A 57,671-nucleotide genomic window follows, 5' to 3' on the forward strand; every position below is an offset into this window, starting at 1 on the left:
ATGCTCCAGCGACCACAGGATTTAACGCAGGCGAAGAAGATGGTGAGTGAGTCGGTATCGATCTACAACGGTGAGCGTCCGCACCTGTCTTTGAAATACAAAACGCCCGATGCGGTGCATCGGGCGTTAGGGTGAAACAGGTGTAAACCTATTTCAGGACTAGACACGGGAATCTTACGCGGGCATGTTGCGCGCGTAGAAGATTTCCAGCATTTCGTGTTTCACACGCTCGGTCACCTGAGCACGCTGCTCGGAAGACAGGTTGCTGGTGGCGTCGCCGAACAGGTAGTTATCCAGTTCGAAGTTCTTCAGCAGCATTTTGGTGTGGAACAGGTTTTCCTGGTACACGTTCACGTCGGTCATCTGATACGCGTCGCGAGTGTCTTCGGAAAGGTAGTTCTGGATCGAGTTGATCTCGTGGTCGATGAAGTGCTTGTTGCCTTCAACGTCACGGGTGAAGCCGCGCACACGGTAGTCCACAGTCACGATGTCCGAATCGAACTGGTGAATGAGGAAGTTGAGCGCTTTAAGCGGTGAAATGACACCACAGGTCGACACGTCGATGTCCACACGGAACGTCGCAATACCGGCGTCCGGATGGATTTCCGGATAGGTATGCACCGTGATGTGACTCTTGTCGAGGTGGGCAAGGATGATTTCGGGCAATGGACCCGGGGACTCTTCGATCTGGCTGTCTGTCGGGGTCACCGGCTCTTCCGAGATCAGAATCGTGACGCTGGCACCCTGAGGCTCATAGTTCTGACTCGCGATGTTCAGAATGTTGGCACCAATGATTTCGACAACTTCCGTGAGGATCTGCGTCAGACGTTCGGCGTTGTACTCTTGATTGATGTACTCGACGTAAGCCTGCTGGTCTTGCGGGGTTTCCGCGTAGCAGATGTCATAGATGTTGAAGCTCAAGGTCTTTGTCAGGTTATTGAACCCGTGGAGCTTGAGTTTGCTTTTCACCGTTAAAAACTCTCTATGTATGCGGCGCAGCCGCGTGATCAAGCATGCCCGTCAAGTGCGAACAACGCACCTGCGTAGGACGGTTAACACCTCTTCGCGATGGCGATTTTGGTTATCTGTTCAGGCGGACGATCTGTCGGTTGACCGATCACTGCCCTGAAAAAAGTGGCGCATTATGCAGACGTCAGCGAGGGATCGCCAGAGTCTGCACTGCTTTTATGATAGTTGAATGTCGATTCAACCGAGCTCGACGATTTCATAATCGTGAGTGATCACCACGCCGGCCGCGCCGAGCATGATCGAGGCCGAGCAATACTTCTCGGCAGACAGTTCGATGGCGCGTTTGACCTGGGCTTCTTTCAGGGCCCGGCCCTTGACCACGAAGTGCATGTGGATCTTGGTGAACACCTTCGGATCTTCGGTCGCGCGCTCGGCTTCGAGGAACGCTTCGCAGCTTTCAACCGCCTGACGCGACTTCTTCAGGATGCTGACCACGTCGAAGTTGCTGCAACCGCCAACGCCCAGCAGGAGCATTTCCATCGGGCGGACACCCAGATTACGACCACCAGCGTCCGGCGGACCGTCCATGACCACAACATGACCGCTACCGGATTCGCCGAGGAACATGGCTTCGCCAGCCCATTGGATGCGTGCCTTCATCGCCAAGACTCCACTGTAGAAAAAAGGGTCGCCAGCTTAGCACAGGCGTTTGTTCTGACAGCGCCCGGCGTTCCTAGGACCGATGCCTTTGCTGCGTAGGTAATTTCTCGAATTTTCGACGAAGTGTCTGGTAAGCTGGCGCCAATTCGCTGGCGCCAATTGTCAGCCTGTGTAGCGACCGCCTTCAGCGCCTCATAAAAAAATCAAACATCACCGTGCAGTCTTTTCGGGATACAACCATGGTTGCTATTACCCCCACACCCAAAATCAAGAACCTCGACAAGCTGTTGATGCACTGCCAGCGTCGTCGCCATGCGGCCAAGAGCAACATCATCTGCGCCGGCGATCGCTCGGACACGCTGTACTTCATCATCAAAGGGTCGGTCACCATCCTGATCGAAGATGACGACGGCCGCGAAATGATCATCGCCTACCTCAACGCCGGGGATTTCTTCGGCGAGCTGGGTTTGTTCGAACAAGCGGGCCAGGAACAGCAGCGCAGCGCCTGGGTGCGGGCCAAGGTTGAATGTGAAATCGCCGAAATCAGCTACGTGAAGTTCCGCGAACTGTCGCAGCAGGATCCAGACATTCTTTACGTCCTCAGCGGACAAATCGCCCAACGTCTGCGCAATACCACGCGCAAGGTCGGCGATCTGGCGTTCTTCGACGTCACCGGTCGCGTAGCCCGCTGCCTGCTGGAGTTGTGCAAACAGCCTGACGCAATGACTCACCCGGACGGCATGCAGATCAAGGTAACCCGTCAGGAAATCGGCCGAATTGTCGGTTGTTCGCGGGAGATGGTCGGTCGCGTGCTCAAGGATCTTGAAGAACGCAACCTGGTCGATGTGAAAGGCAAGACCATGGTGGTCTTCGGCACGCGCTAAGCGCGCAAAATCAGGCGCTGTAGACCTGCGCCAGCATCAGACGAAACAGCTCATCCAGACGCGCCAATGCCGTTGGCGCGGCGAACTTCTCATGCAGGGCGATGTGGCTTTCGGCCCGCACCCGCTGCTCCAGACCGCAAGCCTCGTTGAAGCGATTGACCGCTGCAACCATCGACTCGCGCTCGTTATCCATCAGCATCGCCCCGTGCACCAGACCCACCGGACGCTGACCGCCCTGACTCTGGCGCCAGCGCTGAGCGGTGCCGACCATCTTGCGGCCGTCGAGATTGACGTTGAAACGACCGTCGCAGAACGCGCCGTCGATTTCGCCCAACGACGACACACCGCCCAGTTCATCCAGCAACTCACAGATCGGATCGCACAGACGCCGGTAGCCGGTTTCGATGCGATTCAGATCACCTTCACTGCGGGGCGGGGCGTAGACCAACGCGATGTTGATGGTTGAAGCGGATTGCGGGACCGGTTCACCGCCGGTTTCCCGCAGCAAGACTGGCCAACCGGCGGCGGCGGAGACTTCGCAGGCGTGATCAAAACCGGGCAGACGATTGAGCCGGCGCGGCATGACCAGAGCGCGATCGCTGGGTTGCCAGAACAGCAGACCGAATTCGGCGTCGCCGGCGCAGATCGAGGCCAGCAAGTCTTGCTCGGCCTTGAGGCCGGCTTCGATGGTCAGGGGGGTTGGCAGCGACATGGAGAACTCCGGCAGATCGTAAATCTTCGGGAAATTTGAAGGCCCTTTCGCGAGCAAGCCCGCTCCCACAGGGGGAAATGCATTCCAAATGTGGGAGCGGGCTTGCTCGCGAAGGGGTCGACTCGGTCTAACGGCAATCAGTCGAGGGTCGAACCGCTGACCGGAACGCCACGCTCCGGGAAGAACAGGCGCTGCAGTTCGGTGCCCGGGCTTTCCGCGCGCATGAACGCTTCGCCGACCAGGAACGCATAAACGTCGCTGATTTCCATCAGCTCGACATCGGCACGGTTGAGGATGCCGCTCTCGGTAATCACCATACGGTCGCGCGGGATGCGCGGCAGCAGGTCAAGGGTGGTTTCCAGGCTGACGTCGAAGGTGTGCAGGTTGCGGTTGTTGACCCCGACCAGTGGCGTGTCGAGAGTTTTCAGCGCGCGTTCCAGCTCATCGCCGTCATGCACTTCCACCAGCACGTCGAGACCGACGTCTTTGGCGACCGAGGCCAGCTCAGCCATTTTCACGTCGTCCAGTGCGGAGACGATCAACAGCACGCAGTCGGCGCCCAGCGCGCGGGCTTCGACGATCTGGTACGGATCGATCATGAAGTCCTTGCGGATCACCGGCAATTTGCACGCGGCGCGGGCCTGTTGCAGGTAGGCATCGGCGCCCTGGAAGTAGTCGATATCGGTCAACACGGAAAGACAGGTCGCACCGCCCTTCTCGTAGCTCTTGGCGATATCGGCAGGCACGAAATTCTCGCGAATCACACCTTTGCTCGGCGAAGCCTTCTTGATTTCAGCAATCACCGCCGGTTGTTTCTTCTTGGCCTGAGCCAGCAGTGCCTGGGCAAAACCACGGGGTGCATCGGCCGCCTTGGCCAGACTTTCCAGCTCGTTCAGGCTGACGCGAGCGCTGCGCTCGGCGACTTCCTGAACTTTGCGCGCCAGAATGTTTTCCAGAACCGTCGGTACACTCATCCCTCATTCTCCACTTTGAATACCGCGGTAAAGGCACCCAACTCCTCGAGTTTTTCCCGAGCAAGACCGGTGTGCAGAGCATCATGCGCAAGCGCCACGCCTTCTTTGAGACTGGTCGCCAGATCGGCGGCGTAGAGCGCTGCACCGGCATTGAGCACAATCATTTCAGCGGCTTTCTGGCCGTTTTCGGTCTTGCGCTTACCCAGTGCATCGCGGATCAGCGCCAGCGACGCTTCCGGGCCTTCGACCGAGAGACCGTGCAGGCTCTGACTCTTCATGCCCAGGTCTTCCGGCTCGACCCAATACTCAGTGATCTCGTTGTTCTTCAGCTCAGCGACGAAGGTCGGCGCGGCAAGACTGAACTCGTCCAGACCGTCCTTCGAATGCACCACCAGTACGTGCTTGCTGCCAAGACGCTGCAAGACTTCGGCCAATGGCCGGCACAGCGCAGGCGTAAACACGCCCACCACCTGATGTTTGACACCGGCCGGATTCGTAAGCGGGCCGAGCATGTTGAACAGCGTACGCAAGCCAAGATCGCGGCGCGGGCCGGCGGCGTACTTCATGGCTTTGTGGTGGGTCTGGGCAAACATGAAACCGATGCCGACGTTGTCGATGCAACGGGCCACCTGCACCGGCGTCAGGTTCAGATAGATACCGGCGGCTTCCAGCAAGTCGGCGCTGCCGCTCTTGCCCGACACCGCACGGTTGCCGTGCTTGGCCACGGTGCAACCGGCTGCCGCGACGACAAACGCGGATGCCGTCGACACGTTGAAAATGTTCGCACCGTCACCGCCGGTACCGACCACGTCGACCACGCCGTCGAGGGTCTTGAGTTCGACCTGATCGGCCAGCTCACGCATCACCGAAACGGCACCGACGATTTCGTCGATGCTCTCGCTCTTCATGCGCATGGCCATCATGAACGCGCCGATCTGCGCTTCGGTGCATTGACCGGTCATGATTTCGCGCATCACGTCGCGCATTTCTTCTGTGCTGAGGTCGAGGTGCTCGACGATACGGCTCAGGGCTGTCTTGATATTCATGGGAGTCCTTAGCGCGTGCCGCCGGTTTGTTTGAGGAAGTTGGCAAACAGTTCATGGCCCTGTTCGGTCAGGATCGACTCAGGGTGGAACTGTACGCCCTCAATGTTCAGGGTCTTGTGCCGCAGGCCCATGATTTCGTCGACCGAGCCGTCGTCGTGCTGGGTCCATGCGGTCAGCTCCAGGCACTCGGGCAAAGTATCGTGCTTGACGATCAGCGAGTGGTAGCGGGTAACCGTCAGCGGATGATTCAGACCGGCGAAAACGCCCTTGTCCTCATGGAATACCGGGCTAGTCTTACCGTGCATCACCTGACGGGCACGCACGACATCGCCGCCAAAGGCCTGACCGATGGACTGATGGCCAAGGCAAACGCCGAGGATCGGCAGTTTGCCGGCGAAGTGTTTGATGGCTTCGATGGAGATGCCGGCTTCAGTCGGCGTACACGGGCCTGGGGAAACCACGATGCGCTCCGGGTTGAGCGCTTCGATTTCGGCGATGGTCAGTTCGTCGTTGCGCACGACTTTGACCTCGGCACCCAGCTCGCCGAGGTACTGCACAACGTTGTAAGTAAAGGAGTCGTAGTTGTCGATCATCAGCAACATGGCGTTTCGAACCTCTTGAATTCTGACTTGAAGACAGCCTTCAGATGACTTGCCCGCAGGGCGCTGCACGATGTCGGACGCGCAGAGGGCGTCGGCACAGCGGCATTTCAAACGGGCAAGGAAGGCAAAGCGATACAGATCCGGCGGGGCCGGCAGAAAAGATTCAGGCGCGCCAACGCCAACGGGCGTGTGCCTTGATGACTTGATCCAGAAGTTTGCTGACGATCAACACGGGGAAGGTCTCGTTCATACGTTCCGGCACAGTAACTTAGCTGGGCAGAGCGTGCAATATGGTGGGGCTGACGGGGGACAAAACTAAGGGAGGCTTCGCGACCGATGGCAAAACGCCGGGAGTTTTTGGTACTGTCGTTTCGTTCACCTACAACAATAAATAAACGGACTTGCTCATGATCAAACAGACGTTGTTTGTACCGCTTGCCGGTTGCCTGCTCGCCATGGCTTGCGCCCAGGCGTACGCAGCACCCGCGCCCTATTCCAAATTCATCGTCTTCGGTGACAGCCTGAACGATGCCGGTACCTTCAGGGACAGCGGCGGGCCGGCCGGCGCCACGCAACGCTACACCAACCGCACCGGCCCGCTGTACAAGGACGGCACCGGGGAAAACCGCGACCTCAACGCCACCCAGATCATCGGCGGCAAACTCGGTTTCAGCCCCGATCAGACCGCCTCCTCGTCATCGGCCGTGCGTGCCGGTGAAGGTCTGGCCGATGGCAACAACTGGGCGGTGGGCGGCTACCGGACCGACCAGATTCTCGACTCGATCACCACGCAGTCCGCCACCGGCGAACGCACTCGCAGCGGTTATCTGCCATCGAACGGCTTCCGTGCCGACCCGAACGCGCTGTATTACCTGTCCGGGGGCGGCAACGATTTCCTTCAAGGCCGCGTGCTCAGTCTCGATCAGGCCAGCGCCGCGGCCGATCGCCTGGCCGACAGCGCCCGCACGCTGCAAGGCGCCGGCGCCAAATACATCATGGTCTGGCTGCTGCCGGACATCGGCCTGACCCCGGCCATCAACGGCTCGCCGCTGCAGGGCTTCACCTCGCAGCTCAGCGCCCAGTTCAACACCGAACTGGTCAGCCAGCTGCAGGGCATCAACGCCGAAATCATTCCACTGAACATTCCGGTGCTGCTCAAAGAAGCCTTTGCCAACCCGGCGCAGTTCGGCCTCGCGACCGACCAGAACCTGACGGCCACCTGCTTCAGCGGCAACAGCTGCACCGAGAACGCCCGATATGGCATCAACAGCGCCACACCGGATCCGACCAAGTTGATCTACAACGACTCGGTGCACCCCACCGAAGCCGGCCAGCGCTTGATTGCCGACTACGCCTATTCGCTGCTGGCCGCTCCTTGGGAACTGACCCTGCTGCCGGAAATGGCCCAAGGTTCGCTGCGCGCGCATCAGGATGAACTGCGTAACCAATGGCTGGCCGATTGGGAAAACTGGCAAGCCGTGGGCCAATGGCGCGCCATCGTTGCCGGTGGCGGTCAACATCAGGACTTCGACGGCCAGCACAGCGCCGCCAGTGCCGATGGCAACGGCTACAACCTGAACATCGGCGGCAGCTATCGCGTCAACGAAGCCTGGCGCGTCGGTTTGGCCGCAGGCTTCTATAACCAGAAACTCGAAGCCGGCGACGCCGATTCGGAATACAAGCTCAATTCCTACATGGGCACCGCGTTCGCCCAGTACCAGCAAAACCGCTGGTGGGGCGATCTGGCGATGACCGCGGGCAAACTCGACTACGACAGCCTCAAGCGTAAATTCCAGCTCGGGGTCAACGAGCGCGGAGAGAAAGGCAATACCGACGGTTACGTGCTGGCGATCAGTGGCCGTATCGGTTACGACATCGCGCAACAGGCCAGCAGCCCGTGGCACCTGTCGCCGTTCGTCAGCGCCGATTTTGGCAAGGTCGAGGTCGACGGTTACTCGGAAAAAGGCGCGGACTCCACAGCGCTGACCTTCGATGACCAGTCGCGCAACTCGCGGCGTCTGGGCGTGGGCATCCAGGGCAAGTACCAGATCACCGCACAAACCGAAGTGTTCGGCGAATTCGCCCACGAGCGTGAGTACAACGACGACCGCCAGGATCTGACCATCAACCTCAACAGCCTGCCGAACAACCGCTTCAAGCTCGAAGGCTACGAGCCGCAGACCAACCTCAATCGCCTGAACCTGGGTGTGAGCCACAAGCTCACGCAGGATTTGGCGTTGCGCGCCAGCTACAACGTGCGCAAGGATGACGACTTTACCCAGCAGGGGGTGAACGTCGGGGTCATCCTCGATTTCTAAAGCTGAAAAGCAAAAAATCGCAGGCTACGCCAGCTCCTGCAGGGTTAGCGCAGGCATAAAAAGCGCGGCGCCCTCACAGGCGCCGCTTTTTTTTATGGCTGAACACAATCAAATGTAGGAGTGAGCCTGCTCGCGATGGCGGTGGAACAGTCAACATTAAGGAGAATGTCAGACCGAAATCGCGAGCAGGCTCACTCCTACAGGGTTTTGCTTGGATCAGGCGTCCGGGGTTTGCTCGGCCAATGCCACGGCACGGAACATCGCCCGACGCTTGTTCAGGGTTTCTTCCCATTCCAGCGCCGGCACCGAATCGGCAACGATGCCGCCACCGGCCTGCACGTGCAGTTCGCCGTTCTTGATCACGGCGGTGCGAATCGCAATCGCGGTGTCCATGTTGCCGTTCCAGGCGAAGTAACCGACTGCACCGCCATACACGCCACGCTTGACCGGTTCCAGCTCGTCGATGATTTCCATCGCGCGGATCTTCGGTGCGCCAGACAAGGTGCCCGCCGGCAGAATCGCCCGCAACGCGTCCATCGCCGTCAGCCCGGCCTTCAACTGGCCGGTGACGTTGGAGACGATGTGCATCACGTTGGAATAGCGCTCGATAACCATTTTCTCGGTGAGTTTCACCGAGCCGATTTCCGAAACCCGACCCGTGTCGTTACGACCGAGGTCGATCAGCATCAAGTGTTCGGCAATCTCTTTGTCGTCCGACAGCAGATCTTCTTCCAGCGCCAGATCCGCTTCTTCGGTAGCGCCACGCGGCCGCGTACCGGCAATCGGGCGCACGGTGATCAGGTTGTCTTCCACCCGCACCAGCACTTCCGGCGAACTGCCGACAACATGGAAGTCGCCGAAGTTGAAGAAGTACATGTACGGCGTCGGGTTGAAGCAACGCAGGGCGCGGTACAGATCGATCGGCGCGGCCTTGAAGTCGATCGACATGCGCTGCGACGGCACGACCTGCATGCAGTCACCGGCGAGAATGTACTCCTTGATGGTGTCGACGGCTTTTTCGTAATCGTCCTGAGTAAAACTGGAGCGGAATACCGGGTCAGCCGCTTGCTGCTTGCTGAAATCCAGGCCACGGCGCGGGGTGATCGGCTGGCGCAGTTTCTCCAGCAGTCCCTGCAATTGCGCCTGGCCCTGTTCGTAAGCATCGGCTTGCGCCGGGTCGGCCAGCACGATTGCATGCATCTTGCCGGCGAGGTTGTCGAACACCACTACCGCATCGGAGACCATCAGCAGAATGTCCGGCACGCCCAGCGGATCCGGGTTCGGGCATTTGCCCAGACGCTTCTCCACGTAGCGCACGCAGTCGTAACCGAAGTAACCGACCAGGCCACCGTTGAAACGCGGCAGACCGGCGATGGTCGGCACGTTGTAACGGGCCTTGAAGGTTTCGACGAAAGCCAGCGGGTCTTCGACGTCATGGCTTTCGGTCTCGACGCCATCGACGGTGATGCTCACGTGATGGTCGTGCACCCGCAGCACGGTGCGGCACGGCAGGCCGATGATCGAGTAACGGCCCCATTTTTCGCCGCCTTGCACCGATTCGAGCAGGTAGGAGTTGGGCTGGTCAGCCAGTTTCAGGTAGATCGACAGCGGCGTATCGAAGTCGGCCAGGGTTTCGCAGGCCAACGGAATGCGGTTGTAGCCGTCAGCGGCCAAGCGCAGGAATTCTTCGCGGATCATGAGGTGCCTCGTGGTGTGAGGTGCTAACAGTCAGGTGTGCAAACGCGCCGGCAAGCCGGCCAGGAAACAGTCAGGCGCGCCAACGCCAGCGGGCCAGGGCCTTGATGACTTTCATCCAGAGTTTGCGGGTGACCACCACGATGGCGTTTCCAGAATGGGATTGAGCAGCGTCGGGCAACGTTATCTCAGCGGCTGTACCGAGGCAACCGGGAATTAGCTTGCGCAGATCGTCGATCACCAGTGCCGGGGATTCTTCGGCAATCGGGCGGCCGTGGTTGTAGCCGTAGCTCAGCGCCACGCACTTGACCCCCGCCGCTTTCGCCGCCAGTACGTCGCTGCGCGAATCGCCGACGAACAACGATTGCGAGGCCGGAATGTTGGCCATCTTCATCACGAAGAACAGTGCCGCCGGGTCAGGCTTCTTCTGCGGCAGAGTATCGCCACCGATGATCCATTTGAAGTAGCGGCCGATCTTCATCTGATCCAGCAACGGCGCGACAAAACGCTCGGGCTTGTTGGTGATCAGCGCCATCGCCACGCCCTGCTTGTGCAGCCACTTGAGGGTGTCGCGCACGCCGGGATAGACCACGGTCAGCTCATGGCTGGCGCCGTAGGCCTCCATGAACACTTCCAGTGCGTGCTCGGCTTCGACGTCATCCACCGCCGAATGATCGATGCCACCGGCCAATGCCCGGCGCACCAGCACCGGTGCGCCGTTGCCGACCCACTCGCGCACCGCCTCGATGCCGGCGGGCTTGCGACCGAGGGAGAGCAGCATGGTGTCCACCGCTGCCGCCAGGTCGGGAACCGAGTCGATCAGCGTGCCATCAAGATCGAACATCACCAACCGTGGCAGTTGCCCGGGGAACAGCTGCTCAAAACCGCTCATGGGCGCGCCAGCGCCAGTTCGGAACGCATCTTGTCGATGACTTCCTGATAGTTCGGCGCATTGAAGATCGCCGAGCCGGCGACGAAGGTGTCAGCACCGGCCGCGGCGATTTCACGGATATTGTTGACGTTGACGCCGCCGTCGATTTCCAGACGGATGTCGCGGCCCGAGGCATCGATGATCGCCCGCGCTTCGCGCAGTTTGTCGAGGGTGCCGGGGATGAACTTCTGCCCGCCGAAGCCCGGGTTGACGCTCATCAGCAAGACCATGTCGACCTTGTCGATCACGTACTTGAGCACGTCCAGCGGGGTCGCCGGGTTGAACACCAGACCGGATTTGCAGCCGCCTTCACGGATCAGTTGCAGCGAACGATCGACGTGCAGCGTGGCTTCCGGGTGGAAGGTGATGTAGGTCGCGCCAGCCTCGATGAAGTCGCCGACGATGCGATCCACCGGGCTGACCATCAGGTGCGCGTCGATTGGCGCGGTGATGCCGTACTTGCGCAGTGCGGCGCAGACCATCGGGCCGATGGTCAGGTTCGGCACGTAGTGGTTGTCCATGACATCGAAGTGGACGAAGTCGGCACCGGCGGCCAGAACGTTGTCCACTTCTTCGCCGAGGCGGGCGAAGTCGGCGGAGAGAATCGACGGAGCAATTACGAAGGGCTGCATGACGCACCTTTTCTGAGCTAAATCACGATGGCGCGCATTGTATACCTCAAGTTTCCGTGCGCGCACCGTGACCGCGATGATCAGTACGCCGCTCGGTAGATCTTCTCGATATCCGCAGCGCTGAGCTTGCGCGGGTTGTTGCGCATCAGACGCTCGATTCCCGCGGCCTCCACGGCCATGGCCGGGATCGCCTCCTCGGGCACACCGAAACTGCGCAGCCCGGCCGGAATTTCCACCGCCGCGCACAGCTCGGCCATGGCCTGCACGGCTTTGTCTGCCGCCTCAGTGGCGCTCAGATGAGCGGTCTTCACCCCCATGGCTTCGGCGATATCCTGCATGCGCTCGACGCAGGCCATCTTGTTCCAGGTCATGACATACGGCAGCAGCAAGGCATTACTGACGCCATGGGCAATGTTGAAGCGCCCGCCCAGTGGATAGGCCAACGCATGCACCGCGCCGACCCCGGCATTGCCGAACGCCATGCCGGCCATCAGGCTGGCGGTGGCCATGTCTTCACGGGCCTGGAGATTGGCGCCATTGGCGTAGGCCTTGGGCAACGACCGGGCGATCAACTTGATTGCACCGAGCGCCAGCGAGTCAGTGATCGGCGAAGCATTGACCGACAGATAGGATTCGATGGCATGCACCAGCGCATCGACGCCGCTGGCGGCGGTGACGCTGCGCGGGCAGGTCAGGGTCATCTGCGGGCTGACCAGCGCCACGTCCGGCAACAGAAAATCGCTGACGATACCTTTCTTCAGTTGCGCGACCTTGTCGGAAAGAATCGCCACGTTGGTCACTTCCGAACCGGTGCCAGCAGTGGTCGGGATAGCGATCAGTGGCGGACCTTTGCGTGGCACCTGGTCGACGCCGAACAGATCTTCCAGCTCGCCGTGGTATCCGGCATACGCGGCGACACTCTTGGCGATGTCGATGGCACTGCCGCCGCCGAGACCGATCAAGCCGTCATGCCCGCCCTCGCGATACACGCGCATGCAATCTTCGACGATGGCGATTTCCGGATCCGGCAGCACCCGGTCAAAAATCTCGTACTCGCGCCCGCCCAATTGACACAGCGCCAGCTCCACGGTGCCGGACTTGACCAGCGCGGCGTCGGTGACAATCAGCGGGTTGTCGATGTCGAGGCGGGTGAGTTCGGCGGCCAGTTGCTCGATGGCCCCGGCGCCGGTGATCAGTTTGTGAGCGATTTTGAACTGGGACAGACTCATTGTGCGCAGCCTCTTATAGATGTGGGAGCTGAGCACAAGCGTAGCTGAGGGTTTGGGGTTGTCTGGTATTCACTCCATGAATGACTGAGTGGAAAGGCCTATATACCTCTGATGTGGGAGGGGGCTTGCTCCCGAAAGCGGTGTGTCAGTCGACATCTGCTTCAACTGATCCACCGCTTTCGGGAGCAAGCCCCCTCCCACAGTTTTGACCGGGTTCGTCCTCAGACTTGGGCGGTACGTAGTTTCTCGCTGCGACCGCGCAGCCATTCAAGGGTCAGCAACAGGATGACGGAGAAGGCGATCAGCAAGGTTGCCGCCGCCGCAATCGTCGGACTGAGGTTCTCGCGAATGCCGCTGAACATCTGCCGTGGCAAGGTCGCTTGTTCGGGGCCGGCGAGGAACAGCGTCACTACCACTTCATCGAACGAAGTGGCAAAGGCAAACAGCGCCCCGGAAATCACCCCCGGCGCAATCAGCGGCAGGGTCACCCGGCGGAACGCCGTCAGTGGCGATGCACCAAGACTCGCCGCAGCGCGTACCAGATTGTGGTTGAACCCCTGCAACGTCGCCGACACGGTGATGATCACGAACGGCACACCGAGCACCGCGTGCACCACGATCAACGAGAAGAAGCTGTTGCCCAGCCCCAGCGGCGCGAAGAACAGATAACTCGCCACACCAATGATCACCACCGGCACCACCATCGGCGAAATCACCAGCGCCATCACCAGGGATTTGCCGGGGAAGTCGCCACGTGTCAGGCCGATCGCCGCCAGCGTGCCGAAGACCATCGCCAGTACCGTGGCCGCCGGGGCGACGATGATGCTGTTCTTCAGCGCGCGCATCCACTCTGCCGAAGCGAAGAAGTCGTGATACCACTGCAGGGAAAAGCCCTGCAGCGGATACACCAGGAAACTGCCGGAGTTGAACGACAGCGGCACGATCACCAGCACCGGCAGAATCAGGAACAGCAGGATCAGGCCGCAGAGGATCCGCAAGCTGTAGAACCACACCCGTTCGATGGGTGACATGTAAGGACTCAGCATTTCAAATTCCCCTTAGCTCAGGCGCAGGCGACTGGCGCCCACCAGCCAGCTGTAGATCAGATAAAGCACCACGGTCGCCAGCAGCAACAAGCCGCCCAGCGCAGTGGCCATGCCCCAGTTGATGCTGGTGTTGGTATAGAACGCGACGAAGTAGCTGACCATTTGATCGTTCGGGCTGCCGAGCAGCGCCGGGGTGATGTAGTAGCCGATGGCGAGGATGAACACCAACAGGCAACCGGCGCCGACACCGGCGTAGGTCTGCGGGAAATACACCCGCCAGAAACTGGCGAACGGGTGGCAGCCCAGCGAAATGGCGGCGCGCATGTAGGTCGGCGAGATGCCTTTCATCACGCTGTAGATCGGCAGAATCATGAACGGCAGCAGGATGTGCACCATCGAGATGTAGACGCCGGTGCGGTTGAACACCAGTTCCAGCGGCTTATCGATAATGCCCATGGCCAGCAGCGCGCTGTTGATCAATCCGCCCGATTGCAGCAACACGATCCACGCCGCGACCCGCACCAGAATCGAGGTCCAGAACGGCAACAGCACCAGAATCATCAGCAGGTTGCTCTGCCGCGATGGCAAGTTGGCCAGCAGGTAGGCCAATGGATAAGCGAGAACCAGACAGATCACGGTGATGACCAGGCCCATCCAGAACGTGCGGGCGAAGATGTCGAGGTAGATCGCCTGATCCGGGGTGGCCGGGGCCAGTTCGCCGAGATCATCGATACGGTGATCCACCGCCGCCAGCAAGTAGTAAGGCGTGATACTGCTGGTGTTGCGTTTGACCGCTTGCCAGTACGCCGGATCGCCCCAACGCTCGTCGAGCGCTTCGAGGGCTTCTTTATAAGAGACCGGTTCGCTGGCAAATGGCAGCGCCCGGGCCGTTTTGGTCAGCAGGCTGCGATAGCCGGCCAACTCCATATTCAAGCGCTTGGACAGATCGCCCAAGGTCTGGTTTTTGCGGGCTTCGGCGAGGTCTTCGCCAGCCGCTTTGTACACCGGTTCAGCCGGTAGGCCGCGGCCGTCCCAACTGGCGATGGCCGCCACGGTGCGCGGCATACCGCCGACCACTTCCGGGTTGCCGACGCTTTTGTAGAGCAGCGCCACGATGGGCACCAGGAACACCAGCAACAGAAACAGCACCAGCGGCGCAATCAACGCCTGGGCCTTCCAGCGGTTGACCCGCTCGGCGCGCTTGAGCTTCTGCTTCAAGGTGGGGCTGGCGCCCTCGTTCAGGGGAACGGCGATGGCCATGACGTACTCCGCAAATCTTTGATCGTTACAGAGGTGGCGAACCACCTCGATCGATTGGTGCACACAAATCCAAATGTGGGAGCGGGCTTGCTCGCGAAGGCGGCGCATCAGTCGACATCAATGTTGAATGTGCTGATGCTTTCGCGAGCAAGCCCGCTCCCACAGGAGAGCAAGCTCTCGGATTATTTCGCAGCCCAGGAATTGAAGCGCTGTTCCAGCTGCTCGCCGTTGTCAGCCCAGAAGCTGACGTCGATCTGCACCTGGTTGGCGATGTTTTCCGGGGTGGTCGGCATGTCTTTCAAGACTTCCTTGGCCAGCAGCGGTACGGCTTGAGTGTTGGCCGGGCCGTAAGCGATGTTTTCCGAGTAGGTCTTCTGCTGCTGCGGCTGCACCGAGTAGGCGATGAATTTCTTCGCCGCTTCGGCACGCTTGGCGTCCAGACCTTTCGGGATAGCCCACGCGTCGAAGTCGTAGATGCCGCCGTTCCACACCACTTTCAGGTTGGATTCTTTCTGCACGGCGGCGATGCGACCGTTGTAGGCCGAGCTCATGACCACGTCACCGGAGGCGAGGTATTGCGGCGGCTGGGCACCAGCCTCCCACCACTGAATGTTCGGCTTGAGTTCATCGAGCTTCTTGAACGCGCGATCCTGCCCACCCTTGCTCGCCAGCTCTTTATAGACGTCTTTCGGTGCAACACCGTCGGCCATCAGCGCGAATTCCAGGGTGTACTTGGCGCCTTTGCGCAGGCCGCGTTTACCCGGGAATTTCTTGGTGTCCCAGAAATCAGCCCAACTGGTTGGCGCGGTTTTCAGCTTGTCGGCGTTGTACGCGAGCACGGTCGACCAGACGAAGAAGCCCACGCCGCATGGCTGAATCGCGCCTTTGACGTAATCTTCGGTTTTGCCGAACAGTGCCGGGTCGAGTTGCTCGAACATGTCTTCATCGCAACCACGGGACAGCTCCGGCGATTCAACTTCCACCAGATCCCACGACACGCTCTTGGTGTCGACCATGGCTTTGACCTTGGCCATTTCGCCGTTGTACTCGCCGGCAACGATCTTGCCGTTGCCCGCCGCTTCCCACGGTGCGTAGAAGGCTTTGACTTGCGCCGCCTTGTTCGCCCCGCCAAACGACACCACGGTCAAATCGGGGCCAGCGGCCATTGCGCTTGCCGCACCCATCAGGCCCAGGGTCAGGGCGGTGAACTTCAGGGATCTCAACATTTATTGTTCTCTCCACGTGCAGGGTTGGTGTTGGTATTGCCGGGGCGCTTAGTGCGCCTCTAGAAGAGGATCGAGTGCGCGAACGTGCTCGACCTGCCAGCCAAGCGGAACCACGTCGCCGACCGCGAGCGCTGGATCGAGCTCGGCAATCGGTTGTTTCACGAAGAAGTCGGTCTTGCCGCAGACTTCCAGGCGCACCCGGACGTGGTCGCCCAGATAGATGAATTCCGCCACCCTCCCTGAGAAGCGGTTGACACATTGGTCGCTCGAACCGTTGAGGCTGACGCGCTCCGGACGAATCGACAGGGTCACCGGTTCGCCGGCCTGGCCTACGTTGACCGCCAGCGCCTCGACCTTCTCGCCCCGACCCAGCTCGACCACGCAGCGCTCGCCGCTCTGGCTGAGCAGTCGGCCGTTGAGGCGGTTGTTCTCGCCGATGAAGTTGGCGACGAAGGTGTTTTTCGGTTCTTCGTAAAGCGTGCGCGGCGGGGCGATCTGCTGGATCTCGCCCTGATGAAACACGGCGACGCGGTCGGACATGGTCAGCGCTTCGCCCTGGTCGTGGGTCACGTAGACCACTGTCACGCCGAGGCGCTGGTGCAGGTGCTTGATCTCCATCTGCATGTGTTCGCGCAATTGCTTGTCGAGTGCGCCCAGCGGTTCGTCCATCAGCACCAGTTGCGGCTCGAACACCAGTGCGCGGGCCAGTGCCACACGCTGTTGCTGACCGCCGGAGAGTTGCGCCGGATAACGCGAAGCGAAGGCGTCGAGCTGGACCATGCTCAGGACTTTCTTGACCTTGTCGCTGACGTCGCTCTTGTTCAGGCCTCGGACGGTCAACGGGAAGGCGAGGTTCTCGGCCACGGTCATGTGCGGGAACAGCGCGTAGTTCTGGAACACCATGCCGATGTCGCGCTTGTGCGGCGGCACGTTGTTGATTGCACGACCGGCGAGGAGGATTTCACCGGCGGTCGGGGTTTCGAACCCGGCGAGCATCATCAGGCTGGTGGTCTTGCCCGAGCCGGACGGCCCGAGCAGGGTCAAGAACTCGCCTTTGCGAATGTCCAGGTTGAGGTCTTTGACGATCAGGTTCTCGCCGTCGTAGCTCTTCTGCACTCCACGAAAGCTGACCAGCACGTCACTGGCCCCTGCGTTTGAATCGACCTGGCTCATACCCACACCTTTGTTATTGGTAACTGCTGTGGATTAAGCCTAGTGGCTGGCGCCAGCCACGCAAATCGGGGCGCAGGAGAGAATCGCCTCAGCAGGATGGAAGGTTGGGGGTAGGGATTGCCCTACAAGGATGGCGCGTTTTGGCAAACGCAGCGGCAAGCGATGGGCTGCGAGCTGCAAGAACAAGCAAAAGCGCCTGTCGCTAATGGATATGCCCGCAATGGCAGGCCAGATGGAGATTCCCGGTGGGAGCGGGCTTGCTCGCGAATGCGGTGTGTCAGTCACTGAATGATTGGATGACCCACCGCATTCGCGAGCAAGCCCGCTCCCACATTAGAAATACGGCGTTCTCAGAGAAGTTTGTGCTCCATCGCGTATTTCACCAATTCGGCCAGCGAGGTGATGTTGAGTTTCTGCATCAGCCGCGCCTTGTGCGTGCTGATGGTCTTGCTGCTCAGGGCCAGTTGCTGGGCGATATCGTTGACGTTGGCGCCCTGGGCCAGACGTTCGAACACCGAGAACTCACGCTCGGACAGCAGCGAATGCAATGGACGCGTGTCGGTCAGGCCGACCTCGAAGACCATGCGGTCGGCCAGCTCCGGGTCGATGTAGCGCCCGCCGGCCGCCACTTTGCGAATCGCCGTCAGCAATAGCGCCGGATCGCTGTCCTTGGTCGCGTAGCCCGCGGCGCCAACCTTCAGCGCACGGGCGGCCATTTGCGCCTCGTCGTGCATCGACAGCACCAGAATTGCCGGCGGATTGTTCAGCGCGCGAATCCGCGGGATCGCCTCCAGCCCGTTGACCCCAGGCATCGAGATATCCAGCAGCACCACTTCACACGGCACGCTGCGTAGGGTTTCGAGCAACTGTTCGCCATTGCTCGCCTCCCCCACCACTTGCAGGTCCTTGGCCAGGCCGATCAGTTGCTTGATGCCTTCACGGACGATGGTGTGGTCTTCGGCTACCAGTACGCGGATCACTTGCCTCTCCTCGATATTTGCATTGACGCTAAAAGATCGCAGCCTTCGGCAGCTCCTACAGGGATATGCGATCAATGTAGGAGCTGCCGCAGGCTGCGATCTTTAGCGATCCAAAGGCACCCACACATTCAGACTGGTGCCTTCCCCCGGCTCACTCTCAAGCAACAGCCGCCCGCCCATGATCAGCACCCGCTCGCGCATACCAACCAAACCAAAGGACGTCGGCCGATCCGCCGCAGCGACAAAGCCTACGCCATCGTCGCTGACCGTCAGACACAACTCGTCGCCTTGCAGCGCCAGTGTCAGCTCCACAGTATGCGCCTGAGCATGGCGCATGACGTTGGTCAGCGCCTCCTGCAGGATGCGGAACAGGCCAATCGCCTTGGCATCGCTGAGCACCGGCAGATTGTCCGGCACCTGCACCAGACACGGAATCTGCGTGCGCGCCTCGAACCGCCGTGCCTGCCATTCAATCGCCGAGGCAATCCCGGCATCGAGAATCGGCGGGCGCAACGCCGTCGCCACATCACGCACCAGCTGGAACAACTGGGCGATCAGGCGTTTCATGCTGTTCAAGCGCTCATGCAGTCCCGGGTCAAGCTGCGCATAGGCCAGCTCGCACATCGAGGTTTCCAGCTTCAGCACCGTGAGCATCTGCCCCAGCTCATCGTGCACTTCGCGGGCGATGCGCGCCTTCTCTTCTTCGCGCACGCTTTCCAGGTGCGCCGACAATTCGCGCAGTTGTTCGCGGGAGGCGGCAAGCTCCAACTCGATACGTTTGCTTTCGCTGATGTCCCAGACGATGCCGTCCCAGACATAGGCGCCATCCTCCAGCTGTCGGGTGATTGCCTTGATCTCGGCCCAGCGCTGCTCACCCTGACGAGTAAGAATCCGCCCTTGCCACGACCAGTCACTGTCAGTGTCCAGCGCCTGATCCTGGGTCTGGTGATAACTGGCCTTGTCGTCCGGATGCACCAGACTGCGCAAGCCCATGTCGCGGTGGGCGATCGCGGCCGGCGCGTAGCCGACCAGACTTTCGCTGCCCTCGCTGATGTAGGCGAAATCGATCTGCCCGGTCACCGGCGCCCGCTCCAGGCGAAACACCAGCCCCGGTACGTTGGCGGCGATGCCTTGCAGGCGCGCTTCACTTTCCTGCAACGCCGCCAGGGCGCGGCGACGCTCCGTGACGTCAGTCAGGTAAACCACCAGATACTCGCTGTCGCGAAAACGCAGAAAACTCAGCGAGACGTCCGCCGGCAGGATGCTGCCATCGGCGCGTACGCAACTGGTCTCAAAACTCAACGGCCCTTCTTCACTGGCCCGCGCGCGTTTCCACAGGTTGAGCCAACGGTCCATGTGCAGGCCGGGTTCGAAGTCGATCAGCGGCCGTTCGATCAGCGCGCCCTGTGGATAACCGAGCATGCTTTCCGCCGCGCGGTTGGCGTAGCGCACATGGCTGTCCCAGTTGACCCAGAGAATGCCGACGGTGCTTTGATCGATGGAAAACTGGGTCAGGCGCAAGGCTTCTTCGCTGGCCGCGCGCAGGGCGATGTCTTCCCGGGCGGCCAGCAGGCGCTGTTCGAGGCTATGTTGCTGGCGTCGTTGCCAGACCACGATGGCCACACAACTGAACAGCAACACCGCAAACAACAGGCTGAGGTTCTGCCAGAACCCCGGCGATTCCGTGAGCCGTGGATACTTGGGTTGCAGCCATTGGTTGTGCAGGCGCTCCAGATCCTTGGCCGGGATTGCTCGCAAGGCGCTTTCGATGATCCCGGCCAATTGCGGCCAGTCGCGCCGCGTGGCGACCCGCAACAGCTGTGGCAAGCCGATATCGCCGACCACCACCAACCCGGCGAACTCGGGTTCGGCGGACAACCGCCCGAGCTGCGCCTCATCCACCACGGCGTAGGACGCCTGCTGGGTCAGCAACAGTTGCAGTGCCTGACGCTCCAGCGGCACGCCTTGCAGATTCAGATGGGGATAGGTGCTGCGCAAATAGTCCGCCGTCACGCTGGGCATGCGCACGGCGACGCGAGACAGGCTGTCGAGTTTTTCCAGCTCGACCACGCCGCCGCTCTTCTGGTCGCTGACCACCAGTTGCGGCACACGCATGTAGGGATCGGAAAACAGCCACAGGCGCAGCGCACCCGGGGTCTGGGTCAGGCCCGGGGCGATGTCGATTTCACCTTCGCGGGCGGCCTCCTCCAGTTGCGCTAGATCCTGAAAGTTGCGCCAGCTCAGCTCGACGTTCAGGGCCTTGGCCAGCGCCTTCATCAATTCGACATTGGCCCCGGACAAGCGCTGCAAGCGCCGGTCGTATTGCGCGTACGGCGCCTGCAAGACCAGACCGACGCGCAGCTCGCGGTGCTGCGCCAGCCATTGCTGCTGGCCGGGCGTCAACAGCGCTGCATGTGCCGCCGGCGCAGACGCCGCCCAGCCCATCAAGGGAAAACACAACCAGCCGATAACCCACAGGCAGCAAAAACGCATCATTGAAGTCTCGTACACTGACAAATTCTGACCAACCCATTAGGCTGCCGGGATACTTTTCTGGCCTGGAATAACCGATGCCCTCTGTCTACCGCCTGGCAATGCCAGCATTGTGCCTGTCGCTGATCCTGCCTTGTGCGTTTTCCGTCGAAGCCGCCGATCCGGCGCCCGCCTCCACCGCCGAGCAACCGGCCGCCGAAAAACCCGCCGAACGCCAGCCACTGCTTGAGCGTAGTCAGGAAGAAGCCGCGGCACTCGAACGCAAAGTCCCGGCACAAGAACAGCAGCAACTGCAGGCCGGCGCCGACACTTTCCTCGCCCTGTGGAAACCGGCCAACACCGCCGAGCCCAAAGGTGCGGTGATTATCGTCCCCGGCGCCGGCGAAACCGCTGACTGGCCGCAAGTGATCGGCCCGCTGCGCAGCAAATTGCCCGACGTCGAGTGGAGCAGCCTGAGTATCACCCTGCCGGATCTGCAAAGCGATGCCATTGCACCGCGGGTGATTGCGCCCGCCGCCGCGCCGAAAGCCCCGGAAAGTGGCAGCAAGGATTCCACCACCGCGCAACCGATCGAACAGGCGGCGGGCGGTGAAGCGGAAGTGGCGGATCAGGTGGTCGCCGAAACCACTGAAGAACAATCCAGAACTGATGCCGAGCGAATTTTTGCGCGGATCGACGCGGCGATTGCCTACGCCGAGCAACAAAGCGCACGTCGGGTCGTGGTGCTCGGTCACGGCACGGGCGCCTACTGGGCGGCGCGTTTCCTCAGCGAGCGCCAGAGTTCGCAAGTGGAGAAACTGGTGATGGTCGATGCGCAAACGCCGAGCAAAGCCAAGCCGCCACTGGCCGAGCTGACGCCGACCCTGAAGTTGCCGACCGCCGACATTTTCTACATGGACAAGGCGCTGGATCGCAACGCGGCGCTGGAGCGCATGCAGGCCAGCAAGCGCTTGAAGACTTCGGCGTTCAGCCAGGTGGCGCTCAAGGCGTTGCCGGATAAAAAGGCTGAGCAGGAACAGCTGTTCCGGCGGGTGCGTGGCTGGTTGAATCCGCAGAAGACTGACTGATAGAAACAAAAGCAAAAGATCGCAGCCTGCGGCAGCTCCTACCTTGGAATGCGATTCCTGTAGGAGCTGCCGCAGGCTGCGATCTTTTGATCTTTTGTTCTCTTAATCGCTAGCGAAAATCCCGTCGCGCCCGAATAAGGGTAAACGCGTTGTGCAGCTCGCGGGTTTTCTCGGTCGCGTCACGCACCTGCTCCGGCGTTGCGCCGCTGCCGGCGATCTTGTCCGGGTGATGACGGCTGAGCAGCCGTCGATAGGCGCGCTTGATCTGCGCCGGTTCGCTGGTCGCCGACACCCCGAGCAGGCGCATCGCTTCCTGATAACTCACCGCCGCACTGACAATCGGCCGTTTATTGGGCTCGTAATCATTGGCCAGCGCCTGGATCTGGTGGGTTGTCCAACCCAGCCACTTGCCCCACTGCGCCAACAATTCACGCTCACTGACGCCCGCGCGACCGTCGGCCCAGACCATCCGCCAGCAGGCGCGCAACACGCCTTCAGCGGCATGCGGCTGAGCACTCAGGCGCCGCAGGTAACCGCGCAGATGATCACCACCGGCCTTGCCGCGATTGAACGCAGCAATCGCACGCCGCCGTGCCGGTTCGCTCATTTCCAGGGCGTTCATTTCATTGCGCGCCTGCTGGATGTGACCGTCCGTCACTCGCCCGTCACTTTTGGCCAGACGCCCGAGCAACACGAACAGCAATTCGTCGTTGCGCAACATCGGCCGCCCGCCGAGTTTTTCCCGCAAGTGCCCCCAGCTTTGCAGGTGCAGACGCCGATCCAGCGCCTGTCCCAACAATGCCCCAAGCATGGCCCCCGGAATGCTGGCGATCGCAAAACCCGCTCCGGCTCCAATCAGAGTCCCTGGCCACAACATATCAACGACTCGCTTCTATCAATGCTTCAGCTTCGGCCAGACGCTCATGCGTTCCGACATCCACCCAATGGCCTTTCAGACGTTCACCGCTGACCTGCCCATCGGCCATGGCTTTGCGCAACAACGGTGCGAGCTTGAATGCGCCCTCCGCGCAACCATCGAACAGTTGCGGATGCAGGACGGCAATGCCGCTGTAGGTCAGGGTTTGCGCACCGGGTTGACCATCAAGCACCTGACCGTCAGTCAGGGTGAAATCGCCTGCCGGATGATGGGCCGGATTGTCCGCCAGTACGAGATGCGCCAGACCGTTGATCGGCTGATGCAGCACGCTGAAGTCGTAATCGGTCCAGATATCGCCGTTGACCACCAGAAACGCATCGTCACCGAGCAACGGCAAGGCGCGGAAAATCCCGCCGCCGGTTTCCAGCGGCTCGCCTTCCGGCGAATACCGGATGCTCACGCCGAAATGCGAACCATCGCCCAGGTAATCCTCGATCTGCTGACCGAGCCAGGCGTGATTGATCACGATTTCACTGAAACCGGCCGCCGCCAGCGCGCGCAGGTGATACTCGATCAACGGCACGCCGCGGGCGCGCACTAGCGGTTTGGGGGTGGTCAGGGTCAGCGGGCGCATGCGCTCGCCCTTGCCTGCCGCCAGAATCATCGCCTTCATGCAGTCACTCCGCCACGCAGACTGGCGAGCAACGCCTGCAGATCCGCCAGTTCAGGACGACGCGCAATCACCGCTTCTATATAGGCGAAGAAACGCGGCACATCGGCCAGGTAGCGCGGTTTGCCATCGCGATGGCAGATGCGGGCGAAGATGCCGATGACTTTCAGGTGGCGTTGTACGCCCATCAGGTCACTGGCACGCAGGAAGTCTTCGAAATCGGCCTGCACCGGAATGTCCAGCGCCGAGGCTTGCTGCCAGTAACTTTCCAGCCAGCCACGCACGCGTTCTTCAGGCCAACTGAGGAAAGCGTCCTTGAACAGGCAGGTCACGTCGTAGGTGACCGGGCCGTAGACCGCATCCTGAAAGTCCAGTACGCCGGGATTCGGCTCGCTGAGCATCAGGTTGCGCGGCATGTAGTCGCGGTGCACCAGCACTTTCGGCTGAGCCAGGGCGCTGTCGATCAGCAGATCGCTGACGGCTTGCCATTGCTGCTGCTGTGCCGCGTCGAACTCGATGCCGAGTTCGCGTTTCACGTACCACTCGGGGAACAGTTCCAGCTCGCGGCGCAGCAGTGCCACGTCGTAACTCGGCAGCGGTGCAACCATCGGCAATTGCTGAAAAGCCAATAGCGCCTTCAGGGCATCGCTGAACAAAACGTCGGCATTTTCGCCGTCGATTACGTCGAGATAGGTCTTGTTGCCCAGGTCATTGAGCAAAAGAAATCCGCGTTCGAGGTCTTCTGCATAAATTTTCGGCACGTTAATTCCGGATTTCGCCAGCAAAAAGGCGATATCCACGAACGGTTTGCAGTTTTCCTGGGGTGGCGGCGCGTCCATCACGACGAAGCTGCGCCCCTCTCCTTCCCAGCGAAAATAACGCCGGAAACTCGCGTCGCTGCTGGCCGCGGTCAACGTGGCCGGGGGCACGGCGCCCCAGCCCTGATCTGCAAACAGGATTGCCAACTGCTCATCGAGCCAAACTTTCAGGTGTTGCAAGCGTACATCTTGGTCAGGCATTGCAAGGGTCTCCGACGGCGCTAGCCGTCAAGCGGGTCATGCTTTATTATCCAGCATCTTTTTCAGACCATCGAGAGGCGTGCGGCCCACACCGCGGGCAGATGGCACGCAGGAAGCCCGGACTAATAAGATGGCATTGAAATCCCCCGCGTTTCGTAAAAAATTTCCGTTGTTGGTAACCGGCAGTCTGCTGGCTATGCAACCTCTGGCCAGTCAATTCGTTGTTGCCGCCGAGCAGTATGACTGCGCCGTCTCGGCAACGGGTGGCTGGGCGTGTGCGCCCAAGACGCCGGCAGCTGCATTGCCGCCGCGTCCGGTGCATGACGGCAGTGCCGTCAGCGCCGTCAGCGCCGCCGGCGAAGCCCCGAGCCAGAACGGTTCCACATCCGACACCGGCGCCAAGCCTGTGCTGGTCACAGAAGCCAAAGGCCGCGGCCTGAAATCCCGTAGCGAAGACTACAGTCACCTCGACTGGGTTCCGCGCGAGAAGCTCACCGCCGCTCAATTGGCCGAGACCGGTCCTTACTGCTCTGGTTCCTATATCGAACCGATTCGTCCTGGCATGAATGACAAGACGAATAAAAGTGACGCACCGACCTTTATCGGCGCCAAGGCCTCGCGCTACAACACTGAAGATCAGGTGGGTACGCTGGCCGGCGACGTGGTCCTGCGTCAGGGCAGCATGCAGGTCGAGTCCGACGAGGCCAGCCTGTATCAGGCCGAGAGCCGCGCCGAACTCAATGGCGACGTGCGCATTCGCGACAACGGCGCACTGATCGTCGGCGACCACGCCGATGTACAGCTCGACACCGGTGAAGCCAAGGTCGACAACGCCGAATACGTGATGCACAAATCGCGCATCCGCGGTAACGCGCTGTACGCCAAGCGTGCCGAGAACGCGATCATCCGTCTCAAGGACGGCACGTACACCACGTGCGAACCGAACAGCAACGCCTGGCAGCTCAAAGGCAACAACATCACCCTGAACCCTGCCACCGGCTTCGGTACCGCGACCAACGTGACACTGCGGGTCAAGGACATTCCGATCCTGTACACGCCGTACATCTACTTCCCGATCGACGATCGTCGCCAATCGGGCTTCCTGCCGCCGACCATCGGCACCGGCAGCGACACCGGCTTCATGCTGGTGACTCCGTACTACTTCAACCTGGCGCCGAACTACGATGCCACGTTGTACCCGCGCTACATGAGCAAGCGCGGCATGCTGGTCGAAGGCGAGTTCCGTTATCTGACCAAGTCCAGCGAAGGCCAGTTCGGTGCGGCGTACCTCAACGACGAGGACGACGAGCGCAAGGGTCAGACCGACTACGACAAGACCCGCTACATGTACAACTGGCAGCACAAGGGCGGTCTCGACTCCCGTGTGTTCACACAGGTTGACTACACCAAGATCAGCGATCCGTATTACTTCCAGGATCTGACCACTGATCAGATCGGTGTGAAGAGCGCTGACTACGTGAACCAGCAGGGTTCGGTGACCTACCGCGGTGACAGCTATACCGCACGCCTGAATGCTCAGCAGTATCAACTGGCTACCGTTTCGAACGTCACGCCGTACGGTCGCCTGCCGCAGATCACCTTCAATGGTCAGTTGCCGTATCACCCGGAAGGTCTGAATTTCGATTACGAGACCGAGATTGTTCGCTTCGATCGTGATTTGCTGAATGGCAACTTCGTGAATGAAGACGGTACAACTGCGCCACGCCTGGATACCAATATTCAGGGTCTTGCGCGCGCCAACGGTGATCGACTGAACCTGAAACCGGGTGTCAGCCTCCCGATGAACTGGACTTATGGCTTCCTCAAGCCATCGCTCAAGTACCAGTACACCCAGTATCAATTGGATCTGGACGGCACCGGCAAGTCGCAGATTGCTGCGCAAAGTCCCGAGTCGGACAAACTCAACGGCACCTTCGACAGCAACCAGAACCGTGGCGTACCGATCGCCAGCGTCGACAGCGGCCTGTACTTCGACCGCGACACGTCCTACTTCGGCAAGAGCTATCGCCAGACTCTGGAACCGCGTCTGTTCTACCTGTATGTACCGAAGGTCGACCAGGAAGACATTCCGATCTTCGACACCAGTGAGTACACCTTCAACTATGCCTCGCTGTTCCGTGACAACCGCTTCTCCGGTTCCGACCGTGTCGGCGACGAGAACAAGTTGTCGCTGGGCGTGACCAGCCGCTGGATCGAGGATAACGGCTTCGAACGTCAGCGCATCAGCGTCGGTCAGGCTTACTACTTCAAGGATCGTGAAGTTCAGCTCCCGGGCATCGCATTCAAGGATCGTGACGACGCGAAATCCAGTGTTTCGCCGTACGCCCTCGAATACGAATACCGCTGGAACCGCGACTGGCGCACCACGGCAGACTACAACTGGGATCCGGACAGCCGCAGCCCACGCTCCGGCAGCGCAATGTTCCACTACCAGCCTGAAGACAACCCGAACAAGGTGGTCAACGTCGGCTATCGCTATCGCAACGACCAGGTTCGTTACGACCAGAACACCGGTAAATGGTCGGTGGGTGGTGGCGACTACGGTACTCCGGGCCAGCCTGGCTACGTGAAGGACTACTACAAGATCCAGCAGCATGACTTCTCGGTCATCTGGCCGATCGTTCCACAATGGAGCGCGATCAGCCGCTGGCAGTATGACTACAACCGCAACCGTACGCTGGAAGCCTTCGGTGGTTTCGAGTACGACAACTGCTGCTGGAAACTGCGCCTGATCAACCGTTACTGGGTTTCCTACGACGAATTCAGTCAGGACGCTCCGCAAAACGAAAAAGGCGACCACGGCGTCTTCCTCCAAATTGTTCTGAAGGGACTCGGCGGCCTGACTGGCGCCAAGGTAGAGAGCTTCCTCGACAAAGGCATCCAAGGTTATCGTCAACGTGAAGACCAAGCTTTCTGATTCTCTGCGCCCGCTGCTGCTGGGCGCGCTGTTCCTGGGTACTGCGGCCAACGCCGCAGTTCAGTCCATCGATAAAGTGGTGGCGATCGTTGATAACGATGTGGTCATGCAGAGCCAACTGGACCAGCGCGTCCACGAAGTTCAGCAGACCATCGCCAAGCGTGGTGGCGGCTTGCCGCCACCCGGCGTGCTGGATCAGCAGGTGCTTGAGCGCCTGATCGTCGAAAACCTGCAACTGCAGATCGGCGAGCGCTCCGGCATCCGCATTACCGATGAAGAGCTGAACCAGGCAGTTGGTACCATTGCCCAGCGCAACAACATGACGGTTGAGCAGTTCCGCGCCGCCCTGGCTCGCGACGGCCTGAACTATGACGACGCCCGTGACCAGATCAAGCGCGAGATGATCATCAGCCGTGTGCGTCAGCGTCGCGTGGCAGAGCGCATCCAGGTCTCCGAGCAGGAAGTGAAGAACTTCCTCGCCTCCGACCTGGGCAAGATGCAGCTGTCCGAAGAACTGCACTTGGCCAACATCCTGATCCCTACGCCAGAAAGCGCCAACTCTGATGCGATTCAGAGCGCTTACCGTCAGGCCATGGACGTTTACCAGAAGCTCAAGCAAGGCGCCGACTTCGGTCAAATGGCCGTTGCCAAATCCGGCAGCGACAATGCCCTGGAAGGCGGCGACATGGGCTGGCGCAAAGCAGCGCAACTGCCACCGCCGTTCGACCGCGAGTTGAGCAGCATGGCGGTTGGCGACATCACTCAGCCAGCACGCACCCCGGGTGGTTTCATCATCCTCAAGCTGCTGGCAAAACGTGGTGGCGAAACCCAGATGCGGGATGAGGTGCATGTACGCCACATCCTGGTCAAGCCAAGCCCGATTCGTGACGAAGCCAAAACCGAAGCCCTGGTGCAATCGCTGTATGACCGCATCCTGGCCGGTGAAGACTTCGCTGAACTGGCGAAAAACTACTCCGAGGATCCGGGTTCGGCGCTCAACGGTGGCGACCTGAACTGGATCGACCCGAACGCACTGGTACCGGAATTCCGCGAAGTGATGGCCAAGACCCCACAAGGTCAGCTGTCCAAGCCATTCCAGACCCAGTACGGCTGGCACGTGCTGGAAGTCCTGGGCCGCCGCGCCACCGACAGCACCGAGTCGGCACGCGAGCAACAGGCAATGACTGTTCTGCGTAACAAGAAATACGATGAAGAGCTGCAAAACTGGCTGCGTCAGATTCGTGAAGAAGCCTACGTAGAAATCAAACTCCCTGGTGCAGACCAGGCAGCGCAGTGAAACCCAAGCGTTTCGCGCTGACACCCGGCGAACCAGCCGGCATCGGTCCCGACCTGTGCCTGCTGCTCGCCTCGCAAGCCCAGCCACACCCCCTGATTGCCATCACCAGCCGCGACCTGCTCACCGAGCGGGCCGCGCAGCTGGGGCTGGCCGTCACTTTGCTGGAAGTGGCGCCCGGTCAATGGCCGGACGCGCCGGCAGCAGCCGGCAGCCTGTACGTCTGGGACACCCCGCTCAGCGCCCCCGTGGTTGCCGGGCAACTGGACAAGGCCAACGCCGCGTTTGTCCTCGAAACCCTGACCCGTGCCGGCAACGGCTGCCTGAACGGCGACTTCGCCGGGATGATCACCGCCCCTGTACACAAGGGCGTGATCAACGAATCCGGCATCCCGTTCTCCGGACACACGGAATTTCTCGCCGACCTGACCCACACCGCCCAAGTGGTGATGATGCTCGCTACTCGCGGTTTGCGCGTAGCCCTGGTCACCACTCACCTGCCCCTGCGCGAGATCGCCGATGCAATTACGCCGGAACGGCTGGAGCGGGTCACGCGGATTCTGCACGCCGACCTGCAAGATAAATTCGGCATCGCCCGGCCACGCATCCTGGTTTGCGGGCTCAACCCGCACGCCGGTGAAGGCGGACACCTGGGCCATGAAGAAATCGACATCATCGAACCTACCTTAGAGCGCCTGCGCGGCGAGGGCATGGACCTTCGTGGCCCGCTGCCTGCCGACACTCTGTTTACCCCCAAATATCTGGAGCACTGCGACGCAGTGCTGGCGATGTACCACGACCAGGGCCTGCCTGTGCTGAAGTACAAAGGCTTCGGCGCGGCGGTCAACGTGACCCTCGGCCTTCCGATCATCCGCACTTCGGTTGACCACGGCACCGCCCTGGATCTGGCCGGCAGCGGCAAGATCGACACCGGCAGCCTGCAGGTCGCCCTGGAAACCGCCTACCAGATGGCCGAGACCCGTTTATGACCGAGCAATACCAACACAAGGCGCGCAAACGCTTTGGCCAGAACTTCCTGCACGATGCCGGCGTCATCGACCGCATCCTGCGTTCCATCAGCGCCAAACCTGACGACCGCATGCTGGAAATCGGTCCGGGCCAGGGCGCACTGACCGCTGGCCTGCTCAGCTCCGGTGCGCAACTCGACGTGGTGGAACTGGACAAGGACCTGATCCCGATCCTCAATCAGCAGTTCGCCGGCAAGAGCAACTTCAACCTGCATCAGGGCGACGCGCTGAAGTTCGACTTCAATACTCTCAACGCTGCGCCGAACAGCCTGCGCGTGGTCGGTAACCTGCCCTACAACATCTCCACGCCGCTGATATTTCACCTGCTGAACAACGCCGGCATCATTCGCGACATGCACTTCATGCTGCAGAAGGAAGTGGTCGAGCGCTTGGCGGCTGGCCCTGGCGGCGGCGACTGGGGACGTCTGTCGATCATGGTTCAGTATCACTGCCGCGTGGAACACCTGTTCAACGTCGGCCCGGGCGCGTTCAACCCGCCGCCGAAGGTCGACTCGGCCATCGTCCGTCTGGTGCCGCACGCGGTGCTGCCGCACCCGGCCAAGGATCATCGCCTGCTCGAGCGCGTCGTTCGCGAAGCCTTCAACCAGCGTCGCAAGACCCTGCGCAACACCCTCAAGCAATTGATGACCGCCGCCGAGATCGAAGCCGCCGGCGTCGATGGCAGCTTGCGCCCCGAGCAACTGGACCTGGCCGCATTCGTGCGCCTGGCCGACAAGCTTAGCGAGCAAGCCCCCGCCTCCACCGCCGACTGACCGGCGATGAACGCTATCGGGCAGGACGCCACTCTGGTTTACTGCCCGATACTTGCCTAGACTGATTCCCCATCAGCTACGCCTCGCGTTCCGCTTTGCTTAAGGCCCTTTTGCATGTCCGATTCTCGTTATCAGGTCGACGTCAGTGTCGTTACCCGCTACCTGGCAGACCAATCGCAACCCGAGCACAACCGCTTCGCCTTCGCCTACACCATCACCGTGCAGAACAATGGCGAGCGCCCTGCCCAGCTGATGTCACGACATTGGGTGATTACCGACGGTGACGGGCATGTCGAAGAGGTTCGCGGCGCTGGCGTCGTCGGCCAGCAACCGCTGATCGAGGCTGGCAAAAGCCACACCTACAGCAGCGGCACGGTGATGACCACCAAGGTCGGCACCATGGAGGGCACTTACGAAATGGTCGCCGATGACGGCAAGCATTTCGACGCGATCATCAAACCTTTCCGCCTCGCCGTCCCCGGAGCCCTGCACTGATGACGACGTACGCCGTCGGCGACCTGCAAGGCTGCCTCGATCCGCTCAAATGTCTGCTCAAGCAAGTGGCTTTCGATCCGAAGCTTGATCGGCTGTGGCTGGTCGGCGATCTGGTCAACCGTGGCCCTCAGTCGCTCGAGACCCTGCGCTTTCTCTATGACATGCGCGAGTCGCTGGTCTGCGTACTCGGCAACCACGACCTGCATCTGCTGGCCGCCGCCAACAATATCGAACGCCTGAAGAAGTCCGACACCCTGCGCGAGATTCTCGAAGCCCCTGATGCTGCCGAGTTGCTCGAATGGCTGCGCCAACAAAAGCTCATGCACTACGACGAACAACGCGAAGTAGCCATGGTGCACGCAGGCATCCCACCGCAGTGGTCCTTGCGCAAGGCCCTGAAGTACGCGGCCGAGGCCGAAGCGGCACTGCGTGACGACAACCTGTTTCCGCTGTATCTCGATGGCATGTACGGTAACGAGCCGGCAAAGTGGGACAGCGATCTCACCGGTGTGACCCGCCTGCGCGTCATCACCAACTACTTCACCCGCATGCGCTTCTGCACCGCCGACGGCAAGCTTGATCTCAAGAGCAAGGAAGGCCTCGACAGCGCACCGCCGGGCTACAAGCCATGGTTCCAGCACAAAGAACGCAAGACCCGCGGTCTGCGCATCATTTTCGGCCACTGGGCCGCGCTGGAAGGCGATGTCCGTGAACCGGGCATCTCGGCGCTGGACACCGGATGTGTCTGGGGTGGCAGCCTGACCCTGATGAACGTCGACAGCGGCGAGCGCGTGTCGTGCAAATGCGATGAACACGGCGGGCTTGCCCCCACCGTCGCACCACTTATCCCCGAAACTTCGCCAGTCAGCGCGCCGCGTTAGACTGCGCATTCTGCCGAGCTACAGGAACCCGCCATGAGCGAATTCAAACGAATCCCCCCGGAACAGGCCCAGGCCCTGCGCGAGCAAGGCGCCGTGGTGGTCGATGTACGTGATCCTGCCACTTTCGCTGCGCTGCATATCAGCGGTTCGAAGCATCTGGACAATCACTCCCTGCACGCCTTCATTCAAGGCGCCGACCTCGATGCACCGACCGTTGTCGTCTGCTATCACGGCAATTCCAGTCAGGGCGCTGCTGCCTATCTGGTCAGCCAAGGCTTCTCCGACGTCTACAGCATGGACGGCGGCTTCGAGCTGTGGCGTGCGACTTATCCGTCGGAAACCGCGCAAGGCACCGCCGAATAATTTTTTTGCAGCACGCAGGCCCCGGCTGCCGTGGGCCTGCGCGGGCAGACGAACGGTCTTGCCACAACTAATTACGTATCTCGCCTTTACCTCCCGAATTCCCAACTATCCTTAAGCCCAGGCCATCCAAAACAGGGGAGAGCCGGTACACCGGCGCACGGGTCATCGGGAGTGACTTTCAAGGTTGTCGACCGCGAAAGTGTTCTGGGGGGTAAACAAGCGGCCACCGCGGCTGCTTGCCAGCATCGACTGAGTGACCCGGCGTCGGCTCCACGTATCGAGCGAGGTGACGTCATGAGTATCTTTAGCCACTTCCAACAACGCTTCGAGTCCACACGCCAGGAAGAACTCTCGCTGCAGGAGTACCTGGAGCTGTGCAAAAAGGACCGCAGCGCTTACGTTTCCGCCGCCGAGCGTCTATTGATGGCCATCGGCGAACCCGAGCTGCTCGACACGTCGACCAACTCGCGGCTGTCGCGGATCTTCTCCAACAAGGTGATTCGTCGCTATCCGGCCTTTGAAGACTTCCACGGGATGGAAGAATGCATCGACCAGATCGTCTCGTATTTCCGCCATGCCGCCCAAGGCCTGGAAGAGAAGAAACAGATCCTCTACCTGCTCGGCCCCGTTGGTGGCGGTAAATCGTCGCTGGCCGAGAAGCTGAAACAACTGATGGAAAAAGTGCCCTTCTATGCGATCAAGGGCTCGCCGGTATTCGAATCGCCTCTGGGTCTGTTCAACGCCACCGAAGATGGCGCGATCCTCGAGGAAGACTTCGGCATCCCACGGCGCTACCTGAATACCATCATGTCGCCGTGGGCGACCAAACGCCTGGCCGAATTCGGTGGCGACATCAGTCAGTTCCGTGTGGTCAAACTGTACCCGTCGATCCTCAACCAGATCGCGGTGGCCAAAACGGAACCGGGTGACGAGAACAACCAGGACATCTCCGCGCTGGTGGGCAAGGTCGACATCCGCAAGCTCGAGGAATACCCACAGAACGACGCCGACGCCTACAGCTACTCCGGTGCGCTGTGCCGGGCCAACCAGGGCCTGATGGAGTTCGTCGAGATGTTCAAGGCACCGATCAAGGTGCTGCACCCATTGCTGACCGCCACCCAGGAAGGCAACTACAACAGTACCGAAGGCCTCGGCGCGATTCCGTTCACCGGGATCCTGCTCGCGCACTCCAACGAATCGGAGTGGCACACCTTCCGCAACAACAAGAACAACGAAGCGTTCATCGACCGGATCTACATCGTCAAAGTGCCGTACTGCCTGCGGGTCAGCGACGAAGTGAAGATCTACGACAAGTTGCTGTTCAACAGCTCTCTGGCCAAGGCCCACTGTGCACCCGACACCCTGAAGATGCTCGCGCAGTTCACCGTGCTGTCGCGCCTCAAGGAGCCGGAAAACTCCAACATCTATTCGAAGATGCGCGTCTACGACGGGGAAAACCTCAAGGACACCGATCCGAAGGCCAAATCGATTCAGGAATACCGCGATTCGGCGGGCGTCGACGAAGGCATGAACGGTCTCTCGACCCGCTTCGCGTTCAAGATCCTGTCCAAGGTGTTCAACTTCGATCCGCATGAAATCGCTGCCAATCCGGTGCACCTGCTGTATGTGCTGGAACAGCAGATCGAGCAGGAACAGTTCCAGGCCGAGACCCGCGAACGCTACCTGCGCTACCTCAAGGAGTACCTGGCGCCGCGTTATATCGAATTCATCGGCAAGGAGATCCAGACCGCTTATCTGGAGTCTTACAGCGAGTACGGGCAGAACATCTTCGACCGCTACGTGCTGTATGCGGACTTCTGGATTCAGGATCAGGAATACCGCGATCCGGAAACCGGCGAAATTCTCAACCGCGTCGCGTTGAACGAAGAGCTGGAGAAAATCGAGAAACCGGCGGGCATCAGCAATCCGAAGGATTTCCGCAACGAAATCGTCAACTTCGTGTTGCGCGCCCGGGCCAACAACAACGGCAAGAACCCGACCTGGCTCAGCTACGAAAAACTGCGGGTGGTCATCGAGAAGAAAATGTTCTCGAACACCGAAGACCTGCTGCCAGTCATCAGTTTCAATGCCAAGGCGAGCAAAGAGGATCAACAGAAACACAACGACTTCGTTACTCGAATGGTCGAACGCGGCTACACCGACAAACAGGTACGGCTACTTTCCGAATGGTACCTACGGGTCCGCAAATCGCAATAAAGCAGCTGCAAGCTTCTGGTGACGGGCTGCAAGAGAACAGCGAAAACCGGTCTCGCGAACGGCGTGTGCTTTCTCTTGCAGCTTGAAGCTTATGACTTGAAGCTCCCCGGAGGGGTCTATGAGCTATGTGATCGACCGACGCCTGAATGGCAAGAACAAAAGCACGGTGAACCGCCAGCGCTTCCTGCGGCGTTACCGTGATCACATCAAGAAGGCTGTCGAAGAGGCGGTCAGCCGCCGTTCCATTACCGACATGGAACACGGCGAACAGATCAGCATTCCCGGTCGCGACATCGACGAACCGGTGCTTCACCACGGTCGCGGCGGCAAGCAGACCGTGGTTCATCCCGGCAACAAGGAATTCACTGCCGGCGAACACATCGCCAGGCCTCCGGGCGGCGGCGGTGGACGCGGTCCCGGCAAGGCTGGCAATTCCGGCGAGGGTATGGATGAATTCGTCTTCCAGATCACCCAGGAAGAATTCCTCGAATTCATGTTCGAAGACCTCGAACTGCCGAACCTGGTGAAACGCAACCTCAGTGGTACCGACACGTTCAAAACCGTGCGCGCCGGGATCAGCAACGAGGGCAACCCTTCGCGGATCAACATTATCCGCACCCTGCGCTCGGCCCACGCCCGGCGCATTGCGCTGTCCGGCAGCAGCCGCGCCAAGCTACGCGAGGCCAAAGAGGAACTGGCGCGACTGAAGCGCGAAGAGCCAGACAACTTCGGCGATATTCAGGAACTGGAGGCAGAAATCGAGAAACTCAGCGCGCGCATTCACCGCGTGCCGTTCCTCGATACTTTCGACTTGAAATACAACCTGTTGGTCAAGCAGCCCAACCCCAGCTCCAAAGCGGTGATGTTCTGCCTGATGGACGTTTCCGGCTCGATGACCCAGGCCACCAAGGACATCGCCAAACGCTTTTTCATCCTGTTGTACCTGTTCCTCAAGCGGAACTACGACAAGATCGACGTAGTGTTCATCCGCCACCACACCAGTGCCCGGGAAGTGGACGAAGAAGAGTTTTTCTACTCGCGGGAAACCGGCGGCACCATCGTCTCCAGCGCCCTGAAACTGATGCAGGAGATCATGGCCGAGCGTTATCCAAGCAACGAGTGGAATATCTACGCCGCGCAGGCTTCCGACGGCGACAACTGGAACGATGACTCGCCGATCTGTCGCGACATCCTGATCAATCAGATCATGCCGTTTGTGCAGTACTACACTTATGTGGAGATCACCCCGCGCGAACACCAGGCCCTCTGGTACGAATACGAACGCATCGCCGAAGCCTTTTCCGACACGTTTGCCCAGCAGCAACTGGTCTCGGCCGGGGATATCTATCCGGTCTTCCGTGAACTCTTCCAGCGCAGGTTAGTGACATGACCGCCAAAGAGCAGAAACGCCAACCTATTTCCACCGGCTCCGAATGGACGTTCGAGCTGATTCAGGCCTACGACCGCGAAATCGCCCGGATTGCGGCCGGCTATGCCCTGGATACTTATCCCAACCAGATCGAAGTGATCACCGCCGAGCAGATGATGGACGCCTATGCCTCGGTCGGCATGCCACTGGGCTATCACCACTGGTCCTACGGCAAACACTTCCTCAGCACCGAGAAATCCTACAGTCGCGGGCAGATGGGGCTGGCCTACGAGATAGTGATCAACTCGGATCCGTGCATCGCCTACCTGATGGAAGAAAACACCATCTGCATGCAGGCACTGGTGGTGGCACACGCGTGCTATGGCCACAACAGTTTCTTCAAGGGCAACTACCTGTTCCGCACCTGGACCGATGCCAGCTCGATCATCGATTACCTGGTGTTTGCCAAGCAGTACATCATGCAGTGCGAAGAACGCCACGGCATCGATGCCGTTGAGGACCTGCTCGACTCTTGCCATGCGCTGATGAACTACGGTGTTGATCGCTACAAGCGTCCGTATCCGATTTCAGCCGAGGAAGAACGCCGGCGGCAGAAGGATCGCGAAGAGCACCTGCAGAAACAGATCAACGATCTGTGGCGCACCATCCCAAAAGGCGCGGACAAGTACAGCGACAAGGATAACGCCCGGTTCCCGGCCGAACCGCAGGAAAACATCCTGTATTTCATCGAGAAGCACGCGCCGTTGCTGGAGCCGTGGCAACGGGAGATCGTGCGGATCGTGCGCAAGATCGCCCAGTATTTTTATCCACAGCGTCAGACTCAGGTGATGAATGAAGGCTGGGCCACGTTCTGGCACTACACCCTGATGAACGACCTGTACGACGAAGGCCTGGTGACTGACGGGTTCATGATGGAATTTCTTACCTCGCACACCAGCGTGGTGTTCCAGCCAGGCTTTGACAGCCCTTACTACAACGGGATCAACCCCTACGCATTGGGTTTTGCGATGTATCGCGACATCCGCCGCATGTGCGAAAACCCCACCGAGGAAGACCGGCGCTGGTTCCCGGACATCGCCGGTTCCGACTGGCTGTCGAGCATCAAGTTTGCCATGAGCAGCTTCAAGGACGAGAGTTTCATCCTGCAATATCTGTCACCGAAGGTGATCCGTGACCTGAAGCTGTTCAGCATCCTTGATGACGATCAGAAGGACGATTTGCTGGTACCGGCGATCCATGACGAAACCGGTTACCGGATCATCCGCGAAACCCTGGCTGCGCAGTACAACCTCGGCAACCGCGAACCCAACGTGCAGATCTACAGCATCGACCGTCGCGGCGACCGCTCGCTGACCCTGCGCCATCAGCAACACGACCGCAAACCCTTAGGCGATTCCACCGACGAGGTACTGAAGCATCTGCACCGGTTGTGGGGCTTCGACATTCATCTGGAAACCCTGCAGGGTGACCAGATCATGAAAACTCACCACGTGCCGCCGCGCAGTGAACACAGCGAAGGCGATTACGGTCGGCTCGACCTGGCCGTGATTCATCTCTAGATGCGGATCTGACCTCCGAAAGTCCGACGCAAGGGTTATCCTGTCGGGCTAACGGAGGTTTTTTATGCAGATTTTCAAGGTTGGCGGTGCGGTACGCGATCGCTTGCTGGGTATACCGGTCACCGACGTTGATCGGGTGGTGGTGGGCGCGACCACTGAGCAAATGCTCGCCCAGGGCTTTCGCCCCGTGGGTGCGGATTTTCCGGTATTCCTTCACCCGAAAACCGGCGAGGAATATGCCCTTGCCCGTACCGAACGCAAAAGCGGTCGTGGTTATGGTGGGTTCACTTTTCACGCAAGCCCCGAAGTCACTCTGGAAGAAGACCTGATCCGCCGCGACCTGACCATCAATGCGATGGCCGAGGACGACCAGCAGAACCTCACCGATCCGTATCATGGCCAACGCGATCTCGAAGCACGCGTGCTGCGTCACGTTTCCCCGGCGTTTGCCGAAGATCCGCTTCGAGTGCTGCGCGTTGCGCGCTTCGCCGCCCGCTATGCCGGTTTAGGTTTTACCGTCGCCCCGGAGACCCTTGAGCTGATGCGCCAGCTCAGCGAGTCCGGCGAGCTGCAAGCCCTGACCGCCGAACGCAGCTGGAAGGAAATCTCCCGCGCACTGATGGAAGATCAGCCACAGGTGTTCATCCAGGTGCTGCGCGATTGCGGCGCACTGAAAGTGTTGATGCCGGAAGTCGACGCGCTTTTTGGCGTGCCACAACCGGAAGCGCATCACCCGGAAATCGACACCGGCCTGCACACGCTCAGCGTTCTGGAGCAATCAGCGCTGCACAAACAACCGCTGACGGTACGCTGGGCTTGTCTGCTGCATGACCTCGGCAAAGGCCTGACCCCGGAAGAAGAGTGGCCACGACATATCGCCCATGAACACACCGGGCTGAAGCTGATCAAAGCGGTCAACGAACGCTTCAAGGCGCCGAAGGACTGTCAGGAGTTGGCCTTGCTTGTCGGCAAGTACCACACCCACAGTCACCGGGCGCTGGAGCTGAAGGCCTCGACGTTGCTGGAGTTGTTGCAGAACTTTGATGTGTATCGACGACCGCAGCGGTTTGAAGAGTTTATCGCCGCCTGCGAAATGGACGCCCGAGGCCGCAAAGGGCTGGAGCAAAGAAATTATCCACAGGCCGATTATTTACGCGGTGCTGCCAAGGCTGCACGAGAAGTCGCGGTGCAGCCGTTGCTGGAGAAGGGATTCAAGGGGCCGGAGCTGGGCGAGGCGCTGAAGCGAGAACGACTGAAGGCGCTAAAAGCCTACAAAGACCAGGCGTCAGCCTGAAAAGCTTCGCGAGCAAGCCTGCTCCCCCAAGGAGAATGCATTCCAAATGCGGGAGCGGGCTTGCTCGCGAAAGCGGCAGCTAATTCAACGCAAATCCGAAGACGTGAGCTGCTGTCCACGCCACTCAAAGGCCACCGGCGCCAACACCTGATCAATCTGCGCCTCGGCCCACAACGTCGCGAAGCTTTTTCCCGCACCCGGATGCATTCGATCCGGCGCAATCAGCGACAGCGGCCACAGCACAAAGGCGTTTTTCAGAATTTCGGCACGCGGCAGGATCAAACCGTCGAAATTACCCGTCAGATCGCCGTACAACAGCACGTCGATATCCAGCGGCAACCCCTTGCGATCAGGGGCATAACGCCCGTTATCGGCCTCGATGAATTTCAGGCGCCGGTCCAGTTCCGTCAACGGCAGATCGGTCAGTGCCGAGACCACGAAGTTGTAGAACGGCCCGCTCTTGATCCCCACCGGCTGACTCTCGAACACCGCCGAACAGCGGATATCCACCAGGAATGTCGCCAAAGCGTCGAGCCCGGCGCGCAAATGGGTTTCGCGCTCGATATTGCTACCGAGCCCGAGGTACACCTGAGTCAGCGACATCCGCGCTCGATCTCCACACCCACGCCACCCTTGGCGGCCGGCACGGCGCCCGGCTTGGTCAGCTTGAGGCGAACCCAGGTGATCTTGAATTCGGCCATCAGCACTTCGACCAGACGCTCGGCAAAGGTCTCGACCAGTTGATATTGCGCTTGCTCGGCAAACGCCTGGATGCACGTGGAAACACTGGCGTAATCGAGCGCCTTGGTCAGGTCGTCACCGGCCGCAGCCGGGCGATTGTCCCAGGCGAAGCTCAGATCAAGACGCAGGCACTGGCGAATGCCGCGCTCCCAATCGTAGGCACCGATCACGGTGTCGACTTCCAGGCCCTCGATAAACACTCTGTCCAAGCACTTTTCTCCGCTGCACGACAAGGGCGCAATGCGCCGTTAGAATCAGGGCGTCCTCGCCCGGAATGGTTAGCATGTTTTGGTTACTGGCGACCTTCGCCTACCTGCTCGGCTCTCTGTCCTTCGCCATTTTGCTCAGCCGCCTGACCGGAAATCCGGATCCGCGAATGAGTGGCTCGGGTAATGCCGGCGCCACCAACATGCTGCGCCTGGCCGGTCGCAAACTGGCGATCCTGACCCTGCTCGGTGATCTGTGCAAAGGCCTGCTGCCGGTGCTGATCGCAGCGGCCGCTGGCCTTTCGCTGCAGGATCAGGCCTGGATCGGCGTGTGCGCCGTGATCGGTCACCTGTTCCCGCTGTACTTCCGTTTTCGCGGCGGCAAAGGTGTCGCCACCGCTGCCGGCATGCTGCTGGGTCTGTATCCACCCGCCGCGCTGCTGGCGGTGTGCGCCTGGCTGCTGACGTTCTACCTGACCCGCACCAGTTCGCTGGCGGCGCTGATCGCCACGCCCCTGACCCTGCCCTTGCTTGCGTGGCAAGAACCGGAGGCGCTGCTGCCGATGAGCGCATTGACATTGCTGATCGTCTGGCGCCACCGCGGCAATCTACGCGACCTGTTTGCCGGGCGCGAACGGCATTTTTAAATACCGCTCAGCCACACCGCCAATCACAGCGCCGACAACTGCTCCATCGGCCAGCGCGCCTGCACGCTGATCGCCAGACTTTCCTGCTGACCGGCCTGCAAACGCTGGCAACCGGCAAACGCGATCATCGCGCCATTGTCGGTGCAGAACTCGGGACGGGCGTAGAACACATCGCCCTGCATGTCACCGAGCATTTTCTCAAGAGAAACACGCAACGCCTTGTTGGCACTGACGCCGCCAGCGATCACCAGACGCTTCATGCCCGCCTGTTTCAGGGCACGCTTGCACTTGATGGTCAAAGTCTCCACCACGGCCTGCTGGAACGCCAGCGCGATGTCGCAACGGGCTTGCTCGCTGTCGTCCCCGGCGCTGACGCATTGCTGCCAAGTATTGAGAGCAAAGGTCTTCAAGCCGCTGAAGCTGAAATCCAGACCCGGGCGATCACACATCGGACGCGGGAAGGTGAAACGTCCTGCAACGCCCTTCTCGGCCAGTTTGGCGATTTCCGGCCCACCCGGATAATTGAGGCCCATCATTTTCGCGGTTTTGTCGAACGCTTCGCCGGCGGCATCGTCGAGGGTCTCGCCAAGCAGGCTGTATTGGCCAATACCATCGACCTGAACCAACTGCGTATGCCCACCGGACACCAACAAAGCGACGAACGGGAATTGCGGCGGTTTTGGCTCCAGCATCGGCGCCAGCAGGTGGCCCTCCATGTGGTGCACGCCGAGTGCCGGAATGCCCCAGGCAAACGCCAGCGCCTGCGCGCACGAAGCACCGACCAGCAGCGCCCCGACCAGGCCTGGGCCTGCGGTGTAGGCGATCGCATCGATCTCGGTCGGCACGCAGTCAGCCTCGGCCAACACCTGACGAATCAAGGGCAGCATGCGTTTGACGTGGTCACGCGAGGCCAGCTCCGGCACCACGCCACCATAGACGCGGTGCAGGTCGATCTGACTGAACAGCGCGTCGGCCAGCAGGCCGCGTTCACTGTCGTATAATGCGACGCCGGTTTCGTCGCAGGAGGTTTCTAATCCCAGTACTAGCATGGGTTTGCGCCTTGTTTAGGCTGAATTCGAAGGCGCGCATAATAGTCGCCATGCGATGCCCCGACTAGCGGTTTTCGATCAGAGGCTTTGCATTCCGAGCGATGAGGGGTTAACATCCGCAACCCTTAAAAACCGACGTCTTCAAGTGCTCTTTTGCCGCGAGGATGTTGACCCCGGTAATGAATGAAGGTAGCTCTGGATGCCAGCCGTCAAAGTTAAAGAGAACGAACCCTTCGACGTAGCTCTGCGTCGTTTCAAGCGCTCCTGCGAAAAAGCCGGTGTACTGGCTGAAGTTCGTAGCCGCGAATTTTACGAGAAGCCAACTTCTGAGCGTAAGCGCAAAGCAGCAGCCGCTGTTAAGCGTCACGCCAAGAAAGTTCAGCGCGAACAGCGCCGCGCCGTTCGTCTGTACTAATACACAGACGATCGTAGCAAGCTTCTTGCCTAAGCCCGGCCCTCAGCCGGGCTAATGGCATTTGCGTAAAACGCTTGATGCTTCACCGTCGAAGCCGCACATGCGACCGAGACAAACCTGCTTCACGCGTCAGACCTGGCTCTTTTGCCAGCGGTGCACGTCTTTTCTGACGAGCCTTTCAAGGCTACTGACGAGCACACCCACTGATTCCTCTTACGACGATCAGCCCAAGGCACCTGCATGCGTGCCCGCTTTATTGAGCTATCCGAGGCCATTTATCGGCCGCCAGCGGATTCAGCGCAACACTTTCAAATAGTCGAAAACTGATGAGTACTAACGTCAGTGGTTTTTCGGCAGATACACTTCCCGACAGCGATCACGCAACCGAACCCGGTCGAGCCGTACATTTTGTGCGCTTCACTCAAGACCTGTGTCCGGCCGCCCTTCGCATCGGACTCATTACAGCGCAGACGAGAACGCCATGGCCGGGCTGATTCCCCAGAGCTTTATTGACGACCTCCTGAACCGCACCGACATCGTCGACGTGGTCAGCTCGCGCGTGCAACTGAAAAAGGCCGGCAAGAACTACACCGCCTGCTGCCCGTTCCATAAAGAGAAAACCCCGTCGTTCAGCGTCAGCCCGGACAAGCAGTTCTATTACTGCTTCGGCTGCGGCGCCGGCGGCAACGCCCTCGGCTTTCTCATGGACCACGACAACCTGGACTTCCCCCAGGCCGTCGAGGATCTGGCCAAAGCCGCCGGGATGGAAATCCCCCGCGAAGAAAGTGGCCGCCCGCACAAACCGCGACAGCCAACCGATTCGCCGCTGTACCCGCTGCTCACCGCCGCCGCCGACTTCTACCGCCAGGCACTCAAGAGCCATCCGGCGCGCAAAGCCGCCGTGGATTACCTCAAGGGCCGCGGACTGACCGGCGAGATCGCCCGGGACTTCGGTCTCGGTTTCGCGCCGCCGGGCTGGGACAATCTGTTCAAGCACTTGAGCAGCGACACTTTGCAGCAGAAGGCCATGATCGACGCCGGCCTGCTGATCGAGAACGCCGAAACCGGCAAACGCTATGACCGCTTCCGCGATCGCGTGATGTTCCCGATTCGCGATACCCGCGGCCGCATCATCGCTTTCGGTGGCCGAGTACTCGGCGACGACAAGCCGAAATACCTGAACTCGCCGGAAACCCCGGTCTTCCATAAAGGCCAGGAACTCTACGGCCTCTATGAAGCACGCAAGAACAACCGCAACCTCGACGAAATCATCGTCGTCGAGGGTTACATGGACGTCATCGCCCTCGCCCAGCAAGGTTTGCGCAATGCCGTCGCGACCCTGGGAACTGCAACCAGCGAAGAACACCTCAAGCGTCTGTTTCGGGTAGTGCCGAACGTTTTGTTCTGCTTCGACGGTGACCAGGCCGGCCGCAACGCCGCATGGCGCGCACTGGAAGCAACATTGCCGTGCCTGCAGGACGGGCGCCGCGCGCGCTTTCTGTTTTTGCCCGAAGGCGAAGACCCGGACACCCTGGTTCGCGCCGAAGGCACTGATGCCTTCAAGGCCCGAATCAACCAACATGCGCAACCGCTGGCCGATTATTTCTTCCAGCAACTGACCGAGGAAGCCGATCCGCGCTCGCTCGAAGGCAAGGCCCATATGGCCACCCTCGCCGCGCCGTTGATCGATAAAGTACCGGGCGCCAACCTGCGCATTCTGATGCGTCAGCGCCTGACCGAAATTACCGGCCTGAGCAGCGAAACCGTCAGTCAGCTGGCGCAAAGTGCGCCGCAGGAAGCGCCGCCCGCCTACGATCCGGGCATCGATTACGACGCAATGCCGGACTACAGCGACTACCATCAGCCGCAGGCACAAGACATGTATGTGCCGCAGCAGGAGTGGACGCCGAAGAAATCCGGCGCCGGCGGCAAAAAATGGGACAAGAAACCCTGGGACAAGAACGGCAAACGTGGCGGCGATCGCGATCAACAACGCCCGCGCACGCCGATTGGCGTCGAATCGCCAACCCTGACCGCCTTGCGTACCTTGCTGCATCACCCGCAACTGGCCAAGCGTGTCGAAGACGCCGAGCACATTGCGGATGAAAATCAGACCAACGCCCAGTTGCTTGTGGCGCTGCTAGAGGCCGTACAGAAGAATCCCAAGCTAAACTCATTTCAGTTGATCGCGCGATGGCACGGCACTGAACAGGGTCGCCTGCTCAAGGCACTGGCGGAAAAGGAGTGGCTGATTGACGGAGAGAACCTTGAACAACAGTTTTTCGACACCATTACTAGCTTGTCAGCCCGCCAACGCGAGCGAAATCTGGAACAGTTGCTCAGGAAAGCGCGTCAAAGCGAACTGAGCGCCGAAGAGAAAAATCAACTGCGCGACCTTCTAAGTCGCAATGTTTCCGCATCAAACCCGACCTCAACTGGCGCGTGAGGTCATAGCTCAGGTATAATCCTCGGCTTGTTTTTTGCCCGCCAAGACCTTCAGTGGATAGGGTGTTATGTCCGGAAAAGCGCAACAGCAGTCTCGTATTATTGAGTTGATCAAACTGGGTCGTGAGCAGAAGTATCTGACTTACGCCGAGGTCAACGACCACCTGCCCGAGGATATTTCAGATCCGGAGCAGGTGGAAGACATCATCCGCATGATTAACGACATGGGGATCCCCGTACACGAGAGTGCTCCGGATGCGGACGCCCTTATGTTGGCCGACGCCGATACCGACGAGGCCGCTGCGGAAGAAGCAGCCGCTGCGTTGGCAGCGGTGGAGACCGATATCGGTCGCACCACTGACCCGGTGCGCATGTACATGCGTGAAATGGGTACGGTCGAGCTTCTGACTCGTGAAGGCGAAATCGAAATCGCCAAACGTATCGAAGAAGGCATCCGTGAAGTGATGAGCGCGATCGCGCACTTCCCTGGCACGGTTGACCACATTCTCTCCGAGTACACTCGCGTCACCACCGAGGGTGGTCGCCTGTCCGACGTTCTGAGCGGTTACATCGACCCGGACGACGGCATTGCGCCGCCGGCCGCCGAAGTTCCGCCGCCGATCGACGCGAAAGCCGCCAAGGCTGACGACGACACCGACGACGATGAAGCTGAATCTTCGGATGACGAAGAAGAAGCCGAAAGCGGTCCGGATCCGGTCATCGCTGCCCAGCGTTTTGGCGCTGTGTCCGATCAGATGGAAATCACCCGCAAGGCCCTGAAAAAGCACGGCCGTCACAACAAGGCAGCGATTGCCGAGTTGCTGGCCCTGGCCGAGCTGTTCATGCCGATCAAACTGGTGCCGAAGCAATTCGAAGCCCTGGTCGAGCGTGTTCGCAGTGCCCTGGATCGTCTGCGTCAGCAAGAGCGCGCGATCATGCAACTGTGCGTACGTGATGCACGTATGCCACGCGCCGATTTCCTGCGTCAGTTCCCGGGCAATGAAGTCGACGAAAGCTGGTCCGACGCCCTGGCCAAAGGCAAGAGCAAATACGCCGAAGCCATTGGTCGCGTACAGCCGGACATCATCCGTTGCCAGCAGAAACTGATTGCGCTGGAAACCGAGACCGGCCTGACCATCGCTGAAATCAAGGACATCAACCGTCGCATGTCGATCGGTGAGGCCAAGGCCCGCCGCGCGAAGAAAGAGATGGTTGAAGCCAACTTGCGTCTGGTGATCTCGATCGCCAAGAAGTACACCAACCGCGGTCTGCAATTCCTCGATCTGATCCAGGAAGGCAACATCGGTCTGATGAAAGCGGTGGACAAGTTCGAATACCGTCGTGGTTACAAGTTCTCGACTTATGCCACCTGGTGGATCCGTCAGGCAATCACTCGCTCGATCGCCGACCAGGCCCGCACCATTCGTATTCCGGTGCACATGATCGAGACGATCAACAAGCTCAACCGCATTTCCCGCCAGATGCTGCAGGAAATGGGTCGCGAACCGACCCCGGAAGAGCTGGGCGAACGCATGGAAATGCCTGAGGACAAGATCCGCAAGGTATTGAAGATCGCTAAAGAGCCGATCTCCATGGAAACCCCGATCGGTGATGACGAAGACTCTCATCTGGGTGACTTCATCGAAGACTCGACCATGCAGTCGCCAATCGATGTGGCAACCGTTGAAAGCCTGAAAGAAGCGACTCGCGAAGTGCTGTCCGGCCTCACTGCCCGTGAAGCCAAGGTACTGCGCATGCGCTTCGGTATCGACATGAACACCGACCATACACTCGAAGAAGTGGGCAAACAGTTTGACGTAACGCGTGAGCGGATCCGTCAGATCGAAGCCAAGGCGCTGCGCAAGCTGCGCCATCCGACGCGAAGCGAGCATCTGCGCTCCTTCCTCGACGAGTGATACCAGAACCCCCGGCCCAGGCCGGGGGTTTTGTTTATGCAGCAGATTAAATCCCTCGCACCGCCCCTCCCCGGCATACCCCGTCTACACTCGAAACAATGAATCCCGTGCCATAACGAGACGGTTATGCCCAGACTGGCGCCCGTGCTTTTCTTGCTGTCACTGATGATCTGGACCGCAACGGCTGACGCGCTGACTCTGACCGATGAAGAACGTAGCTGGCTGGCGGCTCACCCGGACTTGCGCCTGGGTGTCGATGCGTCGTGGCCGCCGTTCGAATTCCGCGATGAACAGAATCGCTATCAGGGCCTGGCCGCCGACTATATCGACGTGATCCGCCAGCGCCTGTCGATCAAACTCAATCCGGTCGAGCCCTCGAGCTGGACCGAAGTGCTGGCGCAGGTGAAGACCGGCAAGATCGACCTGCTGCCGGGTATCATGTCCACCCCGGAACGCCAGAATTACCTGTCGTTTACCCGGCCCTATCTCGACTTCCCGATCGTCATCCTCGCGCACATCGGCGGTGCGCAACCGCGCAAACTGGAAGACCTGTATGGCCTGAAGATCGCCGTGGTCGAGAACTACGCCCCTCACGAATTACTGCGCACCCAGCATCCGGATCTGAATCTGGTAGCCATGCCCAATGTCAGCTCGGCCTTGCAGGCTCTGGCTACCGATGAGGTAGACGCCGTGGTTGGCGATCTTGCCTCCAGCGTATGGAGTCTGCGCCAGCTCAAGCTCGACGGTTTGTACGTCAGCGGCGAAACCCCGTATCGCTACCAGTTGGCAATGGGCGTACCTCGTGACAACAAAATGCTGGTGGGCATTCTGGACAAAGTCCTGGCGGACATGAGCCCCGAGGAAATCAGCAGCATTCAGGAACATTGGGTCGGCAATGTTCTGGACCATCGGACATTCTGGTCGGATCTTCTGATCTATGGCCTTCCGGGTCTATTGCTGCTGGTCAGCATTCTGGCGGTGGTGATTCGCATCAATCGCCGCTTAAGCTCGGAAATCGCCCGACGTGTCGACCTCGAACAGGAGTTGCGCAGCAGCGAATATCACTACCGCGGACTGGTGGAAAGTCTGTCGGCCATCGCCTGGGAAGCACGCATGAGCGACTTCACCTACAGCTATGTGTCGCCCCACGCCGAGGACTTGCTCGGTTATCCACAGGCGCACTGGCTGATTCCGGGCTTCTGGCGCAACATCATCCACCCTGCCGACCTGACCCGTGCCCAGGCCATTTGCGATGATGCGGTACGCGAAGGGCGTGATCATACTCTCGACTATCGGGTGATTACCGCTGACGGGCGCTGCCTGTGGGTGCGTGACATTGTCAGTCTGATTGAACATGGCCATGAGCCGGTGATGCGCGGGCTGATGATCGACATCAGCGAAACCAAGCGCACCGAGGAAGCACTGCGGCTTTCGGAGCAGAAATTCGCGTCGGTGTTCCAGCAATGCCCGGACATTCTGGTGATCGCGCGGTTGTCCGACGGCTGCCTGCTGGAGGTCAACGAAGCCTTTGAAGCGCAGATTGGCCTGAAGGCGGAAGATGTGGTCGGCCAGACTGCCACTGAACTGAATATCTGGGGCATCCCCGGGGTCGGGCCCGGGCTGTTACAGCGCTTGCAGGCCGGCAGTATCCGTAACCTGGAGATGCCCTTTCGCCGCAACAATGGCCAGGTGTTTACCGGGCTGATCTCGGCCGAACCTTTCGACCTCGACACCACTCCGGCGCTGGTGGTGGTCGTGCGCGACATCACCCAGCTCAAGGAAACCCAGCAGCAATTGCAAACCTCCGAAGAGAAGTTCGCCAAGGCCTTTCACGCCTCGCCGGACGGCTTGCTGCTGTCGCGCCAGAGCGATGGTTTACTGCTGGAGGTCAATGAGGGTTTCAGCCGCATCACCGGGTTCAACAGCGCGATGTCGGTGGATCGCTCGGCGCTGGATCTGGGGATCTGGGTCAACCTCAACGAACGCAAGCAGATGCTCGACCTGCTGCACAGAGATGGCTTCGTGCGCGATTTCACCTGCCATATCCGTCGCAGCGACGGGCAGATCCGCCTGTGCGAAGTGTCCAGCCGTCCACTGCCGATCGGCGAAGAAGACTGCATGCTGACCATCGCCCGAGACATCACCGAGCGCCACTTGATGCAGGAAAAACTGCAGCAGGCCGCCACCGTTTTCGAAAGCACCGCCGAAGGCGTGTTGATCACCGACACCCAGCAGCACATCAGCGCAGTCAACCGTGCGTTCACCGAAATCACCGGCTACAGCGAAAGCGAAGCCCTTGGCCATACCCCGCGCCTGCTCGCCTCGGGACTGCACGACAGCGCGTTTTATGCGGCGATGTGGCACCAATTGACCGACGAGGGTCACTGGCAGGGCGAGATTTCCAACCGGCGCAAGAACGGCGAGTTGTATCCGAGCTGGCTGACCATCAGCGCCGTGCGCAATCGCGACAAATTCATCACCCACTTCGTCGCGGTGTTCGCCGATATCTCCAGCCTCAAACACGCGCAGGCCAAGCTCGATTATCAGGCGCACCATGACCCGCTCACCGGCCTGCCCAATCGCACGCTGTTTGAAAGCCGCCTGCTTACAGCGCTGAACAGCCAGCAGGAAAATGGCGGTCAGGGCGCCGTGCTGTTCCTCGATCTCGACCGTTTCAAACACATCAACGACAGCCTCGGCCACCCTGTCGGCGACCTGCTGCTCAAGGGCATTGCCGTACGTTTGAAAGAACAACTGCGCGATATCGACACCGTCGCGCGCCTGGGCGGCGATGAATTCATCATTCTGCTGCCGGGTCTGCAACAAGCCAGCGATGCCGATAACATCGCAATCAAACTGCTCAACTGCTTCGGTGCGCCGTTTCAGGCTGGTGAGCACGAGTTTTTCATCAGCGCCAGCATCGGTACCAGCCTCTATCCACGCGACGGCTGCGACGTCGCCACACTGGTGAAAAACGCCGACGCGGCGATGTACCGCTCCAAGGCCAAGGGCCGCAATCGGGTCGAAAGCTACACCCGCGACCTCACCGCCCAGGCCAGCGAACGTGTGGCGCTGGAGCACGAACTGCGCCGGGCCATCGAGCGCGAAGAGTTGTTCCTCTACTACCAACCGAAAATCAGCCTCGACGACCATCGCCTGGTCGGCGCCGAAGCACTGATCCGCTGGCGCCACCCGACCTTCGGCGAAGTGCCGCCGGAGCACTTCATCCCGCTGGCCGAAGAGAACGGCATGATCCTGCAGATCGGTGACTGGGTGCTCGAAACCGCCTGCCGGCAGATGTTCGAGTGGCACCAGATCTACGACAGCCTCGGCCCGCTGTCGGTCAACCTCGCCGGTGCGCAACTACGCCAGCCGAACCTGCTCGGGCGCATCGAACAACTGCTCAGGGACAACCGTTTGCAGCCTGATTTACTGCAACTGGAAATTACCGAAAACTTCATCATGAGCCAGGCCGAAGAGGCTTTGGCGGTGCTGCACCAGCTCAAACACTTGGGCGTACAACTGGCGATCGACGACTTCGGCACCGGTTATTCTTCGCTCAGTTACCTCAAACGCCTGCCGCTGGACATCCTCAAGATTGACCAGTCCTTTGTTCGCGGACTGCCCGATGACCCGCACGACGCGGCGATTGTCCGCGCGATCATCGCTCTGGGCCGGAGCATGCAATTCACCGTGATCGCCGAAGGCGTCGAGACCCAGGCCCAGCAGCAATTCCTCGCTGCCGAAGGTTGCGAACAGATCCAGGGCTACATCGTCAGCCTGCCGCTGCCCCCGGAAGAATTCGCCGCGACGTTTCTTCGTGTAACCGTATCGGATTATTCGGATAGCACAGCCGCCAAACCGTCGCTATAATCCGCGGCCTACTGAGGGCCTATAGCTCAGTTGGTTAGAGCAGAGGACTCATAATCCTTTGGTCCACGGTTCAAGTCCGTGTGGGCCCACCACATTTGAAAGCCGCGCTACATGCGCGGCTTTTTCTTGGGCGATCGGTTGAGGGGACAATCTTTGCGAGCGCAATGTTCGGAAGACCTCCCCGAAGGCTGTAGGAATGTTCCGAAGCTATGTTTTCTCCCCTCCCCATAAGTGAAGTGCTCAGTCATCGCCAGCAGCGTGTCGCTGATAGTGCCTGTAACATGCAAACTCATCCGCCCTCGACAGTAACGGAGCCGCCCCTTGCCCGACACCCGCCCCCCCGCACTCGACGAAATCGACCGCCAGCTGATCGCCGCCCTGCAGATCAACGCCCGCGAAAGCGTGGCAATGCTTGCCCGGCAGTTGGGCATTGCGCGCACCACCGTCACATCGCGGCTGGCGCGGCTGGAGAAGGCCAAGGTAATCACCGGGTATGGCGTGCGGCTGGGGCAGCGCGTGGTCGATGGCGGTTTGCAGGCGTATGTCGGGATCAAGGTGCAGCCGCGTTCCGGCAAGGAAGTGCTGCGTCGGTTGAGCGCGATGGCCCAGGTGCAGCAACTGTGTGCGGTGAGTGGCGAGTTTGATTATGTGGCGTGGTTGCGCACCGATTCGCCGGAGCAGCTCGATCAGTTGCTGGATCAGATTGGCAGTGTGGATGGGGTGGAGAAGACTACGACGTCGATCATTTTGAGTAGCAAGATCGATCGCGGGCAGCCGGTTTGAGTAATGGCAATAACCTTCCGATTGGCAAATAGGGCCTCTTCGCGAGCAAGCCCGCTCCCACGTTTGACCGGGTTGAACGCAGAATCTGCGTCAGACACAAAACCCACTGTGGGAGCGGGCTTGCTCGCGAAAGCGGTCTGTCAGACACCTTCCTTGGTGGCGGGAACATTGCCTTCGCGAGCAAGCCCATCCGCACAATGATCGAAGTGCAGTAAAAGATTGTCACTTTGATCAATAGAATGGCAAAACGACGACACTTTGCGTCTTATTAACGTGTTCTACGCTCCCTAGAATGGCTGGCATCTTTTCCTATACTCAGACGCGCATCCTGCGTCGGGTCGCCAGCAAGGTCAGCCATGAACAAGAACAATCGCCATCCTGCAGACGGTAAGAAACCCGTCACCATTTTCGGCCCTGACTTCCCGTTTGCCTTCGACGACTGGATCGAACACCCGGCCGGTCTCGGCAGCATTCCTGAACATAACCATGGCACTGAGGTGGCGATTGTCGGCGCCGGTATCGCAGGTCTGGTGGCCGCCTACGAACTGATGAAGCTCGGCTTGAAACCAGTGGTGTACGAGGCCTCGAAACTGGGTGGCCGCCTGCGCTCGCAAGCGTTCAACGGCACCGATGGCATCGTCGCGGAACTGGGCGGCATGCGCTTCCCGGTGTCCTCCACCGCGTTCTATCACTACGTCGACAAGCTCGGTCTCGAGACCAAACCTTTCCCGAACCCGCTGACGCCGGCCTCCGGCAGCACCGTGATCGACCTCGAAGGCAAAACCCATTACGCACAAAGCCTGAAGGATCTTCCTGCACTGTTCCAGGAAGTGGCTGACGCCTGGGCGGATGCGCTGGAGGCTGGCTCGCAGTTCGCCGATATCCAGCAAGCGATCCGCGACCGCGATGTGCCACGCCTCAAAGAGCTGTGGAACAAACTCGTACCGCTGTGGGACGACCGCACGTTCTACGACTTCGTGGCCACTTCCAAAGCCTTCGCCAAACTCTCGTTCCATCACCGCGAAGTATTCGGTCAGGTCGGTTTCGGTACCGGTGGCTGGGACTCGGACTTTCCCAACTCGATGCTGGAAATCTTCCGTGTAGTCATGACCAACTGCGACGATCATCAGCACCTGGTGGTTGGCGGTGTGGAGCAAGTGCCGCAAGGCATCTGGCGCCATGTGCCGGAGCGCTGCGTGCACTGGCCAGAAGGCACTAGCCTGAAATCCCTGCACCGTGGCGCGCCGCGTTCCGGTGTAAAGAAAATCGCTCACGCCCCGGATGGCCGCTTTGCCGTCACCGACAACAACGGCGACACCCGCGAGTACGCCGCCGTGCTGACCACCTGCCAGAGCTGGCTGCTGACCACCCAGATCGAATGCGACGAAACCCTGTTCTCGCAGAAGATGTGGATGGCGCTGGACCGCACGCGCTACATGCAATCGTCGAAGACCTTCGTGATGGTCGACCGGCCGTTCTGGAAGGACAAGGATCCGGAAACCGGCCGCGACCTGATGAGCATGACCCTCACCGACCGCCTGACTCGTGGCACCTATCTGTTCGACAACGGCGACGACAAGCCGGGCGTGATCTGCCTGTCGTACTCGTGGATGAGCGACGCGCTGAAGATGTTGCCGCACCCGGTGGAAAAACGCGTAGAGCTGGCGTTGAACGCGCTGAAGAAAATCTACCCGAAAGTCGACATCGCCGCGCGGATCATCGGTGATCCGATCACGGTTTCGTGGGAAGCCGACCCGTACTTCCTCGGTGCGTTCAAAGGCGCCCTGCCCGGCCACTATCGCTACAACCAGCGCATGTACGCGCACTTCATGCAGGACGACATGCCAGCCGAGCAACGCGGGATTTTCATCGCCGGTGACGACGTGTCGTGGACCCCGGCGTGGGTCGAAGGCGCGGTGCAGACTTCGCTCAACGCAGTGTGGGGCATCATGAAGCATTTCGGCGGGTCGACACATAAAGAGAACCCGGGCCCGGGTGATGTGTTCAAAGACATCGGCCCTATCGCCCTGCCCGAGTAAGAGGAATCCCCGATGCGTGTAGCCCTTTACCAATGTCCACCGCTGCCCCTGGAACCCGCCGCCAACCTGCATCGCTTGCAGCAACTGGCGATGGAAGCCAAGGGTGCCGACCTGCTGGTGCTGCCGGAAATGTTCCTGACCGGCTACAACATCGGCAAGGAAGCGGTCAGCACCTTGGCCGAGGTCTACAACGGTGAATGGGCGCAGCAAATCGGTCGAATCGCCAAAGCCGCCGGGCTGGCGATTGCTTACGGTTACCCAGAGCGCACGGCCGACGGGCAGATTTACAACGCCGTGCAGTTGATCGACGCGCACGGCGAGCGCCTGTGCAACTACCGCAAGACCCATCTGTTCGGCGACCTGGATCGGTCAATGTTCAGCCCTGGCGAAGATGATTTTCCGGTTGTTGAACTCAACGGCTGGAAGCTCGGTTTCCTGATCTGCTACGACCTGGAGTTTCCCGAGAACACGCGGCGTCTGGCGCTGGCCGGTGCCGAGCTGATTCTGGTGCCGACGGCAAACATGATTCCGTTCGATTTCGTCGCTGACGTCACCGTGCGTTCCCGCGCCTTCGAAAACCAGTGTTACGTGGCTTACGCCAACTATTGCGGGCATGAAGGCGAGATCCACTATTGCGGGCAAAGCAGCATCGCCGCACCGGACGGCAGCCGCATCGCCCAGGCTGGCCTTGATGAAGCATTGATCGTCGGGGAACTGGATCGCCAGTTGATGGCCGACTCGCGCGCTGCCAATCGCTACCTCAACGACCGTCGCCCCGAGCTTTACCACGCGTTGAACAAGCGCTGACCCCACGCAATCCGCTAGCATTGGCACTTCACTGTTCTGGAAGTGCCCATGCCCGCGCCGACTCGCCCCCGCCCCCACACTGAAACCCTGACAAACGGCTTGCGCGTGACCCTGCGTCAGGTGCCCGGCCTGAAGCGCAGTGCCGCTGCGTTGCGGGTGGCTGCCGGTAGCCATGACGTGCCACTCGAGTGGCCGGGGCTGGCGCATTTTCTTGAGCATCTGCTGTTTCTCGGCACTGAGCGTTTTCCTGCGAGTCAGGCGCTGATGGCCTACGTGCAAAGTCACGGTGGGCAAGTAAACGCCAGCACTCGTGAACGCACCACAGACTTCTTCTTCGAATTGCCAACCTCGGCCTTCAGCGCCGGGCTTGAGCGTCTGTCAGACATGCTCGCGCACCCGCGTATGAATCCGCACGATCAGTTGCGCGAACGGGAAGTGCTGGACGCGGAATTCGTCGCGTGGTCGCAAGATCCGACGGCTCAGCAGGAACTGGCGCTGTACGAGGGATTGCCGGCCACACATCCGCTGCGCGGGTTTCATGCGGGAAATCGCGACAGCCTGAAAGTTGAGTTACCAGCGTTTCAACAGGCGCTGAAGGATTTCCATCAGCAGTTTTATCGCACCGGGCAAATGACGCTAAGCCTGGTCGGGCCGCAGAGCATTGAGGAATTGCGCGTACTGGCGCAGCAGTTCGCCGCCGTGCTGCCGGCTGGGGATAAGGTCGAGCAAGCAGCGCCGCTGCCATTGGCGGTAAAAAGTTATCAACAGGTCGGCGAGCGAAGCAGTCATCTGTTGTTCGCTTTCGAAGCGCTGCCCGACTCGTCCGCCGAAGCGCTGGCGTTTCTCTGCCATTGGCTGAACAGTGCCAAGCCCGGCAGTTTGCTCGCCCATCTGCAGCAACAACGTCTCGCGGACAGTTTGAAAGCCGTGCCGCTGTATCAGTTCGCCGGGCAAGCGCTGCTGCATCTGCAATTAACCGCCTCCGTCGAATCCCTCAGCGCCATCCGTGAACAGCTGCTGGACTGGTTGAGCTTCTTTGCCGCGCAACAGGACTGGGCCGCGTTGCGCGGGGAGTACACCAGGCTGCTTGAGCGTCAGCAGCAAATCAGCGGCGCCCTGCAGCTGGCGCGGCTCGACAGTGAACAACGCGAAAACGGTCTGTCGGAAAACGGCGTCGTTGCGCTCAAACAGATCCTGCACGACATCGGTGTTGTGGATAACTTCAGCGACCATTGGCACCTGCCTGCCGCCAACCCTTTCCTGCGCTCCAGCGAACCGCTGGCCAACGCCGGTCTGATTCGCGGCCAGACCAGCGCCCATCGTGGATTGCGGACTTTCGCTCAGGATCGCTCGCGCGGGCGGCGTGAGCGCTCTCCGATGCAATTCAGCCAGGCATTGCCCGATCATAGCGATCACGGCGCGATTTACCTGCGGTGGCAAACGGAGGCGGCCGCTGGCACCGATTTGCAAGGCAAACTGCAGCGCAGTCTGCGGGAAACGCAGGCAGAGGCGCGGCAGGCCGGCGTCGAGTTGGCGTTCAGCGCCACCGGCACACAGTGGCTGCTGAAACTGACGGGCTTGCAAGAGCCGATGCCCAATGTCCTGGAACACGCGCTGAAATGTCTGACGCAAATCGACGCCGATTCAGCGAGCGCAGAGCCGGAAGCGCCGCTGATACCGATCCGCCAGTTGCTCAAGGCATTGCCTGAACATTGCCTGCCATCGACCGTCGAGTCGAACGACGCCAGACAGCTGTGGACAACTTCGCGCTGGGACGGACTGGCCCTTGGCCTTAACGCACAGACGCAATCGGCCATGGGCCTGGCCCTGAGCCGCATCCCCGGCACACCGGACAATCAATTGCCGGCAGCGTCGACGCTCAATACGCAACATCTGTGGAGCCACATCGATACCGCGTCCAGCGAACACGCTTTGCTGCTGTTCTGCCCGAGCGCCAGTCGCGAGATCGCCGACGAAGCCGCCTGGCGCTTGCTCGCGCAGCTGTGCCAGACACCTTTCTATCAGCGCCTGCGGGTCGAATTGCAATTGGGCTACGCGGTGTTCAGCGCCTTGCGGCAGGTGCACGGCCAGACCGGATTGCTGTTTGGCGTGCAATCGCCCAGCGCCACACCAGCGGTGCTGCTTGGTCATATTCAACAGTTTCTCGCCGGCATTCCCGGGCTGATCGAACGTCTGGATGACGACAGCTTCAACCAGTTGCGCCAGTCACTTGCGGAGCAATTCGACGAGAGCAATCTGGCCCCCAAAGACGCCGCCGAACTACTGTGGCATTCCAGGCTCGCCGGCCACTCGTCGGATTATCTGACGCAATTGATCACGGCCATCGCGCAACTGCAGCGTCCGGCGATGCTGGCGGCCGCGCAACGCTTGATCAGCGAAGCAGGCTGGCACTGTCTCGCGAGCAGCGGGGCACCCGGCGCCCCGTGGCAAGGGAAAAAATGATCATTACTCAGGCTGCAAGGAGCTTTCTCAAAGATTCACGGGCAATACCGTTGAAATTTTGAGTAACATAGCAGCCTAACTATTTGGAACATCCCTGCGCTGCCGTGGACTATAACTATGGACAGCGCTATCCCACCCACCCTGAAGGAGACACCCATGTCCTGGACAAAACCGGCTTACACCGACCTGCGTATCGGCTTCGAAGTCACCATGTACTTCGCCAGCCGCTGAGTTCTGCCTACGCAGACTTGCAGTGCAACGCCTCGGCTCGCCGGGGCGTTTTATTTTCAGCGTTGAAAGATGGGAGCGTTCATGTTCGTCCAGATTCTGGGTTCGGCCGCCGGTGGCGGATTTCCGCAGTGGAACTGCAACTGCGTCAATTGCGCAGGCTTTCGCGACGGCAGCCTGAATGCCAAGGCCCGCACCCAATCGTCCATCGCAATTTCCGATGATGGCGTGAACTGGGTGCTGTGCAATGCTTCGCCGGACATCCGCGCGCAACTGCAGAGTTTCGCCCCGATGCAACCGGGCCGCGCCCTGCGCGACACCGGCATCAGCGCGATCATCCTGATGGACAGCCAGATCGACCACACCACCGGCCTGCTCAGCCTGCGCGAAGGCTGCCCGCATCAGGTCTGGTGCACAGACATGGTTCACGAAGATTTGAGCACCGGTTTCCCGCTGTTCAAGATGCTGACCCACTGGAACGGCGGACTGAACTGGAACCGCATCGAGCTCGACCAGAGCTTCACCGTTGCGGCCTGCCCGAACCTGCGCTTCACCCCGCTGCCGTTGCGCAGCGCGGCGCCGCCGTACTCGCCGCACCGTTTCGACCCGCACCCGGGCGACAACATCGGCCTGATCGTCGAAGACCTCAACACGGGCGGCAAACTGTTTTACGCCCCGGGCCTGGGCAAGGTCGACGCACCGCTGCTGGAGATCATGGCCGGCAGTGATTGCCTGCTGGTGGACGGCACGCTGTGGGATGACGATGAAATGCAGCGCCGTGGCGTCGGCACCCGCACCGGTCGCGAGATGGGCCACTTGGCACAGAACGGCCCCGGCGGCATGCTCGAAGTGCTGGAACAGCTTCCCGAGCAACGCAAGGTGCTTATCCACATCAACAACACCAACCCGATTCTCGATGAAGATTCGCCGGAGCGCGCGGAGCTGGCGCGGCGTAATGTTGAAGTGGCGTTTGATGGCATGAGTATTGTGCTGTAGCAACCGGCCTCTTCGCGAGCAAGCTCGCTCCCACATTGGATCTGTGGCGTTCACAAACCCTGTGGGAGCGAGCTTGCTCGCGAAGGCGTCCGAATAGACACCCAGGATTCCAACGGTTGTTCCCCGGAGAACCGCAATGACCGACACCCCGCTGTCCCCCGCCGAATTCGAAGCGGCCCTGCGCGCCAAAGGCGCCTACTACCACATCTACCACCCGTATCACGTGGCGATGTACGAAGGCCGTGCCACCCGCGAGCAGATTCAGGGCTGGGTCGCCAACCGCTTCTATTATCAGGTGAACATCCCCCTGAAAGACGCAGCGATCCTTGCCAATTGCCCGGATCGCGAGATCCGTCGCGAGTGGATTC

General features: G+C 60.2%; 48 protein-coding genes, 1 tRNA gene and 1 pseudogene (1 of these 50 running past the window's edge). 28 read left to right on the forward strand and 22 right to left on the reverse strand.

All coding sequences use genetic code 11. The annotated features are described in order from the left end of the window. Positions 1-163, forward strand: a pseudogene (locus tag CKW11_RS09995) (integrase core domain-containing protein); the annotation flags it as partial. A gap of 11 nt (positions 164-174) precedes the next feature. Here CKW11_RS09995 and speD read toward each other — a convergent pair. Together speD and CKW11_RS10005 are read right to left on the reverse strand one after the other, a co-directional pair. Next, a complete protein-coding gene (speD, locus tag CKW11_RS10000) occupies positions 175-969 on the reverse strand; it encodes an adenosylmethionine decarboxylase (protein WP_027610737.1) in 795 nt (264 codons plus the stop codon). 237 nt (positions 970-1,206) lie between these two features. Beyond that, positions 1,207-1,629, reverse strand: coding sequence for an OsmC family protein (locus tag CKW11_RS10005; protein ID WP_095137397.1), 423 nt, complete (start codon positions 1,627-1,629; stop codon positions 1,207-1,209). Between the two features lie 239 nt (positions 1,630-1,868). Here CKW11_RS10005 and crp point away from each other — a divergent pair, with 239 nt between their 5' ends. Then, on the forward strand, positions 1,869-2,513 hold the full coding sequence (crp, locus tag CKW11_RS10010; protein ID WP_007966430.1) for a cAMP-activated global transcriptional regulator CRP: 645 nt from the start codon (positions 1,869-1,871) through the stop codon (positions 2,511-2,513). Between the two features lie 10 nt (positions 2,514-2,523). On the opposite strand, the gene CKW11_RS10015 is transcribed toward crp, so the two are convergent. The 4 genes from CKW11_RS10015 to CKW11_RS10030 all read right to left on the reverse strand — a co-directional run bounded on the left by CKW11_RS10015 (position 2,524) and on the right by CKW11_RS10030 (position 5,847). Continuing rightward, entirely contained in the window at positions 2,524-3,225 is a 702-nt protein-coding gene (locus CKW11_RS10015) for a lipoate--protein ligase family protein (RefSeq protein WP_095137398.1), read from the reverse strand. A gap of 137 nt (positions 3,226-3,362) precedes the next feature. Then, complete coding sequence (gene trpC / locus CKW11_RS10020) at positions 3,363-4,199, reverse strand: indole-3-glycerol phosphate synthase TrpC (protein ID WP_095137399.1); 837 nt, start codon at positions 4,197-4,199, stop codon at positions 3,363-3,365. After that, positions 4,196-5,245, reverse strand: a complete 1,050-nt coding sequence (gene trpD / locus CKW11_RS10025; protein WP_003228800.1) for an anthranilate phosphoribosyltransferase — start codon at positions 5,243-5,245, stop codon at positions 4,196-4,198. Before trpD ends, trpC begins: the two co-directional genes overlap by 4 nt. Positions 5,246-5,253: 8 nt before the next feature. Next, positions 5,254-5,847 carry an aminodeoxychorismate/anthranilate synthase component II gene (locus CKW11_RS10030; RefSeq protein WP_003228801.1) on the reverse strand — a complete coding sequence of 198 codons (594 nt, stop codon included), beginning with the start codon at positions 5,845-5,847 and terminating at the stop codon, positions 5,254-5,256. 407 nt (positions 5,848-6,254) lie between these two features. Between CKW11_RS10030 and estP the strand changes: the two genes are divergently transcribed. Next, on the forward strand, positions 6,255-8,165 hold the full coding sequence (gene estP, locus CKW11_RS10035) for an esterase EstP (RefSeq protein ID WP_095137400.1): 1,911 nt from the start codon (positions 6,255-6,257) through the stop codon (positions 8,163-8,165). A 216-nt stretch (positions 8,166-8,381) separates the two neighbouring features. Here the strand turns inward: estP and trpE are convergent, their stop codons facing one another. From trpE to CKW11_RS10085, 10 genes are all read right to left on the reverse strand, one after another. After that, positions 8,382-9,863 carry an anthranilate synthase component I gene (gene trpE, locus CKW11_RS10040; protein ID WP_095137401.1) on the reverse strand — a complete coding sequence of 494 codons (1,482 nt, stop codon included), beginning with the start codon at positions 9,861-9,863 and terminating at the stop codon, positions 8,382-8,384. A 70-nt stretch (positions 9,864-9,933) separates the two neighbouring features. Continuing rightward, complete coding sequence (locus CKW11_RS10045) at positions 9,934-10,752, reverse strand: phosphoglycolate phosphatase (protein WP_095137402.1); 819 nt, start codon at positions 10,750-10,752, stop codon at positions 9,934-9,936. Then, complete coding sequence (gene rpe, locus CKW11_RS10050) at positions 10,749-11,423, reverse strand: ribulose-phosphate 3-epimerase (protein ID WP_003228808.1); 675 nt, start codon at positions 11,421-11,423, stop codon at positions 10,749-10,751. The genes CKW11_RS10045 and rpe overlap by 4 nt, the downstream gene beginning before the upstream one ends. An 80-nt stretch (positions 11,424-11,503) precedes the next feature. Further along, positions 11,504-12,652: an iron-containing alcohol dehydrogenase gene (locus CKW11_RS10055; RefSeq protein ID WP_095137403.1), complete on the reverse strand. Its 1,149-nt coding sequence runs from the start codon at positions 12,650-12,652 to the stop codon at positions 11,504-11,506. Positions 12,653-12,873: 221 nt separating this feature from the next. After that, positions 12,874-13,698: an ABC transporter permease gene (locus CKW11_RS10060; RefSeq protein WP_095137404.1), complete on the reverse strand. Its 825-nt coding sequence runs from the start codon at positions 13,696-13,698 to the stop codon at positions 12,874-12,876. Between the two features lie 12 nt (positions 13,699-13,710). Further along, positions 13,711-14,958: an ABC transporter permease gene (locus CKW11_RS10065; RefSeq protein ID WP_095137405.1), complete on the reverse strand. Its 1,248-nt coding sequence runs from the start codon at positions 14,956-14,958 to the stop codon at positions 13,711-13,713. 182 nt (positions 14,959-15,140) lie between these two features. Continuing rightward, positions 15,141-16,184, reverse strand: coding sequence for an ABC transporter substrate-binding protein (locus tag CKW11_RS10070; RefSeq protein WP_095137406.1), 1,044 nt, complete (start codon positions 16,182-16,184; stop codon positions 15,141-15,143). A gap of 48 nt (positions 16,185-16,232) precedes the next feature. Next, the gene (locus CKW11_RS10075) at positions 16,233-17,357 is read right to left on the reverse strand and encodes an ABC transporter ATP-binding protein (protein ID WP_095137407.1); all 1,125 of its coding nucleotides are present in this window, start codon (positions 17,355-17,357) and stop codon (positions 16,233-16,235) included. Positions 17,358-17,707: 350 nt separating this feature from the next. Further along, the gene (locus tag CKW11_RS10080) at positions 17,708-18,337 is read right to left on the reverse strand and encodes a response regulator transcription factor (protein WP_003228820.1); all 630 of its coding nucleotides are present in this window, start codon (positions 18,335-18,337) and stop codon (positions 17,708-17,710) included. A 102-nt stretch (positions 18,338-18,439) separates the two neighbouring features. After that, positions 18,440-20,833: a PAS domain S-box protein gene (locus tag CKW11_RS10085; protein WP_095137408.1), complete on the reverse strand. Its 2,394-nt coding sequence runs from the start codon at positions 20,831-20,833 to the stop codon at positions 18,440-18,442. Between the two features lie 74 nt (positions 20,834-20,907). On the opposite strand from CKW11_RS10085, the gene CKW11_RS10090 reads away from it, so the two are divergent. Further along, positions 20,908-21,897 (forward strand): alpha/beta hydrolase family protein, encoded by a 990-nt coding sequence (locus CKW11_RS10090; protein ID WP_095137409.1) that lies wholly within the window; start codon positions 20,908-20,910, stop codon positions 21,895-21,897. A 109-nt stretch (positions 21,898-22,006) separates the two neighbouring features. Here CKW11_RS10090 and CKW11_RS10095 read toward each other — a convergent pair whose 3' ends face one another. From CKW11_RS10095 to CKW11_RS10105, 3 genes are read right to left on the reverse strand one after another with little or no spacing between them, the layout of a single operon-like run. Beyond that, positions 22,007-22,774 (reverse strand): TerB family tellurite resistance protein, encoded by a 768-nt coding sequence (locus CKW11_RS10095; protein ID WP_095137410.1) that lies wholly within the window; start codon positions 22,772-22,774, stop codon positions 22,007-22,009. Between the two features lies 1 nt (position 22,775). Beyond that, entirely contained in the window at positions 22,776-23,447 is a 672-nt protein-coding gene (gene murU, locus CKW11_RS10100) for an N-acetylmuramate alpha-1-phosphate uridylyltransferase MurU (protein WP_095137411.1), read from the reverse strand. Beyond that, the gene (locus CKW11_RS10105; protein ID WP_095137412.1) at positions 23,444-24,463 is read right to left on the reverse strand and encodes an aminoglycoside phosphotransferase family protein; all 1,020 of its coding nucleotides are present in this window, start codon (positions 24,461-24,463) and stop codon (positions 23,444-23,446) included. Before CKW11_RS10105 ends, murU begins: the two co-directional genes overlap by 4 nt. 130 nt (positions 24,464-24,593) lie before the next feature. Between CKW11_RS10105 and CKW11_RS10110 the strand changes: the two genes are divergently transcribed. From CKW11_RS10110 to CKW11_RS10160, 11 genes are all read left to right on the forward strand, one after another. Further along, positions 24,594-27,401 (forward strand): LPS-assembly protein LptD, encoded by a 2,808-nt coding sequence (locus tag CKW11_RS10110; protein WP_095137413.1) that lies wholly within the window; start codon positions 24,594-24,596, stop codon positions 27,399-27,401. Then, a complete protein-coding gene (locus CKW11_RS10115; RefSeq protein ID WP_095137414.1) occupies positions 27,382-28,698 on the forward strand; it encodes a peptidylprolyl isomerase in 1,317 nt (438 codons plus the stop codon). Before CKW11_RS10110 ends, CKW11_RS10115 begins: the two co-directional genes overlap by 20 nt. Beyond that, a complete protein-coding gene (gene pdxA, locus CKW11_RS10120) occupies positions 28,695-29,684 on the forward strand; it encodes a 4-hydroxythreonine-4-phosphate dehydrogenase PdxA (RefSeq protein ID WP_095137415.1) in 990 nt (329 codons plus the stop codon). The genes CKW11_RS10115 and pdxA overlap by 4 nt, the downstream gene beginning before the upstream one ends. Then, a complete protein-coding gene (rsmA, locus tag CKW11_RS10125) occupies positions 29,681-30,496 on the forward strand; it encodes a 16S rRNA (adenine(1518)-N(6)/adenine(1519)-N(6))-dimethyltransferase RsmA (RefSeq protein WP_095137416.1) in 816 nt (271 codons plus the stop codon). Before pdxA ends, rsmA begins: the two co-directional genes overlap by 4 nt. A gap of 114 nt (positions 30,497-30,610) precedes the next feature. Next, positions 30,611-30,991, forward strand: a complete 381-nt coding sequence (gene apaG / locus CKW11_RS10130) for a Co2+/Mg2+ efflux protein ApaG (protein ID WP_095137417.1) — start codon at positions 30,611-30,613, stop codon at positions 30,989-30,991. Then, positions 30,991-31,872 carry a symmetrical bis(5'-nucleosyl)-tetraphosphatase gene (locus CKW11_RS10135; protein ID WP_095137418.1) on the forward strand — a complete coding sequence of 294 codons (882 nt, stop codon included), beginning with the start codon at positions 30,991-30,993 and terminating at the stop codon, positions 31,870-31,872. Before apaG ends, CKW11_RS10135 begins: the two co-directional genes overlap by 1 nt. Positions 31,873-31,905: 33 nt before the next feature. Then, on the forward strand, positions 31,906-32,235 hold the full coding sequence (gene glpE, locus CKW11_RS10140; RefSeq protein ID WP_095137419.1) for a thiosulfate sulfurtransferase GlpE: 330 nt from the start codon (positions 31,906-31,908) through the stop codon (positions 32,233-32,235). A gap of 294 nt (positions 32,236-32,529) precedes the next feature. Beyond that, positions 32,530-34,452: a PrkA family serine protein kinase gene (locus CKW11_RS10145; protein ID WP_003228848.1), complete on the forward strand. Its 1,923-nt coding sequence runs from the start codon at positions 32,530-32,532 to the stop codon at positions 34,450-34,452. Between the two features lie 118 nt (positions 34,453-34,570). Then, positions 34,571-35,842, forward strand: coding sequence for a YeaH/YhbH family protein (locus tag CKW11_RS10150; RefSeq protein ID WP_041070055.1), 1,272 nt, complete (start codon positions 34,571-34,573; stop codon positions 35,840-35,842). Continuing rightward, positions 35,839-37,401 carry a SpoVR family protein gene (locus CKW11_RS10155; RefSeq protein WP_027610714.1) on the forward strand — a complete coding sequence of 521 codons (1,563 nt, stop codon included), beginning with the start codon at positions 35,839-35,841 and terminating at the stop codon, positions 37,399-37,401. Before CKW11_RS10150 ends, CKW11_RS10155 begins: the two co-directional genes overlap by 4 nt. Positions 37,402-37,465: 64 nt before the next feature. Continuing rightward, entirely contained in the window at positions 37,466-38,695 is a 1,230-nt protein-coding gene (locus CKW11_RS10160) for a multifunctional CCA addition/repair protein (RefSeq protein ID WP_095137420.1), read from the forward strand. 84 nt (positions 38,696-38,779) lie between these two features. On the opposite strand, the gene folK is transcribed toward CKW11_RS10160, so the two are convergent. Both folK and folB read right to left on the reverse strand, forming a co-directional pair. After that, a complete protein-coding gene (gene folK, locus CKW11_RS10165; RefSeq protein WP_095137421.1) occupies positions 38,780-39,298 on the reverse strand; it encodes a 2-amino-4-hydroxy-6-hydroxymethyldihydropteridine diphosphokinase in 519 nt (172 codons plus the stop codon). Then, positions 39,289-39,645 (reverse strand): dihydroneopterin aldolase, encoded by a 357-nt coding sequence (gene folB, locus CKW11_RS10170; protein WP_095137422.1) that lies wholly within the window; start codon positions 39,643-39,645, stop codon positions 39,289-39,291. Before folB ends, folK begins: the two co-directional genes overlap by 10 nt. Positions 39,646-39,719: 74 nt before the next feature. On the opposite strand from folB, the gene plsY reads away from it, so the two are divergent. Then, positions 39,720-40,289, forward strand: a complete 570-nt coding sequence (gene plsY / locus CKW11_RS10175) for a glycerol-3-phosphate 1-O-acyltransferase PlsY (protein ID WP_166495413.1) — start codon at positions 39,720-39,722, stop codon at positions 40,287-40,289. Between the two features lie 23 nt (positions 40,290-40,312). On the opposite strand, the gene tsaD is transcribed toward plsY, so the two are convergent. Beyond that, positions 40,313-41,338: a tRNA (adenosine(37)-N6)-threonylcarbamoyltransferase complex transferase subunit TsaD gene (tsaD, locus tag CKW11_RS10180; protein WP_095137424.1), complete on the reverse strand. Its 1,026-nt coding sequence runs from the start codon at positions 41,336-41,338 to the stop codon at positions 40,313-40,315. Positions 41,339-41,537: 199 nt separating this feature from the next. On the opposite strand from tsaD, the gene rpsU reads away from it, so the two are divergent. The 12 genes from rpsU to pqqC all read left to right on the forward strand — a co-directional run. Continuing rightward, positions 41,538-41,753 (forward strand): 30S ribosomal protein S21, encoded by a 216-nt coding sequence (rpsU, locus tag CKW11_RS10185; RefSeq protein ID WP_002551877.1) that lies wholly within the window; start codon positions 41,538-41,540, stop codon positions 41,751-41,753. Between the two features lie 481 nt (positions 41,754-42,234). Further along, positions 42,235-44,199 carry a DNA primase gene (dnaG, locus tag CKW11_RS10190; RefSeq protein ID WP_095137425.1) on the forward strand — a complete coding sequence of 655 codons (1,965 nt, stop codon included), beginning with the start codon at positions 42,235-42,237 and terminating at the stop codon, positions 44,197-44,199. 67 nt (positions 44,200-44,266) lie between these two features. Continuing rightward, complete coding sequence (gene rpoD / locus CKW11_RS10195) at positions 44,267-46,114, forward strand: RNA polymerase sigma factor RpoD (protein ID WP_047596442.1); 1,848 nt, start codon at positions 44,267-44,269, stop codon at positions 46,112-46,114. Positions 46,115-46,240: 126 nt separating this feature from the next. After that, a complete protein-coding gene (locus CKW11_RS10200; RefSeq protein ID WP_095137426.1) occupies positions 46,241-49,987 on the forward strand; it encodes a bifunctional diguanylate cyclase/phosphodiesterase in 3,747 nt (1,248 codons plus the stop codon). Between the two features lie 15 nt (positions 49,988-50,002). Beyond that, positions 50,003-50,079, forward strand: a tRNA-Ile gene (locus tag CKW11_RS10205). A 229-nt stretch (positions 50,080-50,308) separates the two neighbouring features. After that, entirely contained in the window at positions 50,309-50,770 is a 462-nt protein-coding gene (locus tag CKW11_RS10210) for an Lrp/AsnC family transcriptional regulator (protein ID WP_007966501.1), read from the forward strand. 356 nt (positions 50,771-51,126) lie between these two features. After that, positions 51,127-52,809 carry an NAD(P)/FAD-dependent oxidoreductase gene (locus tag CKW11_RS10215; protein ID WP_095137427.1) on the forward strand — a complete coding sequence of 561 codons (1,683 nt, stop codon included), beginning with the start codon at positions 51,127-51,129 and terminating at the stop codon, positions 52,807-52,809. 12 nt (positions 52,810-52,821) lie between these two features. Further along, on the forward strand, positions 52,822-53,616 hold the full coding sequence (locus CKW11_RS10220) for a carbon-nitrogen hydrolase family protein (protein WP_095137428.1): 795 nt from the start codon (positions 52,822-52,824) through the stop codon (positions 53,614-53,616). 48 nt (positions 53,617-53,664) lie between these two features. After that, the gene (pqqF, locus tag CKW11_RS10225; protein WP_095137429.1) at positions 53,665-56,079 is read left to right on the forward strand and encodes a pyrroloquinoline quinone biosynthesis protein PqqF; all 2,415 of its coding nucleotides are present in this window, start codon (positions 53,665-53,667) and stop codon (positions 56,077-56,079) included. A 156-nt stretch (positions 56,080-56,235) separates the two neighbouring features. Continuing rightward, on the forward strand, positions 56,236-56,310 hold the full coding sequence (gene pqqA, locus CKW11_RS10230) for a pyrroloquinoline quinone precursor peptide PqqA (RefSeq protein WP_003422658.1): 75 nt from the start codon (positions 56,236-56,238) through the stop codon (positions 56,308-56,310). An 81-nt stretch (positions 56,311-56,391) separates the two neighbouring features. Continuing rightward, positions 56,392-57,303 carry a pyrroloquinoline quinone biosynthesis protein PqqB gene (gene pqqB, locus CKW11_RS10235; RefSeq protein WP_041070011.1) on the forward strand — a complete coding sequence of 304 codons (912 nt, stop codon included), beginning with the start codon at positions 56,392-56,394 and terminating at the stop codon, positions 57,301-57,303. A gap of 136 nt (positions 57,304-57,439) precedes the next feature. After that, positions 57,440-57,671, forward strand: partial view of a pyrroloquinoline-quinone synthase PqqC gene (gene pqqC / locus CKW11_RS10240; RefSeq protein WP_042606685.1) — the start only. The gene runs 521 nt beyond the window's last position; 232 of the gene's 753 nt are visible here — the first part of the coding sequence; its start codon is at positions 57,440-57,442; its stop codon lies off the right edge, out of view.

Origin of the sequence: Pseudomonas sp. Irchel s3a10 (genome assembly GCF_900187525.1) — a bacterium.
Classification (GTDB): Bacteria; Pseudomonadota; Gammaproteobacteria; order Pseudomonadales; family Pseudomonadaceae; genus Aquipseudomonas; species Aquipseudomonas koreensis_G.

What these genes read in the sequence shown, in the direction of transcription:
- apaG (WP_095137417.1), top strand. Translation starts at nt 30,611, where the DNA reads ATGTCCGATTCTCGTTATCAGGTCGACGTCAGTGTCGTTACCCGCTAC.
- CKW11_RS10095 (WP_095137410.1), bottom strand. Translation starts at nt 22,774, where the DNA reads ATGTTGTGGCCAGGGACTCTGATTGGAGCCGGAGCGGGTTTTGCGATC.
- CKW11_RS10075 (WP_095137407.1), bottom strand. Translation starts at nt 17,357, where the DNA reads ATGAGCCAGGTCGATTCAAACGCAGGGGCCAGTGACGTGCTGGTCAGC.
- CKW11_RS10215 (WP_095137427.1), top strand. Translation starts at nt 51,127, where the DNA reads ATGAACAAGAACAATCGCCATCCTGCAGACGGTAAGAAACCCGTCACC.
- CKW11_RS10070 (WP_095137406.1), bottom strand. Translation starts at nt 16,184, where the DNA reads ATGTTGAGATCCCTGAAGTTCACCGCCCTGACCCTGGGCCTGATGGGT.
- murU (WP_095137411.1), bottom strand. Translation starts at nt 23,447, where the DNA reads ATGAAGGCGATGATTCTGGCGGCAGGCAAGGGCGAGCGCATGCGCCCG.
- CKW11_RS10085 (WP_095137408.1), bottom strand. Translation starts at nt 20,833, where the DNA reads ATGATGCGTTTTTGCTGCCTGTGGGTTATCGGCTGGTTGTGTTTTCCC.
- dnaG (WP_095137425.1), top strand. Translation starts at nt 42,235, where the DNA reads ATGGCCGGGCTGATTCCCCAGAGCTTTATTGACGACCTCCTGAACCGC.
- CKW11_RS10200 (WP_095137426.1), top strand. Translation starts at nt 46,241, where the DNA reads ATGCCCAGACTGGCGCCCGTGCTTTTCTTGCTGTCACTGATGATCTGG.
- folK (WP_095137421.1), bottom strand. Translation starts at nt 39,298, where the DNA reads ATGTCGCTGACTCAGGTGTACCTCGGGCTCGGTAGCAATATCGAGCGC.
- rsmA (WP_095137416.1), top strand. Translation starts at nt 29,681, where the DNA reads ATGACCGAGCAATACCAACACAAGGCGCGCAAACGCTTTGGCCAGAAC.
- CKW11_RS10015 (WP_095137398.1), bottom strand. Translation starts at nt 3,225, where the DNA reads ATGTCGCTGCCAACCCCCCTGACCATCGAAGCCGGCCTCAAGGCCGAG.
- CKW11_RS10220 (WP_095137428.1), top strand. Translation starts at nt 52,822, where the DNA reads ATGCGTGTAGCCCTTTACCAATGTCCACCGCTGCCCCTGGAACCCGCC.
- rpe (WP_003228808.1), bottom strand. Translation starts at nt 11,423, where the DNA reads ATGCAGCCCTTCGTAATTGCTCCGTCGATTCTCTCCGCCGACTTCGCC.
- estP (WP_095137400.1), top strand. Translation starts at nt 6,255, where the DNA reads ATGATCAAACAGACGTTGTTTGTACCGCTTGCCGGTTGCCTGCTCGCC.
- CKW11_RS10045 (WP_095137402.1), bottom strand. Translation starts at nt 10,752, where the DNA reads ATGAGCGGTTTTGAGCAGCTGTTCCCCGGGCAACTGCCACGGTTGGTG.
- rpsU (WP_002551877.1), top strand. Translation starts at nt 41,538, where the DNA reads ATGCCAGCCGTCAAAGTTAAAGAGAACGAACCCTTCGACGTAGCTCTG.
- CKW11_RS10145 (WP_003228848.1), top strand. Translation starts at nt 32,530, where the DNA reads ATGAGTATCTTTAGCCACTTCCAACAACGCTTCGAGTCCACACGCCAG.
- plsY (WP_166495413.1), top strand. Translation starts at nt 39,720, where the DNA reads ATGTTTTGGTTACTGGCGACCTTCGCCTACCTGCTCGGCTCTCTGTCC.
- CKW11_RS10150 (WP_041070055.1), top strand. Translation starts at nt 34,571, where the DNA reads ATGAGCTATGTGATCGACCGACGCCTGAATGGCAAGAACAAAAGCACG.
- trpD (WP_003228800.1), bottom strand. Translation starts at nt 5,245, where the DNA reads ATGAATATCAAGACAGCCCTGAGCCGTATCGTCGAGCACCTCGACCTC.
- trpE (WP_095137401.1), bottom strand. Translation starts at nt 9,863, where the DNA reads ATGATCCGCGAAGAATTCCTGCGCTTGGCCGCTGACGGCTACAACCGC.
- CKW11_RS10155 (WP_027610714.1), top strand. Translation starts at nt 35,839, where the DNA reads ATGACCGCCAAAGAGCAGAAACGCCAACCTATTTCCACCGGCTCCGAA.
- CKW11_RS10065 (WP_095137405.1), bottom strand. Translation starts at nt 14,958, where the DNA reads ATGGCCATCGCCGTTCCCCTGAACGAGGGCGCCAGCCCCACCTTGAAG.
- CKW11_RS10110 (WP_095137413.1), top strand. Translation starts at nt 24,594, where the DNA reads ATGGCATTGAAATCCCCCGCGTTTCGTAAAAAATTTCCGTTGTTGGTA.
- CKW11_RS10090 (WP_095137409.1), top strand. Translation starts at nt 20,908, where the DNA reads ATGCCCTCTGTCTACCGCCTGGCAATGCCAGCATTGTGCCTGTCGCTG.
- CKW11_RS10160 (WP_095137420.1), top strand. Translation starts at nt 37,466, where the DNA reads ATGCAGATTTTCAAGGTTGGCGGTGCGGTACGCGATCGCTTGCTGGGT.
- CKW11_RS10060 (WP_095137404.1), bottom strand. Translation starts at nt 13,698, where the DNA reads ATGCTGAGTCCTTACATGTCACCCATCGAACGGGTGTGGTTCTACAGC.
- pqqB (WP_041070011.1), top strand. Translation starts at nt 56,392, where the DNA reads ATGTTCGTCCAGATTCTGGGTTCGGCCGCCGGTGGCGGATTTCCGCAG.
- CKW11_RS10005 (WP_095137397.1), bottom strand. Translation starts at nt 1,629, where the DNA reads ATGAAGGCACGCATCCAATGGGCTGGCGAAGCCATGTTCCTCGGCGAA.
- tsaD (WP_095137424.1), bottom strand. Translation starts at nt 41,338, where the DNA reads ATGCTAGTACTGGGATTAGAAACCTCCTGCGACGAAACCGGCGTCGCA.
- glpE (WP_095137419.1), top strand. Translation starts at nt 31,906, where the DNA reads ATGAGCGAATTCAAACGAATCCCCCCGGAACAGGCCCAGGCCCTGCGC.
- pqqF (WP_095137429.1), top strand. Translation starts at nt 53,665, where the DNA reads ATGCCCGCGCCGACTCGCCCCCGCCCCCACACTGAAACCCTGACAAAC.
- crp (WP_007966430.1), top strand. Translation starts at nt 1,869, where the DNA reads ATGGTTGCTATTACCCCCACACCCAAAATCAAGAACCTCGACAAGCTG.
- CKW11_RS10105 (WP_095137412.1), bottom strand. Translation starts at nt 24,463, where the DNA reads ATGCCTGACCAAGATGTACGCTTGCAACACCTGAAAGTTTGGCTCGAT.
- CKW11_RS10030 (WP_003228801.1), bottom strand. Translation starts at nt 5,847, where the DNA reads ATGTTGCTGATGATCGACAACTACGACTCCTTTACTTACAACGTTGTG.
- trpC (WP_095137399.1), bottom strand. Translation starts at nt 4,199, where the DNA reads ATGAGTGTACCGACGGTTCTGGAAAACATTCTGGCGCGCAAAGTTCAG.
- CKW11_RS10055 (WP_095137403.1), bottom strand. Translation starts at nt 12,652, where the DNA reads ATGAGTCTGTCCCAGTTCAAAATCGCTCACAAACTGATCACCGGCGCC.
- rpoD (WP_047596442.1), top strand. Translation starts at nt 44,267, where the DNA reads ATGTCCGGAAAAGCGCAACAGCAGTCTCGTATTATTGAGTTGATCAAA.
- CKW11_RS10135 (WP_095137418.1), top strand. Translation starts at nt 30,991, where the DNA reads ATGACGACGTACGCCGTCGGCGACCTGCAAGGCTGCCTCGATCCGCTC.